This window comes from Paenibacillus mesophilus, from assembly GCF_005938385.1.
In the GTDB taxonomy this organism is placed as follows: Bacteria; Bacillota; Bacilli; order Paenibacillales; family NBRC-103111; genus Paenibacillus_AB; species Paenibacillus_AB mesophilus.
Genome location: NZ_VCRA01000004.1, coordinates 115,343 through 173,013 on the forward strand (window position 1 = coordinate 115,343; position 57,671 = coordinate 173,013).

Genomic DNA, 57,671 nt, shown 5'->3' on the forward strand with positions numbered 1-57,671 from the left:
TATCGTTTCCGAGCCATTGTCCCGGATCGCCCCGTCCGCTTCGATTGCATATCCGGTCGCTCCAGCGACTTCCTCCCATTCCACCGCAATTTGCGAGCTTGTCGCTTCCATGCGGAGAATTCGAGGTGCCGCAAGCGAAGTCGCTTTCGTTACGGCATCGCTCCAATCCCCGACGGCCGAGCCGTTCTTCGCTCTGACCCGGTAGGCGTGCCAAGTATAAGGCGACAGTCCGGTATGCCGATATTGGACGGCAACCCCGACGTCGGTAATTTCTCCATCCGCCATCAAGTCATAGCCGCTTGCCCCTTGGACCGCATTCCAGGAGACAAGGATCGATGAAGTTGTTACTTCCCCTGTAGTAACACTCGGTTTATCCAGTCCTGTCGACTTCGAAACAGCCGCGCTCCACTCTCCCGCGCCCGCATCGCTTCTTGCGCGGACTTTATACGTATGCGTCGTGAACGGAGCGAGTCCGCCATGAGTGAATACAGTGTTCAGCCCGTTATCGACCAAAGTCCCGTCCGCTTCCATCTCATAAGCGACGGCCCCTATTACCGGTTCCCACGATACGACGATCTCGTTGCTCGTCGACACGGCCTGCACATTCGCCGGGATAGGGGGAAGCGTCTTTCGGATCAAACGTTCGCCCCAATGACCCGCCACGGCACCATTCTTGGCTCGTACCCGGTATGCGTGCTCCGTGTTCGGATTCAGCTCCCCGTGCGTGTAGGACGTGATTATGCCGCTAGCGAGGACGACCCCGTCCGCTTCAATATCGTATCCCGTTGCACCGGTAACCCCTTCCCAGTTCAGAACGATCGCCGATGCGGACACATCGGCCCGCAACAGCCCGGGAATGGACGGCAATGTGATCGCCGTGATCGGAGAACTCCATTCGGTAGCGCCTTCCGCGTTCTTCGCCTTGACGCGGTACGTGTGAGTCGTATTGGGCACAAGTCCGGTATGAACATACGATGGCTTGGCAGCGTCGCCTATCGGAACGCCGTCCGCCTCGATTTCGTACATGGTCGCACCTGCGGAAGCGTCCCAAGATAGCGTAATCTCCGTATCTTGCGCCACCACCTTCAAGTTTCCGGGTACGCCCGGCAGCGTGGAATCCGCGGCGATGGAGGTCCATTTCCCGAAGCCGCTCGAGTTTTTGGCGCGAATCCGGTACGTATGCTGAGTATTCGGGTTTAGTAAATTGTCCGTATATTGAGTCGAGTTGCCGTTATCGACGATCGTGTTGTACACGTCAAGGTCATAACCGGTCGCACCCGTTACAGCTTCCCATTCCACCGTGATCGAGTTGCTGCTCGTCCGGGTCCGTACATGCTGCGGAATTCCTGGCAGTGTCCATTTTCGCGATATGGGTGTCCATTCTCCGGTCACCGCCTGCGTCTTAGCCCGGACTCTGTAGCTGTGCTCGGTACCTGGCTGCAGCGGTTCGTGCATATAGAAGGTGTCCCCGTTGTTGTTGCGGATTACGCCGTCCGTTTCGATTTCGTAGCTGGTCGCCCCCGGAACCGGCAGCCATGCGACCCCGATCGTAGTCTCGGTCGGACTCATCTCCGTAATCGTCGAAGTCCCGAGCAACGTTGCGGCGGGCAACGTTTCGCTCCATTCTCCGGTTACGATGCCGCTCTTGGCCCGCACCCGATACGTATGCAGCGTCCCGGGCGCCAAATCCGAGTGGACGTAAGAAACTCCGTTCCCGGCATCGACGATAACCCCATCCTTTTCCACCTCATAGCTGTCGGCAAAACGGACGGCCGCCCAACCGAGCGAGATGGAAGTTTCCGTCGACTGTGAGGTCAACTGCTGCGGAACTCCGACCGGATACAGCTGGTTTCGCGGAATGACGTCCTTCGCTTGCGAGACGCTTTCCCATAAGAGTTGAATGGCCGAGACGCCGTTCGTTTCGCGGTATTCCAGTTGAATGTCATAACGTTTCCCGGCCTCCAGCCGGATGGAGCCGCTTCGCTCGTTCCGGTCGTGCGCCCCCCAATTATCGATGAGCAGCGAATCGTTTATCCAAAGCCGTGTTCCACCGTGAGCAGACGTATAGAACGTGTAGGTTTCGGAAAAAGTAGGCTCCACTTGTCCCGTCCAGCGTACGGAAAACGAATCGCCGCCGACTCCCGGCGCGGGCGCTCCGTGCCCCCAATCGAAATCGACAACCCCGTCAATTCTCGAATGCCGGGGCGAAGCCAAGCTTTCCTGTGCGAAATAAACGCCCTTCAAACCGGTTCCCCGACCCGTCTCCGACAAGGTCGATTTTTGAAGTATACCGCTCCATCCGCGCACACCGTCGCTCATACGCGCCCTTACCCGGTACGAATGGCGGGTATTCGGCTCCAGACCGTCATGAAGGAAAGTGACGGCGGCTCCGTTGTCGAGAATTCGTCCGTCCGCTTCGACTTCATATCCGACCGCACCTATTACTTCATCCCATGACAAGGCGATCGAACGGCTCGTGCTGACCGCCTTCAGATTGGCGGGGATATCCGAGAGGAACAGCTTCGTGATCGCCGCACTCCAGTCGCTTGCGACGGAACCGCTCTTCGCGCGAATCCGATATGTGTGCTCCGTATTGGGCATCAGGCCCCCGTGGACGTAAACGGTGTTTGTACCGACATCCGTTGCGAGTCCGTCCACTTCCAACTCATAAGAGCTCGCTCCGGCCACCGCATCCCAAGCTACCGTGATGGCGTTGTTCGCTGCCGTCGCCCGGAGGTTGGCGGGAACCGCTATTTTCGACGTCGCCGTCACCGGTGCGCTCCAATCCCCGGCGATCTCCGGCACCTTCGCACGAATCCGGTATGTGTGCTGCGTATTGGGCGATACCGCATGCACAAATGTCGTATTCGCGCCGTTATCTGCCACAACTCCATCGGCCTCCACGTCATAACCCGCGGCTCCCGGAACCGGATCCCATGACAGCGTTATGGAATTGCTCGCCGCCGTCGTCCCGACGTTGCCCGGAACCCCCGGGATGAACGGCGGATTCAACTGGCTTTTCGGAATGACTTCCTTCGCCTGGCTTGCGCTGGACCAGAGTAGCCTTGCTCTCGCAGCCCCGTTGTCCTCCACATACTCCATCCTGATCGTATGGGCTTGTCCGGCCGTCAGCGAGACGGTTGCGTCCTCGGTAATATTGTTGTGGGCGGTCCACCGGTCGATCAGCAATTGACCGTCCACCCATAACCGAACCCCGCCGTGACTTTCCGTATGAAGCGTGTACGTTTCCGTATATCTCGGCGTAAGCTTTCCGTTCCATCTGACCGTAAAGTCTCCGCCGATTCCCGGGGCCGGGTTCCCGTTGCCCCAATTGAAGTCGATCGTTTCGTCTATCCGAACGACCTCTTGGCCTGCAAACTGATTCCCGTTGTAGTACTCGGCCCGAAGTCCGCGTCCGTTGCCGGAAGGCGAAATCGAATATACCGATCCGTATACCGATTGCGCGACGGACGCCAGCTGCGCTTCGGCATTCGCCCGCCCCCTATCCGTTCCGAACATGCCGGGAATTATCAGCTGCACCAGTACAATTACACAGAGTAGAGCTGAGATGGGTGGTGTTGGTGTGAATTTACGATTATTCGTAAAATCGCACTTGAATCTGTTGGACATTGAATCGGCCTCCATTACAATCCATTTTCATGCACAATACCGTCTTTCCCCCCATGTTCCGCCCAAAAAGAACGCAAAAAAACCAAGCTGCTGTTGGCAACCCGGCTGCCGTAACCGTTCATGCCCGTTTGGGACTGCATGACCGGCCTTAGGCCCGTGGCTTTGCGTCTCCGCCTTTCGACGGATTTGCCTTTTCAATTTCACTTGGTTTACCGGGCGTGAACCTGATAACAAGTACGAGCTAACCCCTGCTTCTCCTGCTAAGGTACCATATTTGTATCATTGCTAGTAATGTATTCCATTCCTATAGACCTATTTCCTTTTCGTCTTTCTGTGAATTTTGACACATTTCGGCATCTTTTCTGTCGAATTGCCACAACATTAAGAAAAATGTCTAACGACGTACTTCAAGGATGAACGACCGTGTCGTATTTCGCTTTAACACTTTAGCGAACTTAAACATTATCGATAAGAAAAACCGTGACTTCTACTCCCAAAGGCCATTCGTCATTCAATGAACCAAATTTGTTTATTAGCGAACTTCTCTGCGCTATTTGGCTCCACTTCTCGGTAATTGGAGGAACAATGAACCTAGAGTAACAATTACTGAACTTAAGTTTGATAATAGTAAAATTGGGTTCGTTATTCGCTGTATTCGGCCATCTGGTGAGCGAATAGCGCAATAGAGTTCAGTAATAGTGAAGTTTGGTTCGTTCAAGCCAATTTCCAAAGTACCTATGCAAAAAGTCACCCTTTCGCTTTAGTTCGGTAAAGAACTTAACCAATTTGATGTAAAAACAAAAACGGCCCCGCCATAAATGGCGAAACCGCTAATTCTTTACTTTATTCAATTCCAAAAGTAACCCGCACCTCCAGCAGTTCCGAACGGCTGCCGATCCGAATCGGCGGGCCCCAGGTGCCGAAGCCGGACGAGACAATCGCATGCATCGCGCCTTTGCGCAGGTAGCCCCAATCGAGCTCGAATACCCGCCGCGTAATGAGGTGGTTCGGCATCATTTGCCCTCGATGCGTATGCCCGGACACCATCAGGTCGACGCCCGCCTCCGCCGCCGCGCCGAGCATCCGAGGCTGGTGGTCGAGCAGCAAGATCGGCAGCGACTTGTCCGCCTCCCCGAGCAACTCCGCCACGCCGAGCCTCCCGTCGCCAGCGAACCGTTCAACCGACACATCCTTGCGGCCTGCCACGTAGAAGGCGTCGTCCACCTTCACGACCCGGTCGACGAGCACCTCGATGCCGATTGCCTTCATCCGTTCGACATACTCGCCGATATGCCCGCCTATATATTCGTGATTGCCGAGCGATGCGTAGACGCCGAGCGGAGCTTGCAGCCCGCGCAGCACGTCGGCCATATTCTCGCGCACGAACGGTTCGATGCTGTCGTCCAGCACATCGCCGGGCAAGAGCACGAGATCGGGCTGCAGCTCCCTTACCCGTTCGACCAGCCGCGCAAGGTGCCGCTTCCCGACAATCGTTCCGAGATGCAGATCGGAGGCGACCGCGATACGAAGATCCTCCCGCGATCCCGGCGATTTCCCGATATGAATGTCGTATCGGCGTACGGTCGGATTCGAGGCGTTCCATGCGCCGCGAATGAGAATGACGGCCAGAAGAAGCAGCAAAGTCCAACCGATTCCGAGCACCGCGCTGCGTGCATCCGCGCCTCCCAAGCGCAAACCGGCATAGAGCAGATCGGCTATAGGGAGCGCCAGCAGCAAATACAAGAGCACCGCTATCCCGTACGAGCCGATCAGTTTCAACCCGGTATACAGCCTGTACGGAAGCGCGCGTCGCAGCAGCATCGCCCCCAGATAGGAATAGGCGATCAGTCCGTATACGAGCCAATACGCCCAGTCCGCATCGCGGGTAACTGCGGCGTTCCAGAAGACGAGGCCGTTCCAGCCGATATACAGCGTAAGAACCAAATAAATGAGAAGTACGCAACCGATAAGAAGCGACGTCCGGATTTTCAAATGAGCCCGTCTCCTTGCGTGAAATAGATTCCTTTCCTTTCTATTTTCTCACAAGACGGGCCTGATAGAAAGCGCGTCAGCCTCTCAGCACGGTTACGCCTAGTGGGGCGTCGATTTCCGTTTCTACCGTGCCGTCGCTCTTCTTGGTGTGGCTCACATGCAGCACGCCATGCGGAGTCGGGAAGCTCCCTTCCGCCCAGTCCAAATCCCCGAGCTGCGGTCTCACCTCGATCACCCTCCCGCCCGCTTCTTTGATCCGGATACCGAGCACGTATTCCGACAGCCAAGCCGTCGGTCCTGCGGCCCAGCCGTGGCACAAGCTGTGGCGGTATCCTTTGTAGCAGTAGCCTCCGTATTGCCCGTGAACGTCCTTCTTGTCCGAAGGCGTCAATTCGTCGATTCGGGCCGCATTCTCCATCCAGCCGAGGTCGAAATCCTCCCAGAACGTCGTAGCGCCGAGTTCGAGCATACCGCCCCAATATTGGCGAATACAGTCCAAGCTGCCCCGAATATCTCCCGCTTCTCCCCGGGCTTTCAGGACGTAATAGCCCAGGAATGTGGAAATGCCGCGAGCGCCGTCGGCGCCCAGCACATCCCGATTGGCGGCTGCCGGTTCAAGCAGCCCGGAGAGCGCCATCAGAGCCGCGGCCTGCTTGCTGCCGCCGTGGTCCGGGACATGGTGCCGCAGCTTCTGCTCCAGGGTACGGCACAGCACCGAAGCATCCGGTTCGCCCAGCAGCCCGTACAGCTCGGCCCCTGCCGACATAGCGGCGACAAGCAGAGCATGGACGCCGGCTCGAACGCCTGCATCGTTCGGCGATGTCGGCCAATCGAGGAACGGCTTCGGATCGTTGAACCTGCCGTCATCCGTAACGGCTGCCTCGAACTGGCGCAGCAAGCCGAGCAAATAGCTTCGCTGCTCCTGCAAGTAGGCCAAGTCGCCGGTTTGACGGAACCAATCCCGTTGAATCAGAATCCACCATATGGAGTAGCTCGGAATCGAGTTCATCCAGCCCGGCAGCGGCGTATTGTCGCGAATGAGATCCAAGCTTCTCGGCACGACCTCATTGCAGCCGAACACCGCCCCGAGCGCGGCCACCTCGGGGTGCATGTCCCCGATCCAGACGAGCCGGTCCCGCTTGATGCCGTCCCACAAATATTCCTGCATGTTCAAGTGAACCGTGTAAGCGCCGGTTTGCCAAATCCGGTCAAGCAGCGGATCGCTGCATCGAAACCGTCCTTTGTACTCGATATCGCGAAGCAGGCATATGGCGCGAACGCTCTTCAGCTCTACCTCGCAGTCCGGCTCCAGCAGATCGATCCGTACGAACCGGAACCCCGAATTGCCGATCTCCGTCATCCCGAGGAAGCTGCACGCTTCCACGACTTGGTCGCGAACGGCGTGATCGTTTCCCGCATTGCGCTCTCCGCCAAGCTCGCTCATCGCTTCCATCGCGGACTCTCCGAACCGCACACGAATCCGCACCGTCTTCCGCCTGTCCTTAGCGTACCAGACGCATAGCTGAACTCCGCCGTGCAGCTCCGTTCCGAAATCGAGCAGGAGACCGGCATATTCCCCTTCGGCGCTGCGCAGCACGCACCCGTTCTCCCTGGCCAAGGTGGCCTGACCGTCACGCCCCTCGAGCAGCGCTTCGGCACGTTCTACCGCGGCGTTATTCCCGTCGGTCCTCCAAACGATCTTCTTCGGATTGATATAATACCGGGTGCGCGGATCCTTTATCCACCCATCAGTTTGATTCCGCATATGCATTCTTTGCTTTCCTCCTCGCTTCGAGAACCGTCTTCAAACAGAATACCGCGATCCTAGTGCCGGTGACAGACGTAATCGAACTTTGCGGGTGTGGCGATTGCACTTTTCCTATGAGCGTGTTTATGGTATGAATGATTAGGACAGGGAGGGAGCCGCGTGGATCAGGTCGTAACCTTGAGGGCCGAAGATTATTTCGGAGACGATTCGCCGATTTGCATCAATAAATATGTGTACGACCGGTACGACGAGATTCGTCTGCACCGCCACGAATTCATTGAGATCGCCTATGTATGCAGAGGGACGGGGAAGCATGTCGTGGACGGGCGGGAGCAGCCGGTATCGAAAGGCGATCTGTTCATCCTGCAAAGCGATACGCCGCACAGCTTCTTCCCCGACGATCCCGCCAACTCCGGCCAGCTGGAAGTATACAACTGCATGTTTATGCCGGAAACGATCGGCCCCCTCCATCTCGAGCTGCCGGTGCTGAGAGAGGTGTCGGGCATCTTCCTCTTGCAAGGACTGTACCCGGAGGAACGGACGTACAAACCCGACCTCAAGCTCACCGATTCGCACCAAAACGATTTTCAGTCCGTCTTCGCCCTCATGCACGAGGAATTTTCGAAGAAACGGGAAGGTTACGTCGAGCTGTTGAAGCTCAAGCTGTGCGAGCTTCTGATTCAAATTTACCGCGCCTTCAAAAGCCGGTACCAAGAAAGCCCTCATCCCGACCGGTACAGGCTGGAGCTGATTCAGCGGGCGATCCTGTATTTGCGCGAGCATTACGCCTCGCCGGTGCAGCTCATCGACATATCCCGGCACGCCCTGCTGAGCAAAAGCTACTTTTCCGCCCTGTTCAAGAGAACGACCGGCATGAGCGTCTTCGAATATTTGCAGAAGCTGCGTATCGAGGAAGCTTGCCGGCTGCTTGCGGAGGGATCGGACAAAATTACGGAGATCGCCGGCAAAGTCGGCTATGGCGACTACCGGTTCTTCAATAAGACGTTTCGGAAAATGACGGGCATAACCGCCCAGCAGTACCGGAAAAATGCGAACCCGCTCCCAACCGCTCCGAGTACGATTGCGATAGAACCCGCACCAAACGAATAATGCTGCGGCCTTCCCGCAAAGCAGTCCGACCGCAGCATTCCAACGCCGTACTACCGCAGCCGCTCGTCCTTCGTAAACCAAAGCCGGTCGCTCAACCGTCCCAGCAGCATCGCCGTCAAAGCGGCCGACGAAGCGAGCACGAACATAATCAGAATCTGGTAGCGCACCGCTTCCACAGGGTCGGCTCCGGCGACAATCATCCCGGTCATCATGCCGGGAAGCTGAACGAGCCCGACCGTCTTCATACCGTCGATCGTCGGAATCATGCTGGAGCGCACCGAGCGTTTGACCGCCCCCCGGATCGCCTGCCGGGCCGTCGCTCCGAGCGCGAGCAGCGCTTCGATTTCCCCCCGCGCCGATTCCAGCTCCCGCTTCATCTGATTGAGGAACAACCCGCACACGATCATCGAGCTTCCGATCGTAATCCCGCTGACCGGAATGATATATTGCGGGGTCGGATCGATAATGCCCAGTCCGAGCATCAGCCCCATCGTTACGGCTTCCGTACAGCACAAGGCGGCCGCGATGCGGAGCCGGATGCCCGGAATATGCTTGACCCGTCCTCCCGCATTCCAGGAAGCGACCGCAATCATCGCCGCCAGGATCAAGACAATAAACAGTGGTTGCTTCGTATCGAAAACGAAATGCAGCACATAGCCGATGAACAGCAGCTGGACAGCCGAGCGGACCGTGCCTATGGCGATTTCCTTCTCGAGACCGAGCTTCTGGCGCAATGACAACACCATCGTCACCGCGACGAATACGAGCGTGCATACCAGCGCCAGATTAGACATGGCCGACTTCCCCTCCGGACTGCGCGGACTGGATGAACAGGCGCGCCCGTTCCGTAGCGGGATTGCGAAAAAAGTCGGCCGTACGGCCATTTTCCAGCAGACGTCCCTCATCCATAAACCAGACCGAATCGCTGATCTGCTTCGCTTGCTCCATGTCGTGCGTAACCCACACCAATGCCGTATTCCGCTTACTCGCCCAATCGATCAGCCACAGCTCCACTGCCCGTTTGCTTGCCGGGTCCAGCGATGCCGTCACTTCATCTAGCAACAGCGCCTCGGGAACGAGCAGTGCGGAACGGACCAATGCGGTCCGCTGCTTCTCGCCCCCGGACAGCTCGGACGACGGCTTCCGCCAATCGAGCGCCCCGAGCCCGACGGCGGCCATGCACTGCTCCGCCTGCTCCCGGTCGAACGGCCCGCCGTGAAGCTCGCTGACCGCTCTCAAGTTATGCTCCACCGTCCCCGGCAGCATGACCGGCTGCTGGGCCACGTAGCAAACCTTCTTGCGCCACTCGTGCGGCTTCCATTCCGGCGCAGCTGTTCCATGCAGGCGAATGGAGCCTTCGTCCGGCGCGTCCAGCCGAGCCAATAAGCGCAGCAGCGTGCTTTTTCCCTGCCCGGAAGCGCCTAATATGGCAATACGCCGCCCCGCTTCGATATTCGCCGTCATATCCCGGAACAAATAATCGCCCGGCTTATCCGCACGCCGCTTGGAGAGCCGTTCTATGGATAGTACCGCATTCATGCTCATCGCTCCTATGATGCTTACGTATTCCCTCGCCTGACCGGCTTCGCCTCCGATCGCGCCTCCGTACATTTATTGTAGCAGATCGTTCCTGTTCCATCGACAACGGCGCTAACCGGGCATGCATGACGAAAAGACCGTTCTTCTCGCTTATCCGCGAAAACGGCCTCCGTGGCGGGAATAGACTGCTATTTCCGTTGTGGCAGCGCCCGCCTTCGTTTCTACATGTTACCTAATGACATCTCTTTCACGATATTTTAAGCTTATTTTAAGCTTATTTTCAGGATCCGTTCACTCATGCTTCATACAGGCCTGTCATAATGCGATAATAACAACACGAAGAAAGGCCGAGTGATGTGGACCGTAAACCGAACATGCGCATGATTCAAGCATCCCGCGGAGCCGCCGTTTTTCTTGTCATGCTGTTCCATGCCGCCCAAGTGGGACTGCGTTATTTTCAATATGACTTTCTTGGCATCAGCGAGATGGGGCGTTCCGGCGCCTATACGTTTTTCTTCGTTCTGACCGGCTACTTGATGGTGACGCTGTACCGGCGTCATTTCGGAAATCCGCGCGTTTTCGGGACGTTTCTGCTCAAAAGATTTTATCGCATCTATCCTTTATATTGGCTCATTATGCTCGTTGTCGTTCCGATCTTTTTCCTCGTGCCGTCCTTCGGCATCGGCTTCGAGCGCGATCCGTCGGCGATTATCCGATCGCTTCTGCTATGGCCCCAAGCCACCGGCCCGATTTTGCCCGTCGCCTGGTCGCTCAGCTATATCGTCTGGTTTTATCTCGTATTCTCGCTTTGCTTTCTAATTAAAGAGAAGGTGATGATCGCCATCTATTCCTCTTGGATGACGATTATCGTGCTGAACGTCTTCGGGCTGATCCAAATCAAAGACAGCGTCCCGCTCCAGTTTCTGTTCAGCATTTACCATCTGGAGTTCGTGCTGGGCATATTGGTGGCCGCGACCGTGCATAAGCTGTCTCCGAAGTATAGTCCCTTATGGATGATCTGCGGGGCGGTCGTATATGTCGTTCTGTGGATATGCAGATACCAGTTGACCGGCATCCCGTATGCGGACTTTCTGCATACGCTCGGCTCCGTTCTCCTGCTAATCGGCATTTTAACTTGGGAGGGCAAGGAACATCGTCTGCTGCAACCGCTCGCGGCAATGGGAAATGCATCCTATTCGATCTTGCTCGCCAGTCTGCCGATGATGTCCATCACGTTCAAGCTGGCGCGTGCGGCTCACCTCCCCGGCATGATAGGAAGCGCTTGGACGATCCCGGTTTGTTTCTTGTCCGCGCTCGGACTGTGCATGCTGTTCTACAGATGGATCGAGCGGCCGCTGAACCGGCTGATGCGCGGCGCCTTGCCGGTCGATAGACCGAAGCCTCACCCCGTCGTGAACCAAACATTCATCCGGTAACAGCGTTAAGGGGCGCAAAAGACTTCCGCTTCCTGTCTCTTGCCCCCTCCCGTTACCATTACCGGTGCCGACGTCCGCCCCGCGAAGCGGGAATCCGCATTTAACGAGCCAGCTGCGCTATCTCCTCCGGCGACAATGCCCGATTGTACACGGCCAGTCCGCCGAGCAGGCCGGTGAAGAAGTTCCCCGGCTCGCCCGAGCGGTCCACCGCGCCGACCGTGAAATCGGCCCCATCCGTGCCTCCGTCGAAAAGCCCTCCTTCATACCGATAAGGGTTGAATGTCTCGCGTTCGTCCAGCCTTCCGTCCAAGTAAGCCCGCGCATACGTGCCGTCATACGTAAATGCGACGCATTGCCACGCCTCCGGCGTTATAGCCGTTGCTCCGATCGCGGCGTCCATGCAATATTTGTATCCGGGAGTCGGCCCGCCGATGGAAGATACGTGTCCGCACACTTGCTCCGCGCTATCCCATATTCGCAAATTGATGAAGAGACAGTACTGCCTCTTCGCGCGCGTCTCGTCCCACATCCCTGCGATCGCTTCGCATCGTATAAAATTCGAACGGTTCCATTTGATCCAAGCGACCACCGTCACCTGCGCGTCGGCGCCATGCAGGTTCAAGGCCGGGCATTCGGAGCGGGGAATGCGAAACCATTGGCCGAAATCCAACCGGACCGCATGCGGCCCGAACACGCCTTCCTCTACCCGGGCGATCGGACCGTTCACCTCCTGCAGCCGGTAGTTATAGCTTCCGCTCGAGACGCGTTCCTGTCCAGCCTCCTCCTGAAAATCCCAGAAGCAAATCAATCCCTCTCGATTCATCGGTTTCCTCCAGTAGGGTATAATACCGCTTCCAGCAGCGGCATGAGCTTTAAGCCCCTCTTCTATCATATCCCGCCTCCTTGGCAAAACCCATGCACAAGTCTATACTATTTTATATACTTTTTTGCGAGGGAAGGCGTCGTATGGCTTCGAACAAGCTCGTCATCTCCACCCGGCTGCTGCGTCACTTTTATATCGGTCCGTACAAGCACTTCCGCGTCCCGTTCGGCAGCTATCCGGACTGGTCGCTCTTATGCGCGGAGGAAGGCGCCTACACTTATTCCGTCGACGACATAGGGGGCGAAGCGGGCCCCGGCGACATCATACTCGTCCCCCCTCGCGCAGTGCTGCACCGGAAGTCCCATACCCCCATGCTCGCTCATTTCTTCGTGTTCAAATGGCTGGACCGCGACGGCAGCGAACGAACGGACGCCGCTGGCATCCCCTGCGGCAAAATTTCGATCCGGGATATGAGCCGGCTGTCCACGACATACAAATATTTGAGAAATATCGGAGACGCCTACGGCGGGGAGGAGCACGACTTCGTCAATCATCTGCTGGGAGATTTGCTGTATTTGTACCGCGAAGAGATCGAATCGAGCCGTTCCCTTTTGTCCAAAGATCCGCTAATGAACGAAGCGGCCACCTATATTCGCAAGCACGCCTTCGGCAGCCTGACCATGCAAGAGGTGGCGGGCATCGTAGGCATGAGCCAATCCCAGTTCACCCGTCGCTTCAAGAACGTCATCGGCATGCTGCCTGTTGTGTACTTGACCCGTACCCGACTGCAAAAAGCCCGCGATCTGCTGCTCGACACCGATCATACCCTCGACTATATAGCCGACCAATGCGGCTACCAGAACGGCTTCTACTTAAGCCGCGTCTTCATCAAAGTAATGAAGATGAGCCCTTCGGAATACCGCAAGGCTCATCGGATCTAGCCTGCATCCACGTTTCCCCAGCCGCTTCACCCATCTTTATCGGAATCTCTATTCATCGTTCCCCCCCTTAACGCACATGCTTTTACTTTCATTGACACAATTAGTTGCTTTGAATATAATTGTTAAGTCAACTATTTATCCGAAAGCAGGTTAGACCTATGTCGAAAACATCGGACAACCCCAATAGATTGGACCGCTCCGCAGGCTTTATGATGGGCGTCACTTCCCGCAAAATCACCCAACTGTTCATGCAGAGACTGAAGCCGTACGACATTACTCCCGAGCAATGGATGGTCTTGTACTGCATTCAGGAGAAGGACGGCATGATTCAGAAAGAGATCGCGAGCAGAGCTTGCAAAGACAAGCCTACAACGACCCGCATTCTTGACATGCTGGAGTCGAAAGGGCTGATCACGAAACAAACGGGACCAAGCGACCGGAGATCCTTTCTCGTCTACGCGACGGAGAAAGGCCGTCAATTGATCGCGCAAACCGAAGAAATCGAGAAAACAACGGTGGAGGACGCCACCTCCGGACTGAGCGGTACCGAATACGACCAGCTCATTGCCTTACTGCGCCGGATCGGCGACCATATCGACTGTTTAACCGACAAAGAATAGGAGTGTACGTTGCAATGCCACAGCCAGAATCCCACTCGCCGTTAAATCCTTCTATATCGGTGCCCCAACTATGGACCCGTTCTTTTATTGTGCTGACTTTAAGCTATTTTCTGTTGTTCTTATGTTTGCAAATGCTGCTTTCCCCGCTTCCGACTTATACGAAGGACCGGTTTGATCCGGGAGATTTTACGGTCAGCCTCGTTACGAGCTTGTTTGCGCTTGCAGCCATCGCCTCACGATTCCTGACAGCGGGCTTGATGAGACGGGTGCATCGCAACGTGCTGCTTTTCTGCGGACTCGCCATCGCCGCCGGAGCTACGGCCGTCTATTCGTTCGCGGAATCGATCGAGGCGCTGCTGCTTTTGCGTATCGGCTTCGGAGTCGGCTTCGGGATCGCAAGCACGATTATGCCGACGCTTGTTTCCCAAATCATCCCGCGGGGCCGGATCGGAGAAGGGATCGGTTACTTCGGCTTATCGACCAGCCTGGCGATGTCGTTCGGTCCGCTGATCGGCTTGTCGATGCTGGACGACTACGGTTTTCCACCATTGACCGTGCTCGGCACCCTTTCGGTTGCTTTTATTATTCCGCTGCTGCTCGGCTTTCGTGCGATTCCGGCCCAGCCTGCCAAGCCGGCGATGAACGGTGCCGCCGCCGCGAACCGCACGAAGGCGCCCTTTAACGCCAAGCTGCTTGTACCCGCGTCCTTGAACGTTTTGCTATCGATCACCTACGGCGGACTGCTAAGCTTCCTCGCCCTGTTCGGCAAGGAAGTTCATCTTGGCCATGTCGGCTTATTCTTTTTATTTAACGTCTTTACGATTCTCATCGTCCGACCCATATCCGGGCGGTTGTTCGACAGCAGGGGACATTCGGCGGTGTTGATTCCGGCGGCGATTCTGATTTTCATAAGCTTGACCCTCCTCTCGTTCGCCGATAATCTGCTTCTCCTGATCGTCTCCGCCCTGATTTACGGTCTCGGCTTCGGGGCAACCCAGCCTACGCTTCAAGCGTGGATGCTGCGCGACTCCGCGCCAGAGCAGCATGGGACGGCCAACAGCCTATATTACAACGCTACGGATCTCGGCGTCGCCGCAGGCGCGATGGCGCTCGGTATCGTGGCCTCCCATACGGGCTACGCGATCATGTACCGGTACTCCGCCTGCTTCATGCTGATATTTCTGCTCGTTTATTGCACGTATAGGCTTGCCGCCGGCAAACAGGACAAGCCGGCCCCCGTTTTGTCCAGAGAGCCGAAGACCGTTTCTTTTCGGACCGAGAAATAAACGAGTGGATCGTATGCATTCGCAGCAAATGGCTATCCTAGTCATGAATGCGTTACGTCTATTATCCCTGCGTGTACCCCTGGTCTGTCGCTGCCATGCACTAAAATGCAAAATAAGCTGCATAGCGTTTCAGGCGCGCCACGCGCGCCTTTTTCCTATCTCCGGGCAATCGTCGTGACCTTTACTTTGCATACTTAAATATTGACTATGTATGTTCAGTGAGCTATTATGAAGGTTAAGCTTTGAATAGAAAGGTGAATTCTCTCATGAAAGATTACCGCATCTTACTCTTCTATAAATATATTCCGATTACCGACGCCGCTTCCTTCGCGGCTGAACATCTGCAGTACGCCAAGGAGCTTGGCATCAAAGGACGGATTCTCATCGCCGACGAAGGGATCAACGGGACGTTGTCCGGCACCGTAGAGCAAACGGAACGCTATATGGCGGATATGCGCCGGAACCCTCTGTTCGCGGATCTCGTCTTCAAGATCGAGGAGAGCGATTCTCATGCGTTCAAGAAGCTGTTCGTCCGCCACAAGCAGGAGCTCGTCACGCTGCGCTACGAGAGGAAGCTCGATCCCGTCACGGAGGGCGGCAAACGGCTGAATCCGAAACAATTTCACGATTACATGCAGCGGGACGATGTCATCATCCTCGATGGACGAAGCGGCTATGAGTACGATCTAGGCCATTTCCGCGGCGCGATCCGACCGGACTTGGAAGCTTTCCGCGAATTCCCGTCATGGATTCGGGAGAACATGTCCGAGCATAAAAATAAGCCGATCCTCACTTACTGCACCGGGGGGATCCGCTGCGAAATGTTGACGGCCGTTCTGCTGAACGAAGGGTTCCAGGACGTCTTCCAGCTCGACGGCGGCATCGTTACGTACGGGCAGGACCCGGAAGTACAAGGTAAAGGCTTCGACGGAAACTGCTACGTATTCGATGAGCGTATCTCCGTGCGGATCAATCAAACAAACGAACACCTCATCGTCGGCAAGTGCCACCACTGCGGACAATCGACCGACCGCTACATCAACTGCGCGGACGACAGCTGCCACCACCAGCATCTGTGCTGCGACGAATGCCTGACTACGAGGAACGGCTATTGCTCGGCGGAATGCGAGCGGCACGATCAGGAGCATACGCTTCCGGCAAAAGCTGTAGCAACGAAGTAAAGCTGTGGAAGGAGATTCCACAGCTTTTTTTATTCTATTCAATACTATAGTTACGTATTCATGACGCCGCTTGCAAGAAAATGGAAAAATATCGTTACTTTACACGTTGCCGCACGATTTTCTCGATAATCAATCGGTGTCCGACCATCGTCCCGAGCCTTATGAGGCCTGTCGTTCTGCCGGAAATGATATGCCGGTGTCCGTCTGCAATATTCGTCTGGATTCGAAAGCGGTGAAAATGGTTCGGACCCGTACCGATATTGAGACCTGTTTGCCCCGAATACGTATGCCGGTGCCCGTCGGCGGTAGTCGTTATTCCCCGGAACGTATGACGGTGTCTTCCGTCCTCGGGAATGAACAAATCCGTCAAATTGCCAAAAGCATGTCTATGCCCTTCCACCCGCGAGGTTAAGCCCTCCATGCGATGCCTGAATTGCACGGGCCCCCCGTTTCCTCTTCTCTGCCGAATTTTCGCCACTACCATCAACCTTTCTAATAAGGGATGGTAATAGAGTATGTATGTGATCCCGGACTGGTTTGGATGAATGTCTGTTTAGTCAAAATCATAGCGCTCTTCTTTGAACGGATCTCCATACATGTGGTAGCCGTTCTTCTCCCAAAAACCCGGCTTGTTCTTGGCCATAAATTCGATCCCGCGCAGCCATTTCGCACTCTTCCAGAAATACAGGTGAGGCACGACCATTCGTACCGGGTAGCCGTGCTCCGGCGATAAAATGCCGCCGTTATGCTTGATGGCGAACAGGCTCGTTTCGCGCATAAAGTCCTCGATCGGCAAGTTGGTCGTCCAGCCGTGCTCGGCGTGCAGCATGACGAACTTGGCCTCCGGTTTGAGCTTGACCCGCTGCATGATCGTCGATACCGGCACGCCTTCCCATACGTTGTCCAGCTTCGACCAAGTCGTGACACAGTGGATGTCGTTATGGAACTCCTGCATCGGCAGCGCCATGAATTCTTTGTATGTAACCTTCACTTCTTCTTCCACCAGCCCGAAAATGCGCAAGTCCCATTTGCTCATATCGCGGTAATAGGGGATGTCGCCGTAATGGAGGACGGGGAAGCCTTGGGTCAACGTCTGGCCGGGGGGAACGCGATAGTCTATGCTCATCTCGAATACCTCCAATATCGTTCAAACCCTTTTTTGTATAGTATACACCTTCTGCCGATTTCATCCGCCGCTTTTGGCAAAATAACCCCATAAAGTGGAGCCTTGCTTCGAAGATTAGTCCAAATCCTTTGCGGGGACCCCGAAGTTATAAACTCTAGTATTTAAAAAAGAAACCGTCGATTCATGAATCGACAGTCTCCTATGCCCGCTCATGCAAAGTTCCGTTCAATGCCCCGAAGGCGAGGCAAGGCCGACCCGCTCCACCAGCTTCCGGCTCTCTTCGTTCAAGCCGACGATCGTCACCTGCTTATTCAACTGCTTGTATTTCAGCGTCGCTTTGGAAATGGCGGTTACAGCAGACTGATCCCATACGTGCGAGGAGCCGAAATCGATCACAACCGATTCGGGATCGTTCCGATAATCGAACAGCTCCACGAAATGCGACATCGTGCCGAAGAAGAGCTGCCCTGTAATCCGATATCGCTTCGTCCCGTTCGCTTCCATAGCGGCGTGCGCCTTGATTTTTGCCGATTTCCAGCCAAATATGACCGAGCTTAGTACGACTCCGGTTAGCACCCCGATTGCCAAATCGGACGTGGCCACGACGACGGCTACCGTAATAATCATGACAAGCGCGTCGCTTCGGGGCGTTTTGGCCAAATTCCGCAGCGAGCTCCAATCGAAGGTGCTGAACGAAACCATAAACATGACGCCTACCAAAGCGGCCATCGGAATTTGCTTTACGACATCTCCCAGAACCAGTATCAGAAACAATAAAAACACGCCGGCGACAAAGGTGGACAGTCGCGTTCTACCTCCGGACTTCACGTTGATCACGGTCTGGCCGATCATCGCGCAGCCCGCCATTCCGCCGAAGAAGCCGGTAAACACGTTGGCGATCCCTTGGCCGCGAATTTCTTTGTTTTTGTCGCTCTTCGTCTCGGTCATTTCATCGACGATCGTCGCCGTCATCAGCGTCTCGGTAATGCCCACGATAGCCAGTGCGAGCGAATGCGGCAAGATGTGCCACAGCGCTTGGAGCGTCACCTCAATATCCGGAATGCGGAAAAACGGCAGCGCCTGCGTAATTTCACCCATATCCCCGACCGTGCGCACGTCCAGACGCATCGTCACCGCCACGATCGTCATGATGACGATCGCGATCAGCGGAGAGGGCACCGCTTTCGTAAGCCTAGGCAATCCGTATACGATAGCAAGCGTCCCGATCAGAATCAGGTACATGTAGCTGTTCGCGCCTTGGAAATTCGGGAACTGCGCCATAAAAATTATGATGGCTAGCGCATTCACAAAGCCGGTCATAACCGAATGAGGGATGAACGTAATGAATTTGCCGAATTTCAATACGCCCATGACATACTGGATAACCCCGGTCAAAATCGAAACCGCGAATAAATATTCGATCCCGTACTTCGCAATAATCGGTCCCATCAACGACGCCATGGCGCCGGTCGCGGCCGAAATCATGCCCATCCGTCCGCCGACGATCGAGATCGTGACGGCGATAATGAATGAAGCGTACAGCCCTACCATCGGATCGACTCCGGCCAGGATCGAGAACGCTATCGCTTCCGGTATTAGAGCGATCGCCACGGTCATCCCCGACAAAATATCTTTGCGGGGACTCGACAACCACTCGCTTTTCCATTTTTGCAACAACAAAACAAGCTTCATCTCCTTCGGATTCAGATGATGACTTTCCACTCTCAGAAAAGTCGGGGCCGATGTTCACAATTGTAGATTATACAGAAAAAAGGGCGGTCCCTCTAGCCCTGAAACGAAAAAAAGCCCCACAAAGTGGAGCGGAACAATCGGGTAAACGCTTGTCCGTTCAACCTCCCCCTTGCCGGCGAAGGCCGTTCGGCGACATACCGAAGCTGCGGGTGAAAGCCCGGGTGAAGGAATAAATATCGGGATAACCTACGGACAAGGCAATCTCTGTGACGGACAAGGAGCTTTCCAGCAGAAGCTGCCTGCTCCTGTCGAGCCGCATCCGGATCAAATACCGTGAAGGAGGGACCCCTACCTCCTTCGTGAAAATTTTGGACAGGTACGTACGGTGCAGCCTCACGTATTTGGCCACATCGTCCACCGTAATTTTCTCCGCGTAATAAGCATGGATGAAGTCCAGACTTTTGCGTACCCAATCGCTCGGCGTATGCGGAGGCTCGTAGTCTTTGTCCGGCATCAGCTTGCTGAATATTCGGTACATGAGGCTGTACATCGTCATCAGCTGCTTGCGGCTGTCCCCTTTGCACCATTGGAATATTTGCTGCAGCACGATCTCCATATCTTTATCCACGCTGGCCCGCCGGTACGGCTTATCCTCCGCAAATCCGGTCATCGTGAGAATTTGCCGCGCCTGATGGCCGTCGAACGTAATCCATGTCATCCTGAGCGGCTGCTCGCCCGGCACAATCTGATAAGAGTAAGTCGTATTCGGGAATTTGCAAAATATATCCCCTTTGCGCAGAACGACGTCCCGCCCGCCGTAGAACAGCTGCACTTGCCCCTCCCGGATAAAATGCATGTTGCAGTACGGGGTTTGCCTCGGACCGTTCCTGTAGTTCGGCTTCGCGATATTGTTGCCGATGCGCACCGGCCATACGCCGCCCAGCTCATCGAAGCCGTCCGGCTTGTAAAACCAGATGTCGACGAATTCCACCGCTGTTTCCTGCATCGTCTCGCCCCCCGACATGATGAAAGCGCATACCCTACGAAATGCCAAAAAGAGACTACTTCGTGATATTTCCTATAGCGGCATTAACGGCTATGATTCATATATCGGCCGAAGCAAGCATGTTCATGCATGATCGTATCTGTTTTTCGTTCAGGTGTACAGATTCCTTGATATCGATTTTAGCGGAGGGGTTCATGTGAGTAAACAAGGTACGTTTGCGTTAGCGCTTTCCCTTCTTGTTGTGCTTGGCTTCACCGGCTGCTCTTCGGGCGGCGGCGCCACATCCGGCGAGACCGGCAAGCCGGCTCCGGCCAAGGATCCGGACCCGGTCACTTTGAAGCTGTTCACGCATCAGCCCATGACCGCGGCCGATTTCCAACTGCTCATCGCTGATCCGGTGAAGAAAAAGTATCCGTATATTACGGTCGAGCTGCTTCCGTTCAAAGCCACGGATATCGAGAATGCGGTGGCGGCCAAGGAACAGATCGACCTGATCACGATCTGGAACGGCAATATCAATCCGAACCGGGAGCTCGGCATCTTCGGGGACATTACCCCTCTTGCCAAAACGGCGGGCTTCGATCTGGGGCGCTTCGACCAGGAAGCACTGAAGACGCTCCGATCGTTGTCCGACAAAGGAGAATTGTACGGATTGCCGTACAATATGCAATTCAATGCTCTATACTATAACAAAGATATTTTCGATAAATTCGGAGTTCCGTACCCGCAGGACGGCATGACGTGGGACGATGCGCTGCAGCTCGCGAAGCGTCTTACCCGGACGGAGGACGGGACGGCGTACAGCGGGCTCGGGATGGACTCGTGGAGCCGGCTGACCTATCCGTTGTCCCTCATTCCCGTCGATGCGAAGACGAACTTGTCGGCGGTGAACAGCGACTTGTACCGGAAAGCGTTCTCCATGGGCAAACAGCTATTTTCGATTCCGGGCAATGCGGCGAACTTCACGACGAACGATTTTATTAAAGAAAAGAAACAGGCGATGATCGCCAGCGTCAATTTGCTGGACCTGCTCACCAAGTCGGATCTGAACTGGGATATCGCCCAGTTCCCGAGCTACAAGGAGAGTCCGAACGTCTACGGCATGTACGACCTGCATGTAATCGCGATCAGCAGCACGAGCAAGTATAAGGAAGCCGCGATGAAGGCGCTGGAAGTGCTGTTCACCGACGATAACCAGAAGATCAGCACGCGGAACACAGGTAGAGTGTCCCTGCTGACCAATCCGGACATCCGCAAGGAATTCGGCGCAGACAACCCGGCTCTGAAAGACAAAAAGCTAAACAGCATTTTCAAAAGCAGACCGGCCTACGCTCCCCCGTTCTCCAAATTCCAAAGCAAGGGCAGCGAAATCGTGCTCAAGCATTACAAAGACTTTCTTGCCGACAAAAAGGACCTCAATACGATGCTGCGGGACGCCGAAGAAGAAATCAATCAATATATTAAAACCCAATAACCAGGAGGGATTTCAAAGATGAACGTGTCTACCTCGTTGAACGTATTCGATGCCGGCATATCCCGGCCCGAGGCAGTTCGCAGATGCGCGGCAGCCGGATTCAGGTCGCTGGATATGAACTATTGGGATTTCCAGAAGCAGGTGCTGCAGATGAGCGTGCAAGAAGAAGAGGCTTGGGCTCGGGAGATCCGAGCCAGCGCCGACGCTCACGGCGTCCGCTTTACCCAAATGCACGGTCCGGTGCACGGGCCCAACTTCTCGAAGCTCGTGCTCGATCTTACTATAGATTCCTACGAGACGCTCGTCGAGAGATCGCTGCGAACCGCCGCCATCTTGGGCGTCCCTTGGGTCGTGTTCCACCCGACGAACGTAACCGGCGAGGAAGGCGAGGAAGGCGAGGCGTACCGGGACGTTCTGGACTTCAACGTCCGTTTTCACCGCAAATTCATTCCCCTCTTGGAGGAAACCGGAGTCGGCATCGCGCTGGAAAACTTGACCGACCGGCGCCATATCCGCTCGTACTTCTCCTTGCCGGAGGAGCTTGCCGAGCTGATCGACACGCTGAATCATCCGCTTGTCGGGGCCTGCTGGGATACCGGCCACGGCCACCGGCAGTCGGTCGACCAGACTGCAGGCATCAGCATCTTGGGATCGCGGCTGAAGGCTACCCATATTCAAGATAACGACGGGGTCGGCGACCATCATATTTTACCGTATCAGGGTACGATCCGCTGGACCGACGTCGTGCAGACGCTCAAGCGAATCGGCTATGAAGGCGATTTTACTTATGAGACGCATAACAGCATCCGCAACTTGCCCGACGGCATCCGTGACGCCGGCTTGAAATACGCGTACGAATTGGGCAATTACGTCATATCGCTGTGACGATCCTCGAAGCGGCAGCGGCATAGAAACAGAGAAGAGAATCCATACTACGGGAGAGAGAACCGCATGAAAATCTATTTGATCCGTCATGCCGAGCCCGATTACCCGAATCAGACGATTACGGCGGCGGGGCATCTGGAAGCGCAAGCATTGGCCGGTCATCTGAGGGAAGTCGGGGTCGACCGCATTTATTGCTCGCCCATCAATCGTGCGGTTCATACGATGCAGTATACCGCCGATCTGCTGGGCATGGAGCCGGTTTTCGAACCGTGGACTCGCGAGCTGGGCTGGCAGGCAACGGATGAAGAAGGACGTCCGATCGCGGCATGGAACATACCCGGGGAGTCGGTACGTGCCCGGAAGCCGTATCCCGGCCATGAAACATGGCCCGATCACGCCTCTTACCGGGACTATGCCGCATTATACGAGACGATCAAGAACGATTCGGATGCCTTCTTGCAGCGTCATGGTTATGCGAGGGAGGAAGGGCGCTACCGGATCGAAGCGCCCAACCGGGAAGCGATTGCGGTATTTTGCCATCTCGGCTTCGGGCTGACATGGCTGTCCCATCTGCTGGAGCTCCCCTTCCCGCTTGTGTGGAGCGCGTTCTGGCTTCCTCCCAGCTCGGTGACGACCATCTTGTTCGAGCAACGAAGCGAGCAGTGGGCCGTTCCCCGGTGCACCGGACTCGGCTGCGTATCGCATCTGCACAAGGCGGGGCTGCCCGTCTCATCCATGGGCTTGATGGCGAACAACGTTTGATAAGAAAATGAAACGGATACGCCGGCCTTCGTACCCGCGATATGCGAGTCGGGACCGGCGTTCTCTTCTGGCGGCCTCTGACTTCGCAATTATCCCGAAGGCCGCTACATCCCGCTCAGCTTCTCGACGAGCCTATGCGTCTCGAGCACTTTGTCCGCCTTGACGATACATTCGTCCGGACTATCCAGCGTTGCGAGAAAGTGATCGACGATTCCGGCGAAGCCTCTCCGGTGGGAAACCGTCTCCCAGCTGCCGAAACGCAGCGTACGTTCCCCCTCCCGCTTGTCGCGCAGAACGGCGGAATCGAGGTTGACGATTTCCGCAGAACGGCCGGCTCCGTGCAGCTCCAGCTTCTCGAGATCCCCTCCGGTCCGGCGGTTCATGCTGACGAACGATGCCGTGGCTCCCATCCGCAAGCTCCCGGAAGCGTGAAGCAGCCTGCCGTCGCCATCCTGCTCGCTTAACCAGCCGGTCACCTCATAAGGCTTCGCCCCGAGCCAAAGCAGCAGATCGATCATATGAATCATATCGTCGTACAACGTTTCTTTCGCAAGCAGCGTCTGTTGGCGGGTCCGATGCTTTTGGGCGATGCACAAGTCGAAGCCTCCCGTCTCCTCCAGCCAGCGCTTCGCTTCTACGTACATCGGCGCGAACCTGCGGTTGAATCCTACGGCAAGCAGCTTGCCGCGCTTCTCCGCTTGCTCGGTCATCCGCTCGGACTCTTCCAGCTTATACGACAACGGCTTGTCTACGTAAACATGAACGCCCCGCTCCAAGCAGGCGGTTACAATTTCGGCATGCGTTTCCGTAGGACTATGCACGAAGACGGCGTCGAGCTCCTGCGCCAGCAATTCGGACAAGTCCGTCGTTCGGCCCGCTATTCGGTACGTTTCGCCGATCCGCTCCGCCGTTTCCTTCGAACGGCTCATGACGGCCGCTATTTCAATCCGGGGATCATGTGCTACGACCGGCAAATAAGCTTTCTGGGCGATATCCCCCAAACCGATAATGCCTACCTTTCTTTTCATGCCTCTCTCCTCCATCCGGCGGCACCTTTGCCGCGCCCCGCTCTATTTGGCTCAAGCAGCACTTTCGAGCCGATCAGTACGGCCACGGTCAGCAGCACCACTCCTATGCCTAGCGATATGCCGAACATTTGCACCCAAACCGGCAAGTCCGCCACGATCCGATATACGGCTCCTCCGCACAACGGTCCGAGAAAGCCGGCAAATCCGGTTAACGCATAGAACACGGCGATAAACATCGGCCGTTCGGCCTTCGGCGTATCGCCCACAACGAAAATGAACATAAGCTGATTAAACCCGCCTACACCGGCACCGACGAGCATATGAATTAGTAACAGCACCGGGATATCGGGCAGAACCGGCAGAAGGCCCCACCCCATACAGGCGGCGGCAATGACCGGCAGCGTCCAGAACAGCAGCGTCTTCGAGCTGAACCTGGCGTTCAGATTGCCCCACATGGAGTAGCCGATCATCATGGCGACGTTCTGCGTCATCGTGGCGATCGCAATCCAGTTATAGCTAAGCTTCATCACATCCAGCATAACATAATTAAAAAACGGAACGGATATGCCCTGTACGAACAGCCACAGCGAAATGAACAGCATTGATTTCACAAACGGGGTATGCCGGAAAGGAACTTTCAGCATGGCCGCCGTCCCTTGCTGCCCCGACTTCTCGAACGGCCGATTCGGATAACGGAAGAAAAAGTAAATGTCCAACACGGCGCAGACGGCGGCGACCATATAGAGAATATGGAAACCCCGAGGCTCCGGCAGCCGATCCAGCACTTGACCGAACACGAGAATCGCGATACAGCCTCCGGCCCATAAAATCGTATTGCGGATGCCGAAGTAACGCCCGCGCACTTTGGCCGGCACCATATCGGCAATGAGTGACGTCCAGAATACCGACCCGACGGCCTGTCCCATAAAGGCAACGATACAAACGACAATGTAGGCGGTCACCCCGTACTCTTTCGGAAACCATAGCGGCACGACGCCGGTCAATACCCACAAGATGCGATGCGTCCCGCATAGCAGGCTGAAGAGCAGCTTCCGGTTCGAATAGCGCTGAATGAGCAGCGCTCCTACGATTTGCAGCATATTGGCCATGCTCGGGATAGCCAGCACGATTCCGACCTGGAACGAGGAAGCGCCAAGGTACAGCAAATAGCCCGTTACGAATGGCCCCCCGAGCAGCTGGAAAATGATGATCGCCGGTATCCCCTCGAATATCGCGGCATTCATGCCGCTGCGGTAGGAGGATGGCTTCCCGCTGCTTCTGCTTCTATGGAACAGCCCCATGTTGTCAGCCTCACTTTGCGCGATCGAATTTCATGCTGCGTACCAACAACTTGCATCTTCAAAGGCATTGACCCGTATGTTATAATAGATAGCGTATTTCGCGAAAGCTCGACATGACTTGGGGGAACCTGCGAATGAAAAACAAATGGTTGCTATTATTAGGTTTGATCGTGTTTGCTGCGTTTTTCATTTCCAGCATTTTGCGGGAATCGCCTCTTCTGCTCTATATCGCCAGCGCCATCCCGATCTTTATCGTCTTTACGATGCCGGATATCAAGACGAGCCAACGTCTTAAGCCCCATATGAAAGGCGTAGAAATTGTCAAGCTGACCGGAAACTCGGGCGAGCCGGAATGGCTGATCGTTACGTTCAAGCCGGGCACGGTATACTGGAACCGCAAGACGTTATTCATTCCTTTCGAAGAAGCGCCTACGGTCCAAATGGTAAATACCGACGATTACACCGCGGCTTTGACCGTGTTGAAATATGATTTGAAAATCCGCCAAAAATCCGGGAAGATCGGAGTTTCGATTCCGAATTTGACGGAACGGACCGCGGGCATGCCTTTTACGGTACACGAAGTAAACAGGCTCATCCTTTCGCTCGCCGATTTCACCGATGCTCCGCAGGCAACCATGCCTGCAGCCGTCGCTTCGCGCAACGTGGAGCTGCAAGCCTGATCGATCAAGAAAAGCGGCCCGCCTATACAAGGCGGGCTTTTTTGTTAGGAAATTAGGCGAAGCCAATTTCTGTTTATACGGGGGCTCGAGATCAGTAGCTGGCGGCTGCCTTCCCGATCACCGATTGCATCGGCAGATGATAAGGACACTGCTTCTGACAAAGCGGCGTTTCCTTGCACGGCTCATAGTCCGCGCAGGACATAATCTTTTCTTTATGCTTTTCATAGAAGCCGTTTCCTTTCGGAAGCAGCCCGAATTCCTTTCTTACGACGCTCGAGATCATCACGTCCGGAATCGGGATGCCGAGCGGGCACGAGCAATAATTGCAGCGCCGGCAATTATGCGTCCCCAGCTTTAGCGCCAAGCTTTCCAGCTCTGCGCGTTCCGCTTCTTCCACTTCCCGCTCCATCGCCGCGATGTTTTCCTTGACTTCCTCCACGCTGACCATACCGGAAATGATCACATGGACGTCTTGACTGTACGGGTAACGGATGGCCTTGTCGACCGGCTGTATGAATCCGCCTGACAGCGGCTTCATCGCCACCCTCCCCATATTGCGCCGGACCATCTCCGGGATGAGCTCGTCCAGAGCGAACGGCTGCGCCAAGTTCAGATGGAACAGCACCTGCTCGAACTGGCCCTTCTGAATCCATTTGGCTATCAGCTCCGGCCGGTGACCCGTAATTCCGATATGCTTCACTTTGCCCGCCTGCTTCGCCTCCAATGCGGCACGGTAAGCCCCGTCCTCTTCCATCGCTGCTTTGAACTCATGCACGTAGTTGACATAGTGAATCTGCAGCAGGTCGATCACATCGGTCTTCATCCGGGTCAAGCTGCGATCGATTTCTTCTTTGGCGGAAGCATAATCGCGCTTATTCGTCTTGGTTGCCAAAAAATATTCATCACGGCGGTGCGAGATGCACTCCCCGATAATTTCTTCGCTATTACGGTAGGCCGCAGCCGTATCGATATAATTAATTCCGTTATCGAGTGCATAGTTGAGCGCGGCCCGCGCCTGCTCCAATGGGACTCCGGGCAAGTTCATCGCGCCGAATCCGAGCGAAGATACGCTTACGCCGATTGTACCGAACGGACGATACCTCATAACCTTCTCCTCTCCAACGACAAAATCGCTTCCACCCCATTGTAGCACATCGCCTTAGCAGAGCGGCAGCGATATTTTGAACCGGGTCCCGCAGCCGACATCGCTGTCGACTTGAATATGCCCTCCGTGATTTTTAATAATCCGGTAGCAAACGGCCAATCCTAATCCCGTACCATCCAATTTTGTCGTAAAAAACGGGTCGAACAGCTTGGCTTGCGTGTGGTAGTCCATGCCCGTACCGTTGTCCTGCACCATGATCATCACTTTCGAGCTCTGCTTGACCGCGGAGATGCCGATCATGCCCCGCTCCGTATGCGTGCTGCCGCCAATGGCGTCGAGCGAATTTTTAACGATATTAAGCAGCGCCTGCTTCATCTGTTTCACGTCAACACATACGGTCAGAGCCGGGTCGATCGGAGAGAGTGAAATGTCGCAGCCTTTGAGAATCGCTTCGCTCTCAAATAGCAGCCCCACCTCCTTCAGCAGGCTGTCGACGTGAACCTCTTTCTTGACGGGTGTCGAAGGTTTGGACGAATTCAGAAATTCATAAATGATATCGTTGGCGCGGTCGATTTCTTCGATCACGATTCTCGCATATTCTTCTTTGCCGAGCTCCACTAAATGGGGACGCAGCAGTTGGATGAACCCTCTGATCGACGTAAGCGGATTGCGTATTTCGTGAGCGATCGCAGCGGCAATTTTGCCGAGCATGGCCAGCTTATCATTCTGGTAGGCGGACTGCTCGATTTTTTTGAATTCGGTAACATCCTTTACGCTGATCAGAATGTCACCGTCCAGCTCTTCCCCGTACGTAGCCGTCACTAGAAAGTGGCGTCCGTGCTCGTCGATCACCTCATGAAATCGCAGCCTGTACAGAAACATTTCCCGGTGCAGCTTGGCGATCAGCTTCCGAAACGAACGCGACAGGCCGGAATAGGAAACGAGCCCCGGCAAGTCCAGTCCGAGCAGCGCTCTGCGGGAAACGCCCAAATACCGTCCCATCAAGACGTTGACGAAGGAGATATACCCTTCGCTATCGAACAGGACGATCCCGCTGTCCATATGCTGTAAAACGTTTTCATACTTGCTGGCGACCGATTGAAACGAATGGTGCGTCTTGAACAGCACGTTCCGAAGCTCCTCGATCATCTGTCCGTTATTGTCCGTATGATGAAACCCGAACCTGTACTGCGCCAGCAATTCCATCAAAAAAACAAAAGACAGCCGGTAATAGCGCAGCGCTTCTTCCGGGTCCACGCTTGCCGCAATCGTATGCATGCTCTGTTCGTGGATATGGACGATTTCTTCCGGCTCTATCGTTTGCAGCGCCGCGCCGAGTGTCGACGCCGGATGCCGGGAGCCGCTGCTGCCGTCTTCGAAATATTGGGTCAGGGCTCTTATGTACTGCATTCTTAGTTCAGACATAGTGACACCTCTTACCTGAATGTTTACGCATTAACGTGCAGCCGGCCTTGCCGGGGTTTTTCCCCGGCGAACTACCAGTATCATAGAGTTAATTCCATATGGCGTCAATCGCAAATAACCGCTAATAAACGCTAATAAGTTAGAACGATGTCGAATAAAAAGAAAAGCGTTCTGCAGCCCCTCCAACCTTGGAACTACAGAACGTGATTTGAACTATATTGCCGACAATTTTCGCTTCTCGGACGCGTGTTACTCCCGTTATGCCCGTTAGCCGGACAAGCCGGAATTCATCGAATCGGTTTTCGTTGCCCTTTGCCCGGAGCTTACCGTTTGTCATCGTCTTTCTTGATGTCGTCGTTCTTCTTGTTATCCTGCTCCTGCTCCTGCTTCTTCTTGTCTTCCTCTTGCTTCTTCTTGTCTTCTTCTTGCTTCTTGCGCTCTTGTTCCTGTTGCTTCTTTCGTTCTTCTTCCTGCTGCTTCTTGCGCTCTTCTTCTCTCTTCTTCTCTTCTTCCTGCTTCTTCTTGTCTTCCTCTTGTTTCTTGCGCTCTTGCTCCTGCTGCTTCTTTCGTTCTTCTTCCAGCTGTTTCTTCCGTTCTTCTTCCTTCTTTTTCTCTTCTTCCTGCTTCTTCTTATCCTGCTCCTGCTTTTTTCGTTCTTCTTCCTTCTTTTTCTCTTCTTCCTGCTTCTTCCGTTCTTCCTCTTTCTTGCGCTCTTCTTCCTTCTTCTTGTCTTCTTCTTTCTTCTTGTCGTCTTTATCCGAGGTCGTCGCAGGCTTCTGGCTCGAATTCGCCGTATTCTTGTTGTCGGTTTTGCTGTCGTTTTTGTTGTCGTTCTTTGCCGAAGTGACCGTTCCCGGTTTGGTCGGATTTTTCTTGTCATCATCCGACTTCGACTTTTCTTTGACCTTTGCGTCAAGCTCGCCCGTTCGTTCGGCTTCCAGCAGTCTCGTCAGCACTTCCTTCATCGGTAGGTCGCTCGAGTTGATCAGCTTGTTCAGGCCGCCGGCATCCTTCGCGATTTTATGTACCGAATCGTCCTTCAGTGCATTCAGATCGATATCGTTTCCGTTGTCTTTGGCGCTTAAGTATACGGCATATTTGCCGGCGGAAACGCCCTTCGTGAGCGCCTCCTCGCGAATGGTAGGCGGGGTTACGAACGCAGTGACTTGAATGGTCGAAGAGGCCTGCGGATGCTTCGTTTCGATATGCTTCGCAACGGTTTCTTTGACAATTTGTCCGAGGCTGCTTTCGTCTATTTTCGCTTCCTCGAACACTTTGGTGCTGGAGATGATCACGTCTCCTTCTTCCTTGCTGAAATACCCCTTTTGCTCCACTTGGTTCAACAGCACTTCCGTTGCGACGGCGAGCGGCTTGCCCGCTACCTTCACATTTTGCAGCAGCAAAATACCGTCATCATTCAGTCCGCGCGCCTCCTGAACCTCGTTATCCTTGTCGATGCCAAACTCCACGCTCGGGTTAATGTCAAGTGTAACATAAGCGACGATCGGCTTGACTCCTTCCAAGTTGCCCCCTAGACCGGTAAAAATGACGATACAGAATAGTACGGCGGCGGTCAGCGCAAACATGGCGGACAATACGGGTCTTTTCAGGCGATACGGAGGAGTGGAGAACAAAACTTCTTCGCCGATCTGGCATACGCGTCCTGTGCGGGGGATTTTCTTGAATTGACCGTCCGGTGTAAGTACGACCAGATCCGCCTCGGTCATTTCCATCACGATGCCTTTGTGCATGTTCTCACTCCTCTCCCGGTTGTTGTTCGGGGATGCTCAAGTAATTCTTCAAATACGGGTAAGGCCCGCTGTATATGAGAGCGACCGCAATAATAAATTTACGGTTGCGCTCCAGCGTCTTCCGGGAGACGTTCACCTGGTCGAGCAGTTCTTTGATCGGCAGCATCTTCTTCGAGAGCACGATGGACATCATCGTTTGATCGCGCGCCAAAAGAGCCCCGATCGAAAATAACGCTTCTCTGGAATCACTGTGCTTGGGAGAGGCATCGACCAAGTCGCTGAAGGAAATCCCGAACTCCTGCAAGCAGCGGTTGAAGTCGATGATTTCGCTTTTTCGTTCTTCAATTGTTTTTTCTTTCTCGTATTGTTCAATCGCCTGATGAATTTCCACAGGGTTGACAATACTGTCCTCATCATCCTCCACTTCGAAGGAACTGTACGGAATTTGTCCCGTAAACCGAGACTCCTTGCGAATAAAATCGATCAGCCTCCGGCGTATGACCGTCTCGGCGAAGCTCAAAAAAGACCTTCCCGATTCCGGCGAAAACTGGTTGATGGCTTCGTTAAAGGCTCCGAGTGCGATGCTGAACTCGTCATCTCGCGACGGATCGATATATCGCTTGCAGAAGCGGCTCGTGACTTTGGCTACGTAAGGCTGGTAATCGGTAATAAACTGATTCCGCAGCCGGATATTTCCGTTCTGAATATGCATCACTTTTCGTTCGGGAGTATCGGGCATATCGGAAGAGTCGTGAGACTGGCGTTTTCCGAGAAACTTCTTGAACAAGACCAACAGCAAACGTTCCACCTCACACTACATGTTTCGAGTCAGCCCCATAAGATGTGGGGGTCAGGAAGACCCGATTCTTGTTATTATAGCACACAATTTTACGTCAGTTGAAAAAAACGTCCCTCCGCCAGGAGGGACGTTTGGCGTTCAGCCCTTCCGGTTGCCGGAGGAGAACGCTTTTTTGTGCAGTTTGTTTCGTCGCTCATTTAACGCAGTCAATCGTTTTTTCAGTTGTAGCTCCCACTCGTCGTCCTTAAGCTGCTTGGCCACCGCGAGCAGATCTAGCGCCATATCGATCTGATCGTGCACCACGTCGGCGGGATCCTCGGATTCGAGGTTGACACAATTGTCGTATAAGACCGCATCGTCTTTATGATCCACGTAATCGTGAAAGTCGACCTCGGCGGCACCGTCTCCATGGGCGTATTCGGCCAATATTTCGTACTCGCTCTCAACCCTATAATGAACCTCGACACGATGGCACACCGGGCAAAACAGCAGCGGAACGTTATGAATATACGTCCCGATGTGCCGCAGCGTTCCTTTCGCACCGATCATACTCGCTCCGCAACAAAAGCTCATCGCCCTGCACCCTCCTTCCCGGTCATCGACAACTAGCGATTTCTATAACGTATTCGCCCTAGGAGGTGAAAATTCCTTTTCTACGGACCCGGCCATTATTAGGAAACTGGGGGGGTTAAGTTTATTGGTTTAGCTGGTTTTCTAGGGGAATTTATATGTTATTATACAGTATAATGAAACCGATTGCTGCGAACACTCGGCTATACAACTTTTTACTAAGCGATATCTGCGCCTTCTTTGAATTTTCTATCCATTTTGCGTTTTTCAGTCTCGATAAAATCATACACGTTCATAATCTCGTCTTCATAATTTTTATCTATTTCAAAGTAATCAACACCGTTATCTAGACATTTCTTTCTAAAAACATCATGTTCATTCACGTAGTCCGTAATGATTCCCTCTTCCGGATAGCCTCGGTCTTCTATAGCGTTCCTGTGTTTCACAATATTAGATATGTAGTTTGTCTCAATATAATTTTGTGAAAAACCAAGAAAAACGGATATGATTTGTTCAGAGTATGTGGCTTCAAAGTCCTTTATATAGTGAGGCAGTATATAGCAGCCCTCAATAATAATATTTTGTTTATTCTCGATATTCGTCATAATGATTCCTTTTATAATCGGCCACAATTTCTCGCCAATCAGTTCTGTACTATCAAGTGGCGTAAACCCGCAACCTGTATCTCCCCTGTACAATCCCATCTTTAAATGATCAATGGACAAATAAGGGATATGATATTTCTCAAGCAATTTTTGAGACATTAGTGTCTTGCCGGTGCAGCTGTTTCCACTAATTAGAATAACCATTATAACCCCCTGTCAATAATGCCTTTAATCCACCCCAAATCCTTTACTGGGTCTGTTCACATATGGATTATGTGATTCTTCTTTCACGACTTTCCAGAAATAATCATGTTTCAATACTTCGGGATAAAGCTTATCCAATCCCTTGATCTCTTCCCTGCTTTTATAGACGACATCCATTATTTTTTGCTCGTTACTTGGCAGCTCGGGATCATATCCAATTTTCGGTTCTTCATTCATTTTTTCTGCCAAAAAATAATGAATATACCCAACTTCACCTTTATCATTCCTACCTTCCTCTACCCATACTAATTTCTTTATTGTAATATCCAACCCTGTTTCTTCTTTCACTTCGCGAATCGCAGCTTCGCTGCTAAGTTCACCCTTTTCGATCATACCGCCCGGTACAATCCAATAAAATCCATCCGATTTCTTATGTCTTGTCTGTATAAGTAATACACGGTCGTGCTTATCCATCACAAATACTCTGACAACTGGCATTACATTCACCTCTATAGAATTTAAAATCTATTATCGATCTTCCATGAATCGTTCTGTTTAATAATTAAATACGAAGTCTTATCCTTTGAACCATTACTCCATGTTCTTGTAATTTTAATTACTAACTGGTTGTTGTCTTTAAAGTTATATTCATCAATGTAGTAATTTTTTAATTTCAGACTGTTTTTATTTATGTCGTAATATATTTTTTTCATCTCAGCTAAAGATTTCGTGTTAGTGTTATCTCCTGAGCACCAGAAGTACGCCCTTCTAACAAAGTCTTCGGTAGAAAACTCACTCCATTTGTTAATATCGTCAAAATTGTTAAAGTAATTATTTATCGCGTACTGTAACTCCTGATCTTCAAACTCCTCTCCATGAGAGTTCTCATTCGAACAAGATATAAGAAATAAAAAACAAAAACACAATAACATCAGTCTCATAATGCTCCCCCGTTCTTCGATTTCCCCTAGCCTAGTCCATTCAATCATTAATCCATTCTGTTAGTACTTCTCTATTGAAGATTATTTCAAATGTTCTTACGAAAAACCAGATAAATCCAGCATAAAAACCAATCCACGGATATCTAAACGATGCTGGCTTATTCCCTTCAAAGTAGAAATGCCCCACCCATGATAACGTATAATGGAGTACCGCTAAAACTAGAGTAATCCAGACATTAATAAACAGAAATATCCAGCCCAGGAATGCGGATAGAAATGCAAAGTAATGAAACATTTGATTCGATTTGTTCTTGTGGGCATTTAAGTAGTATTTCATGTCCCTTTTTATTGTCTTTTTAATTTCCATTTGTGTTCTTCCTTTAATCGCGGGGTATCGACGAATAACAGGTTGTCACCTCGCCCAAAGGTCACTCAGTAGGCGGTGGCGTTACGCGAATACAATGTCATACTGAAAGTAATGCCACCCATCTATACTTCTTTATTCGGCATTAAATTTAGTATTACGGGTTTTCAGCGGTTTGGGGATATGTTATGATTTGTATTAAGAAAGCCGAGTGCGGCTAACACTCGGCTATACAATTGGCTTGGATGGGGTTATCCCTTCTGGTCAAAGGACAAAAACCCACCTACGGCCGGTTAACCTTAGGGTGGGTTTTTACTTTCTCTTGTAGTTATTCCCGATGTATGTTAAAAGAGCTAGGACAAATGTTGCGAATAGAATCAAGATTGTTATTGCGTCTTTCAACTCCATGGTCTCACCTCCTCCAAAGTTTCCGAAGGAAACTTACTTCGAAAGCTTATGCTCGAAGGGAAACCATGCCCACCCAAGATTCAATTGTACTTGATTATTTTACCACTAAAACTAAATTATGAATAGAATGTTTGTTCGCGATTTTAGCTATTTGAAAGTTGAATTGCCGACTTCATATCCGAACTCGTAACCATTTATTCCTCAGTGCTTCTTTGCTCTGGTCATAGTTGTTAACTGAAATTTGGTCTTCCATATCCTCAAAGGATTGCCACGATTCAATCTTCGGAACTCTAATATATCGCTCGCCAAAGTCCTCTTCAATTCTTTCCTTAAGTTCAGGGTCTGTATCCATATATTCACCTAACATTTCAACTTCCCCGGTTTGTTTGTCGAAATAATAAGTGATCTCATAGCTTGTTTGTTCACCTGCAAAAACTAATTCTTCAAACTGTAAAGACGTTAATTTGATTTGTTCCAGCTCTCATTCCATCGAGATCACCCGCTTTGCAGAATGTTCACTTCATACTTTCGCTTAACGTACCTGAACGCCCGAACCCTTACTAGCTTATCTTCATCCTATCGTATAACGATCTCTGTATGTCTTGTGGTAAAATAAATGTAAAGTTCTTATTTGGGAGGTACATTATGAAATGGTCTACGGTTAGAGATCATTACCCTGATAAATGGGTTTTAGTTGAAGCCATTGACGCTACTTCTGTTAATAACCATCGAATCATTAATGAAATGTCCGTTATGTCTGATTTTCCTGATTCTAGACAAGCTTGGTCTGAATATAAAAAATTTCACCTCGCTGAACCTGACAGGGAGTTCTATATATTCTTTACTGGAAATGAAACGATTGAAGTCATTGAACATCCCTTTCTAGGGTTTAGAGGAACGATATGAAGATTGAAATGCACGTGGCCTCCCTACAGTCCAGACACTGTTTGTTGATAGCAGACTTCACTTTTCCCACCGACGCCAGACATTCTAACTGCTCTACCATTGCCTGATTGAATATAAAGACCGACAGGATCAACAAGATCCGTATCAAATATAGAAATTAAACATCCTGTATCAACAAGTGGACCAAGGCCCGCAGCGTGAATACTATGTTATGTGAAGTTCCCGGCCTCCTGAACATACCCTCAGATTGATATCCTATATTCCAATTGTTTCAGGGTATTTAACCAGTCCTCGTATTTTTCCGTTTCCCCCCATAGCTCTTTTAGTTCAGATTTTTCTTTTATCCTCTTTAACGCTTCCCTTGCTTTTACTAAAAGATTGCTTCCTTGTCCTTTATGTTCGTTTACCCATTGTTCTTATTTCTTCATTCTCATTTATATCATTGCTTGGTCTGTTTTGTAATGCTGCTAATATTTCAATAGCTCCGATGGCATTAGTTGCATCTGTAGCATCTATATATTTATCGTCGAGCACCAATTCAATCGTTTCTTGTAATAAACTCAAATCTTTAAACACTTCATCATTCTCAAATGCTCCGTATCCCCATGCTCCCATGTAAGCTCCCTCGCATTCATTTGAATTTTAAGATACTTTGGTATTTCGGGAATTTCACATAACGTTCTTGTATTCACGAACCCGAGAGGCTTAAGGCGACGAAAGTCGCCGGGTTCGAAATCCCTCGGGCGGACCGAGGGGCGAATGCCCCGATGCGTGAATACGGTGTTATATGTGCCAAGCGCCTTCTCCGGGATCACTTCATAGTTTAATCTTGTTGTATGAATTTAGTATCATTAAACTCTTCAGAGTTTTATAGGCTCTCCATTCTAATCTCGCCATTTCACCGGGGGGCTCCCATCTATCTGCCATCCGCCATCATCATCTTGTTGGGATTCTAATACTTTCAAATGATCATGAATTGTTTCGTCAGAAAATATACTTCTACAGTAAGAAGTCGATGATGGTGAAAATTCTAGAGGAAAAAGTCCGTAACTTAGGGAAGCGGCGTCCAAGCGAAAGAAATTGGCGGTAATAAGTTCTTTGATATACTCTGATTGAGGTAAACTTTCTAATAGACAAACAGATTTCTGTCGCTTTATCAAGCCACAAATGTTTTATACCTTGCCATTTGAGAAGCCCGACAAGACCAGTTAGCCTGCTGAATGATGGTTCTGCAGAAAGTGGGTTATTCCAATGTTCAGCTCTTGGATAGTTTGCTGATGAAGAAAATATTGTTGGAATTCCATTCTTTAGGACAGCATGCTTTGCAATATAATCACATGCTTTTTGAGAAAGTTCTTCATCTTTAATGTTGCAATCATATAAGACACGTAATGCAAATTCCATGTAGAGTGGTTGACTATTTGGTGCCCGTAAATCTGGCTCTATTGCGTTTCCAAAACCACCATCATCGTTCTGATAGGCTTTAAGTGAAGTCAAAACATTATTCTTTGATCATCTTGGAAAACGTATTCAAATATTCTTCTTTCTAATAATCTTCCATGTTTCCAAATGTAATTGGCTGCTTTCTCAAAATTAATATGTTTCCCTCCTGAAATTCATCCTGTTATTGTACTTGCGCTGGTTTCATATAACGTTCTTGCATTCCCGACGCCCCACTACCTTAAGGGAAGCATGGAGCCAAGGGCGAAGCAGGCTCCCGACTTGCCGCGATGCGGTTAGGTGATGCGGGGGTGTCGTCTGAATCTGCTTCCTCGAAATGCATCTTGTGACCAAGGACCCGTTTAGGGTCCGCAATGGGAATGCGGTGTTATGTGATGCCTACGCCATCTCTGAATTTACTATCAAATCAATATCTGGTCTTCCTCAACGTTCTCTGTCTTGCGTATCATGCGTAATAAAGATTGATTATTATGTCAAATGACTTTTACCTTTATATAGAATCTTTTTTGCCCTCCAAATACTTTGTTGCTCTTCGACTGTGGCTTTTCTTTTAATTCTCCAAAATTCACCAAACAAATGATTACTTCTTATATATCCCTTTTCAACTTCATTTGGAAACGCTTCCTGGCATTCTCTTCTCTGGCAAAGTACTTCTTTAGCGTTTTTGAGTTCTTCTATGAATTCTTGATCAGCTCGAGCAATTTTTTCTTTTCCAATGTTAGCTGAAGTCTATGCCATCGAGGAGTAAACCTACAAATGGTCTTATAATCCTTGATTTATTTCTATTAAATTGCCTGCAGGATCTCTAAAATGAGCAAGTCGAATACCCCAATCTCTACGATCCTGAGGAGCATTTACAAATTCAATCCCTTTACTTGTAAACTTTTTATAATAGTCATTTACGCTTTCAACTTCGAAGATTACCGCTAACTGATCTTGTGAATCTGTAAATGATGGTTTATCTATCTTCCTTACTGCTTCAGCGATCATTGATCTTTCATTAATCGCAATCCTTGTATTTCCAGTATGAAACTCAACGTATGGAGAGCTTTCATCGCCCCAAACTACTTCAAAACCAAGAACATCTCGATAAAAATAAAAGCATTCTTTGACATTTGGTACTAATTAACGAATGTGTGCCAATTTCATTTAAATCGCTCTCCTTTTCATGCATAGATTTCAGCTAACGTTTCCGCGTTCACGACGTCGCCCCCCTTAGATAGCTCTTATCTTAGGGGGATCGATGTGTCTGCCGGATTCTGCTTCTTCGAATAGCTTCTGGCAGACCGAGGGCCGAATGGCCCGATGCGAGAATGTATTGTTATACGAAGGTCCACACTACCTGCTATTGCTTGCAAATCAATATTAATTCATTCAGATCAATTATTCCTTTTGCACGTAATAGAAAGTCCATTCCGACAATTCCATCAATGTTTATTCCATAATTCATTGTTCCAATGTCAACTTGAAAGTTCTCTATTCGAAATCCATTTACTTCAATAGCATCTACTGTCTTGAAAAATACAAATTCACTGCCGCCAACTCCACTGATTGTTCCTAGTACATCATCAAGCTCTACCGTTAATCCAATATCTTCAACAACATCCAATTTCAAAAATTGTACTCGAGGAACCGGTATCAATCAAAACATGAGGTAATCTTATGCTTTGCTTGTTGTAATAAACCGTAAGTTCAGTAAAAGGTAAGTCACTATTTGAAAGAAGAATTGCCGATTTCATATCCGAACTCCTAACCATTTGCGCTCGATAATCTCCAGTTCAGTCTTACTTGTATGAGCTACATAAAGTTCTCGATGCGGTTCTTTCTTATGAATTAATTTATATTCCTCCAATGCTTCTTTGCTCTGGTCATAGTTGTTAATTACTGAAATTCGGTCTACCATTCTTCTTCCATTATCGGAGTGAGCCTCTATAGCTTCAAATAATACCCATTGATCCGGAAAATGATTTCGAAGCGTTTCCCAATTCACATTCATCCCTCATTCCCATGAGCTTATGATGAAATTATACCATAATCATTAGAGCCTTAAGCCTTTGTGGACTTTCGTATAACGTCTTTGTATTCACGAACCCGAGAGGCTTAAGGCGCGATAGCGCCGGGTGGCTCCGCCACTTAGCCTCGCAGAGTTGTCTGCCTGCTTCCTCTTCCCCGAATTATCTTCAGGCAGACCAAGGGGGCTCGTCCCCCGCAGCGTGAATACGGTGTTATGTGAAGTTCTATCTCTTCTATGTGAAATACTTTCTGCTTTAAATCTTGATCAAACTCTCTAGTTATAAGACTCTATTCTACAAGTCCTCACCGAAATATTGTTTCATTAAACTCCTTTTGAACTCGTTAGTCATCGTTTCCGAAGGGTAAATTTGTTTATCAGGAAAATCATTTAACCTAGTGTTCCACTGATATGCATAAAAATCTGGATTGCGATTTATAAATTCGACGAGTATTGGATTTAACTCGCTTACATTGGAGTTTTGAATAAGCATAATTTCCTTATCAAATATCTGAAGTAAGGCAATTCCATGCACTTTTGCATACTCTGCTGCGCCACTTTGAAAACCAGATGTAGATATTAAAATCCCCTTATGTCCCCCTAAACTTCGTACTTTATCTGCTAGTACAACAATTTTTTCACGTCCAACTGGTCGTGTATAACGCTTGCATTCAACTATGACCTTAAATCTTACCGATAGCGCCACAAATTCTGCAATAACATCTATTTGATACTCGCCATCATTGGTTTTTACATTTTGATTGTGGAGTATACTGAAATCTTTGAGAGCCTCTGCTTCTGCATACGCTTTCAATATATCCAAACAGTATTTTTCAAATTCTTCTGCAGAGATACTTGCTACAAACTCACGAAATGGATTTATTTCCTTCACCTCAATTTTTACTTAAGTTAATGTAATAATCTATTTTATTCACGAACCCTCACCGACTTAAGCCCGAAGGGCGGCCGCAACGCGGTTAGTCGGTGCAGGGTTGTCTGTCCTGAAATCGCTTCCCTGAATTGCATCCGGCAGACCAAGGGCCGAAATGGCCCATAGCGTGAATACTTTGTTATGTGATGCCAGTGCCTTCTTGGAACCCCCACAATATTGACTTAAGAATATTGATTTTGAATTGCTTCTATAAATATATTCCTAGGTTCGTGATAATCAATCGGTTTGTATATCAATCTATTTAACCACTTCATTCGTTCAATATTATCCTGAAACTCTATATGTGAAACCGAATTATAAAAAATTATTTCTTTCATTGTTCCTATCACACTTCTACTATTAGTTTTTGTAATAGTCATTTCAGACCCGGTTTTTATATATGATTCAACTACACTTTGTTTAACTCCTTCGCTTGATAGATAATCAGCAAGAATCGATAAAAATTTATCCTTAAGAGTATTAATTTGCGAACTTCGAATTCCATCAATGATTACGGTTAATCGACTAAAGTCATTAATTAAAATAATATGCTTTCGATTATTTAGCTTACAGATATTCGCGTGCCAACTAAAAAGGGGTAAAATATCTTCTTCAGTTGGAGTGACCTTCATGTCTTTTAGTAAGGTTTGAGTAAATCTTAAGACTAGCACTTTGAATCATTCCTTTCACGAATCTTGCACTGGTTTCACATAACGTTCCTGTATCTGTATCTACGAACCCTCATTGGCTTAAGGCAGCTTGCTGCCGGGTCCGACGGACTTAGCCATTGCAGGGTTGTCTGCTGAATCCGCTTCCTTGAAATCCATCTCGCAGACCAAGGGCCGTAAGGCCCGCAGCGTAGATACGTTGTTATCGGATGTTGGTGCCTTCCATGAAATCACCCTAAATCAAAGGTCCTCCATCCTGCCTCTACTATCTTAAATTGTAAATTATGAAATTCCTTCTGGTCTTTAGTAGTTAAACGATACTTTAATAATTTATTTATCAATTTCAACTTCCTTGGAAAAATAATCTTGACTCTGATATCCGCAAAAAATTCAATGTATCTTGGACCGTCAAAATAATCTCTCCATCCAACACATCTAGATTTCTCTATAGACAAGTTAGTTATTTCAAAATCATCAGAGGTATTTACATAATTAACCCAGTTTCTTCGACATTCATTGAAATATATATGTCTACTAATGTTCGATTTGTCTTTATAGATTATTCCAGTTTCATTTACCTCAATAATTTGACTATAATGAATAACCTCACACATATGGCTACTTCCCTGATTTTTGGGTTTTTAAAATATATTTGCACCAATTTCCGATAACGTCTTATTTGCGAACTTCGTAAATCCTATTTGTTCAGAAGATTTTGTGAACTTCGGCAATACCTTAGGTAATGTGGGATTTATGCAGTTGCCGATGGACTCCATCATATTTCAAGTTGATCAAGCGGACTTTGATACGCCGGACGTCCTTTACGCTAACGTGCGTATTACGTTCGGTTGTTCGACTGCTTTGGTGGCCGAGTAATTCCTGAATGTATCGAAGATCGATCCCTCCAGCAAATGGGTGGCGAAGGAATGACGCAGCGAATGTATACTTACATTCTTGCTCACACCGGACGAAACTAAGGACTGTTCGAATATTTTTTACACCAACCGTTCTGTCTAGTGCCGCCCTTCCGTTTGGCCCGGGAATAGCCAGGTTTCCGGTTTGTGCTGTTGAACACACCGTTGAACGACTTCAAAGGCAACCTCAGACAGAAGGGTCAACCGATCTTTCCTTCCTTTGCCTTGACGAATCCGCAATGTTTTGCGATCATAATCAATATCCTGCAAACGCAGACGCACAACCTCCCCTACTCGCAACCCGGAAGAGTAAGTCAAGTATAAAATTGCTTTATGTTTCAAATTGACTGGAGTTTGCAGAAGGGTCATCACTTCCTTTGCAGATAAGACGTTTGGAAGTTTGCTTTCTTTTTTTGGCCTCACATAAGGGGCTATTCGACTCTCATGAAGTACTTTTTGAAAATAAGATTTGATAGCGCTAATAGATTGATTTACATAGCATGGGAACATTGTTTATTCACCAGAGAAAGCGAATAGCTCTGAATGTCCGGAAGAGTAACGGCTCCGAACGGTTCACCCATATAATGTAATAATTGTTCGAAATTACCGCAATAGACTTTAATCGTTTGGGGTTGTATCCTCTAAGAGTCAATTCACGCTTTAGGCTCTGTTCCCGAACAGAGTTCCATGAGGCAGCATCGACGGGCGAATCGGATGAAACCTCCTTCTTGGGCGGAGCTTGAAACCAGTAACATACCTCAAGCAATGGCGCTTCAATCTGGAAGCTGCTTTCCGGAAAAACAGATAAGAGCTGCTCGACCACAGCTATGGTATAAGGAAGCGACCAAACGGCATGTTCCGGAATCCATCTTCTCCCTGGAAGCTTTTGATCTTATCAATATTCTCTTTGCCAAAATCCGCGAATTTAACGGCAAACGTCGCCTCATCGCGTTTGGATATCGAGATCTTCATGTCATATTCCCTCCATTCTATCACGCCTTGGAAATACTGGAAATAAAAACGGGAGGTCACAAAGTCCTTAAGACTTTGCAACCTCCCTTGGCTTTCCGCCTTACTAATCAACCTTGCCCAAAAGTTTCCGTATACTTCTCAGCGCTCCACAGCTTGTCCAGTTCGGAGGCGTCGTCGATTTCCACGACAATCATCCAGCCGTCGCCGTAAGGGGCTTTGTTCACATTCTCGGGAGCGTCCTCCAGACCTCCGTTTACTGCCACTACTTTACCGGTAACCGGAGCGTACAGCTCGGATACGGTTTTCACGGACTCGACGCTTCCGAAAGGCTCGCCGAATTCGACCGAATCGCCGACTTTGGGCAATTCCACGAAAACGATGTCTCCCAACTCGCTTTGGGCAAAATCGGTAATGCCGATCGTGACGCGGCTTCCTTCCACCTTCGCCCACTCGTGCTCTTCGCTGTACTTCAGTTCTGCTGGTACGTTCACTACAAAATCCCTCCCGAGTAATGTTGCCGTGTCCCGGCCTATGCGGACAACCCGGCTAGTGCCTTGCTTGCGCTATTCCTTCGGACCCAATATTTTGTGCAGCCGCTGCTCGACCATGCCGATCGCTTTCTCGCCCGCACCGAAGAAACGCATTTGACCTTCCGCATCGAACAAATAGTAAGCCGGCACAAATTCGTTCTGGAACGAGTCCGTTACCGCATGATCGTTATCGATAGCGATCGGATGCTTCATCTCGTACTGCTGAATCGTCGCCTTCACCGTATCCAGATCGGTATCCTTCTCGGAACGCGGCATATGGATGCCGACGATTTTCAGATTGTACTGTTCGCCGTACTTGTCCCTCCACTCGTTAAGCAGAGGAAGGCTTTCCTTACACATATAACAACTGACCGCCCAGAAGTGGATGAGAACCGGCTGGCCCTGCAATTGCGCCTTATCGACTTCGCCGTTCACCCATTCCGTAACGCCTTGCAGCTCTGGCATCTGCTCACGCAAACGCATTGGCATCTTCGTTCACCCCTCCGTAGTTCCCAGGTTTATTTGCAAAAAATCCCCCACCTGCAGCTTGCAGACAGGGGGGATTTCTTGTTTGTTTGCGGAGCGATTACTTCGCGACCAGCGTCTTTTGTCCCGGTTTCCAGTTGGCCGGGCACAAGCCGCCGGATTGAAGAGCTTGCAGCACGCGGATCGTCTCGTCCACGCTGCGGCCTACATCCAGGTGGTTGACCACTTGGTATTTCAATTCTCCATCCGGATCGATGATGAACAGACCGCGCAGGGCGACTCCGTCTTCTTCGATCAGGACGCCGTAATCGCGGGCAACCGTCTTCGTGTAGTCGGCCGCGAGCGGATAGTTCAGTTGACCCAAGCCGTTCGAGTCGCGCGGAGTGTTGATCCAAGCGCGGTGGGAATGCTTGCTGTCGGTGCTGACGCCAAGAATTTCCGCATCCAGGTCTTGGAACAGCTCGTGCGCATCGCTCATCGCGATAATTTCAGTCGGACATACGAAGGTAAAGTCGAGCGGGTAGAAAAACAGGACAAGCCATTTGCCTTTGTAATCGTTAAGCGATACTTTGCCGAATTCTTGCCCGTTGCCGAGCGCCGTTTCCATTTCGAAATATGGCGCTTTTTTACCTACCAAACGTTCTGCCATGAGATATTTACCTCCTTTAAATTTGGATTCCTACGGACGATAACCTTCTATGGAACTTTAACGGAATAACGTTTCTGCTCTCTGACGGCCGGGACTTGCCAGTACGCAAAGCCCCGGTCGTAAGTCGGAGCGGTAATCCCGTTAAAGTTCCTATGTAGGAATGGATAGTTGTTCCTATTGCGCTATGTGCGCTCACGCATAAAATCGTATCATTCCGCATAGGGAAAGTCAATAACGATAAGAAGTCGTACTTAATATTTATTATTATTTAATCTGATCACGCAAAAAATCCCCCTGCAGCCTGTGCGCAGAGGGATCGATTCATGCTCTTACTTATGGATGGCGGCAACGATCAAATCGCCCATAGCCGTCGTGCCTATCGCCTTGCTCTTGTCGACCGCGATATCTCCGGTACGGTGGCCGGCGTCGAGAACCGACTTGACCGCTTTCTCGATCGCGTCGCCGGCTTCGTGGTAGCCGAAGGACAATTTGAACATAAGCGCGACGGAAAGAATCGTAGCGATCGGATTGGCGATGCCTTGACCCGCGATATCCGGAGCGGAGCCGTGAACAGGCTCATACAAGCCGAAGCTGCCTTCGCCCAAGGAAGCCGAGGACAGCATGCCGATCGAGCCGGTCAGCATCGCCGCTTCGTCGCTCAGGATGTCGCCGAACATGTTCTCGGTGACGATAACGTCGAAGCTCGAAGGACGGCGCAGCAGCTGCATCGCGCAGTTGTCGACGAGCACGTGCTCCAGCTCGACGTCCGGATATTCGGGAGCGATCTTGTTGACCGTTTCACGCCACAGACGGGACGTTTCCAGTACGTTCGCCTTGTCGACCGAGCAAAGCTTCTTGCGACGGTTGCGGGCGATTTGGAACGCCTGATGAACGATGCGCTCGACTTCCTTGACGTTGTAGACGCAAGTATCGACAGCCTCTTGGCCGTTATCGGTTTCGCGGCGGAACTTCTCGCCGAAGTAGATGCCGCCCGTCAGCTCGCGCACGACGATCAGATCGGTGCCTTCCAGCACTTCCGGCTTCAGCGTGGAAGCTTCCTTCAAGCAATCGAAAATGACGGCCGGACGAATGTTCGAGAACAGTCCGAGCGCCTTGCGGATGCCGAGCAGTCCCGTCTCCGGACGGAGCTCCTTCGGATTGTTGTCCCATTTCGGACCGCCTACGGCGCCAAGGAGCACTGCGTCGGCGCGTTGGCATTTTTCCAGCGTATCTTGCGGAAGCGGAGTTCCCGTCTCGTCGATGGCGATACCGCCGAACAGACCGGTTTCCGTTTCGAATTTGTAGCCGAACAGCTCTTCCGTCTTCTTCAACACTTTAACCGCTTCCGCGATCACTTCCGGACCGATGCCGTCGCCGGGGATAATCGCGATTTTTTTCGTTTCCGCCACAATGATTCACTCCTACTATGAGATTGGTTCGAAGCCTGCTTCTGTCATACTCTCATTTTTGCATAAAAAGGCGGGAAAGACAAAGATATAAAAGCTATTGTCGTTATAGGAAAAGACAATAACCCGATGTATACGGCGGTCGAAGAATGGCAAAAAAAATAGAATCCTTTACCGAAATGAAGTACAATAATCGTATGCGAAATGAAGGGAGCCACGTTATGGACTACACTTTTTCCAGTTTTGCCGACGGTCTGAAATCGTCCGCGGTGCGCGATATTTTGAAGCTGACCCAAGGGAACGCGATTATCTCTTTGGCAGGCGGACTCCCTGCGGAGGAGCATTTCCCGATCGAAGCCGTCAAAGAAGCGTTCGAACGCGTCTTTCAGCACGGCGGCAAAAGCTCGCTCCAATACGGGCTGACGGAGGGCTACACGCCTCTGCGCGAAGCGATCTGTACGCGTATGGCCAAGAAAGGCGTAACCGTCAAGCCGGAGAACATGCTGATCACAACCGGCTCGCAGCAGGCGATTTACTTGCTTACCCGCGTTTATTTGAGCGCAGGAGACGTCATTCTTGTCGAGAATCCGACTTACTTGGCCGCACTGCAAATTTTTAAAGCGAGCGGAATTCAAGTCATCGGAGTCGACGCCGACCGGGACGGCATGCTGCTGGACGATTTGGAAGCCAAACTGAAGCAATACCGGCCCAAAATGGTGTACGTGACCCCGACGTTCGCCAACCCGACCGGAAAAGTGTGGAGCGTCGAGCGCCGCAAAGGATTGCTCGCCTTGTGCAAGCCGAACAACGTACTCATCTTGGAGGACGATCCGTACGGCGAAATCCAGTTCGACGGAGATGCGAAGTACCCTTCCATCTTCTCCTTGGACGACCATCCCGAAGGCAGCGCGGTGCTGTACACGAGCACCTTCTCCAAAACCGTCGTACCCGCACTCCGAACCGGCTGGATCATCGGCGACTCCCGCGTCGTCGCGCAGATGGCCAAGGCGAAGCAGGCAGTCGATCTTCACTCGAGCACGCTCGACCAGCAAGCGTTGTATCAGTTGCTCACCCATTACGACCTGGACGCGCACATCCAGACGATTCGCGACGAATACCGCGGCCGGATGGAGCTGATGAAATCGCTGCTACAAAACCCGCGTTTCGCCGATCTGCGCTGGAACGAGCCTCAAGGCGGAATGTTCTTCTGGGTGGAGCTGCCGGAGAGCATCGACGCTACCCAACTGCTTAAGAAGGCGGTAGAGCAAGGTGTCGCTTTCGTTCCCGGGATGGATTTCTATGCCGAGAACCCGCGCCGCAACACGATGCGCCTGAACTTTACGCATACGGACAGCGCCAACATGAAGATCGGCCTGGACCGTCTTGCCGAAGCTTTGGACTTGTATAAGCAGAGCGTTTGAGAAAAAAACCGTGGATCACCCGACTTCGGGCTGTCCACGGTTTTTCGCTTTTATTTCTGCGCTCATTTGGCGCTAAAGCCACTCTGCTGGTTACTCGTATGCCGCGCCCAAGGTGTTCCGAGGAATGGCAGCGCCCAACGGTCCAAGCCGTACCAGCCGGCGTTTTTCCAAGCCAGTACAAGCCAAGTGGCGAGAATGAACAACAGCGGATTCGTGCTCAGCGTGCCGGCGAACAAGAAGCTGACATTCATGATCGCTCCGAAGAATGCGGCTATGCCGGTCAGAAGTCCCAAGATCAAGCCGAGTCCGACCAGAACTTCGCCGAATGCGACCATGTAGGCGAATACCTTGGCATTGGGAAGCACGAAATGCTCGAGGAAATTCGCATACCAGCCGGTAACGTCTTTGCCGCTCTCCGCTTTCGCAAGCGCGCCCTTCACGAAGCCTCCGAGCGCCGATCCCGCTTTATCCCCCGTCCATGCCGGGCTGTTTACTTTCTTCCATCCGGCCGTGATCCACGAATACCCGAGGTAAAGGCGAACGACCAGCCAAATCAGTCCGGCTCTCGTGCTGCTGAATAAAAACCGGGATACCGGATTTTCCGGGATATGAATCTCTTTTTGCATAAAAACAGGCCTCCTTCAATGTTCTTGGATTATTTTTCTAACTTAGCTCCTATGGCTTAATCATAAAGGGAGCCGACAAATGCCGATGTGACTTCTATCACACTCGAAAAATAACCTTCCGCGATCATTTCTGGATAGCCTATTATTCTTATAAACGTTTTTCCACGAATTCAATCCGGTTGCCGAACGGGTCACGGATATGAAACCGGACCACTCCCTCAAGAGGTACATCTTCGACAATCTCGATCCCGTGTGACACGAGCTTGCTCCGCAACGCTTCGATTCCGTTTACCTCAAAAGCCGGGTGAGCTTTGGAAGCGGCCGTGAATTCGTCCTGTACGCCAATATGCAGCTGATGGGACCCGCACTGGAACCATATGCCTCCGCGCTTGAGCAGAACGTCCGGCTTAGGAATCTCCTCCATGCCGAGCAATTCGCCGTAAAATGTTTTTGCCGTTTCTTCGCCGCCAAGCGGCACAGCCACCTGCACATGATCGAGCCCCAAATACGTATGCATCATCATGTCACCTCATTGTTTCGTTTAATGAAACTAAGTATCATTTAATGAAACTATTATATCACACTTTCCTTCCAATGTGACCATGATTCCTACCTCTCGCTTCATAATGATCCAACGTCACGAACCGGACCAAACCGACCGATTCCGCCAGCCTCATGGATGGCGCATTCGTCTCCAACACCTGATACCGCGGCGGCTACCGCTTTTTTGGCGAATCCGCCCTCTCTCCACTCCTCCAATGTATGAACAGCGCCGATTTCCCATACATGCTTATAATTTCTGAATACAAGACACGTGCTTGCAGGCCATTCCTCTCGATAAACAGTAAAGGAGCGCGCACCCTGTGCAAAATATCGTTCGATCTCCGCCTTGTCATATCCGTTGCTTGCCCAAAGAGGGAACAGTCTGTTATCCATCGCGTCGCTTATTACGACATCCGGATCCAATAAAAATCTTGCCTCTCCTGGAGAGGCATAGGAATGAAACGATCTTGCTTTATGCAGCGGATACCGCTCGGATAACCGGCTCTTGTACTTCTCTCGTTGAAGCTTAAATACGAGATTCACTTCGGTGGGCAAACAGGACATCAATCTTGGAAATAAGCAATCGCTTGAATAATCCATCATAACGATATAGTCGGCGTCCGGGTACGTTTGTTGATCATATGAAAACGATTGTGCCGGAAGAAGCAGCAATACTCCCCAGTGTCGTTCTTCTTCGATCAAGACGCTTTGAATCCGATCGGCGCAGCATTCGATCATCTTTAATAAACTAATGTTGGTCAGCGCATCTTTTTCCAGCAGCTCGATCATTTTGGCTTGTTGCTCCACATCGCTTCCTCCCCGAAACTTCTTTATTATATAAATACTATCAATTGTATAATTATTCAATTTAGTTTTGTATAAAAATACAACAAGCCTTCCGCATGTGAGCGAAAGGCTTGCCGTTTGTTTCTTATTTGACTATCACTTTAATCGAAACTGTCTTTCCGCCGAACTTCGCAGTAATGGCCGACGTTCCTTTCTCATAAGCGGTGATCATACCGTCCATAATATCGGCCGTATTCTCGCGCGAGCTTTTCCATTCCGCTTGCTCCGTGACGTCGCCTACCGTACCGTCTTTATAGGTTGCCGACAGTACGATACTTTTCTTCTGGCCGACGCTCATTTCTACGGTCTTCACATTCGATTTCAAATATTTCAGGCTGTCGACCTCAACTGCTATAGAGACGCTCTTTCCGCCGAATTTGGCGGTAATCGATGTTTTACCGTAGCCAACGGCCGAGATAAGGCCGGTATCGCTTATATCCGCGATTTTATAGCTGCGTGTTGACCATTCGGCTTCCCCGGTCACATCTTGCGTCGTACCGTCGGAGAATGTTGCGGTCAATGTCATTTGCTCCGTAGCGCCGGATTTCAGCAGCAGCTCTTTTTTGATGAGCGTCAGTTTGGCCGCATAGTCCACTTCAAGCGGAATGCTCAGTGTCCGGCTTCCGTACTTGGCTGTCAAAGTCGTCTTGCCCCGCTCGTATGCCGTTACCAGGCCGCCCGATACATCGGCGACTTTGGTCGATTGGACCGACCAATCCGCCTTGGCGGTTACATCTTCGGTACTTCCGTCCGAATACGTCGCCGTTAAAGTAACTTGAGCGTTCTGCCCTTTGCGCAAAATGACGCTGCGATGGCTTGCGGTCAGCTTGTCCGCCAATTCGACCTGGGCTGTTGCCGTCACGCTTTTCTCTCCGAATTTCGCGGTAATCGTCGCTTTGCCGGAGCTCACAGCCGTAACCAACCCGTCGGACACTTCGGCTACCGCCGCGGAAGAGGTTGTCCATTCGGCATCGTCCGTAACGTTCTTCGTCGTGCCATCCTTATATTTGGCCGTCACGATCAATTGCTGACGGTCGTCTTCTTTCATGACGAGCGTTTTCTCGCTGATCGTGAGCGTATCCAAAGCGCCGACGCTTACTGTGATCTTAACCGTCTTTTTGCCGTACTTGGCGGTGATCGTCGCTTCGCCTCGGTCAACGGCCACAATCGTGCCGTCGTCCACTGTTGCAAACGCCGCATTGCTCGTCGTCCACGTCGCTTTGCTTGTCACATCTCCCGTCGATTCGTCGGCAAATGTCGCAGTCAGCTTGACTTGCACCGAGTCGCCGGGCTGGACGTCGAATTTGACTTGATCCGTCGTCAGCTTCGTTGCCGGATCGACTTCGACGGCTACCGTCACGCTCTTCTCGCCGTACTTCGCGGTAATCGTCGCTTCGCCGGAATCGATCGCCTTGACCGAGCCTTTGTTCACGACTGCGATCGCTTGGTCGCTCGAGCTCCATTCCGCTCCGTCCGTTATCGTTTCGGACGAGCCGTCCGCATAAGTGGCCTCCAGCTTCAATGCTTTCGTATCGCCTTTGCGCAAGGAGAGCGATTTGGAATCGACCGTCAGCTTTCTCGCCACGCTGACGTCCACGATAATCGTGCTCGTCTTGGAGCCGTAGGAAGCCGTTATAGACGCTTGGCCGGATTTGTATGCGATAATTTTCCCTTTATCGACTCCTGCCACGTCGCTATTGTCCGAGCTCCAATCGGCTGCGGCCGTCACATCGACCTCGTCGCCGTTCGCATAAGTCGCAGTCAGCTTCAACGTGTCCGAGCCGTTTACTTTCAAGAACAAATCGCTCTTGGAAGGCATCAGCTTCTTGACGATTTCCACATATACCGGAATCGTTACCGATTTCTCCCCGTATTGGGCCGTAATAACGGCCTGGCCGCTTGCGATCGCGGAAACAAGCCCTTTATATACCGTGGCGACATCGTTATTGTCGGAGCTCCATTCCGCCAGCTGCGTCACGTCCTCCGTGTTGCCGTCCGCATAGGTAACGGTCAAAGCCACCTGCTTCGTGCCCTTCAGCTTCAGATCCAATTTCGTGCTGTCGACCTTCAGCGACTGCGTCATATCTACCCGAACCGGAATCGTTACCGTCTTGTCGCCGTATGTACCGGTAATCGTCGCCTCGCCCTTTCCAAGAGCGCGAATCGTACCTTTGGTCACGTACGCGACGCTTTCATCGTCGGAGAACCAATCCGCTTTGGCCGCGACGTCTTCCGTCGTATTGTCCGCATAAGTCGCGGTCAGTTTGACCGTCTTCGATTCGTTTTTGCGCATCATCAAATCGGTTGCATTCGACTCGAGCTTTCTCGCTACGCCTACGTCGACTAAGATTTTGGCCGATTTGTTGCCGTAGTTCGCCGTTATCGTTGCTTGTCCGATCGCATTCGCGATAATCAATCCTTGATCGACTTCGGCAATCGAATCGTCGCTGCTCGACCATTCCGCCTTGCTCGTCACGTCGGAGGTGGATCCGTCCGCATAAGTGGCGGTCAGCTCAATCTGCCGCGTCAGGTCCGGCTTCAGGAACAGGTCAGTAACGTTCGTCTCCAGCTTTCTTACAGACTCCACATTTACCGAAATTGTTGCCGTCTTGCCGCCATAGGTCGCCCGGATCGTCGTCGTGCCGGAGCCGTAAGCGGTGATAATTCCTTTAAAGGCGTCAGCCACTCCGGGATTATCCGAAGTCCAGGTCGCCTTCTCGTATACGTCTTCCGTAACGCCGTTCTCGAACATCGCCATCAAGCTGATCTTCTTCTGGACCCCTACGCGCAAATCCACGCTAAGCGGATCCGGATCGAGCCGGCGCACTTTATCGACGCTGACGGGAAACGAAACCGTTTTGCCGCCGTAAGTCGCCTTGATGTTCGTATCCCCCGAGCCGACCGCCGTCACCTTGCCGCCGATAACGGTTGCCACACTGTCGCTCTCCGTAGACCATTCAGCCTTATCCGTCACATCGGCATAGGTGGAATCGGTGTACGTGGCGGTCAAGCCCAATTGCTCTTCGCCGCCGACCCGCATCGACAGCTCTTGCTTGTTTTTGGTCAAGCTTCTAACTTTCTTCACTACCGTTACGTTGACAAATTGGCTCTTGCCCATGTAGGTAGCTTGGATCATCGCGGTACCTTCCGCTTTAGCGGCAATCGCTCCGGAATAGACGGTAGCGATAGTCGGAGCGTCGCTGCTCCATTCCGTCTTGATCGTAACATCCGCAGTGGCGCCGCTGACATATATAGCTGTGGCCGTCAGCGTATGCGTATCGCCTTCGGACAAAGTAACCTCGTTTTTGGATAGCACGAGACGCGAGATTTCATCCGCCGCAAACACTTGGCTTACAGCAGGACCGAGTACAATCGATAAGATGACGATCACTTGCAGCATAAACTTATGTATTAGTTTTGTGTTGAACCCGCTACTCCCGGTTCTCCGTTTTCCCGCTTCAGTCAATGCCGACATTCCTTTCCCCCGTCTCTCCCCGAAATGGAAGACACGCTTTTTGTTCAAATTGGTCAAGCGCAGTCGTTCGTACCCAATCGATGCCCCTTTCGTACGTGGTTGATAATATCCTTTAGAAAAAAACAGTCCTTCTGTATGTATCGACAGATTCGGTCAAAAATTTTAGATCGTTCTCGAAGTTTCTGGCAAGCAAAAAAAGCCCCCGATCCTATATAGGATACGGGGGCCGGTATTTAGATCAAAGACATGTTGCCGTGGCGGCTGCTGCCCGGCGATTTGCGCTTGTCGATCAGACGGTTTATCGCGTCGATATACGCTTTGGCGCTCGCCTCGAGAATGTCGGTGCTGACGCCGCGGCCGTGCACGGAAACGTCTCCCTGCTTCAGAACGACGTGAACGTCGCCGAGCGCATCCTTCCCGTGCGTGACCGACTTGATCGAGTAGTCCTCGAGCTCGACTTCCTCTTTCGTCGCCTTGTCGATCGCCTTGTAGATCGCATCGACGGAGCCGTTGCCGATCGCCGCTTCCTCGAGCAAACTGCCTTCGGCCTGAACGATGCGTACGGTCGCCATCGGCACCGACTGGTTGCCGTAAGAAAGCTGGATCGTATCGAGCACGAACACTTCCGGCGTCTGTACGAGCTTTTCTTCGATCAGTGCGCGGATGTCTTCATCGATGACGTTTTTCTTCCGGTCGGCCAGCACTTTGAACTTGGCGAACGCTTCGTTCACCTGATCGTCGTTCAAATCGTAGCCCATGTCGATCAGCTTCTCGCGGAACGCATGACGGCCGGAATGCTTGCCGAGGACGAGCTTGCTTTCCTTCAGGCCGATCGTATCCGGAGAAATGATCTCGTAAGTCGTTTTCTCCTTCAGCATGCCGTCCTGATGAATGCCGGACTCGTGAGCGAACGCGTTGGCGCCGACGATCGCTTTGTTGCCGGGAACGACCATCCCCGTCAGCTTGCTGACGAGACGGCTGGTGCGGGCGATTTCGCTCAGCACGAGCGACGTCTTCGCCTCGAACAAATGCTGCCGCGTCTCCAGAGCCAGCGCCACTTCCTCGATCGCGGTATTGCCCGCGCGTTCGCCGATGCCGTTGATCGTGCCTTCGATTTGATCCGCGCCGTTCAAAATCGCGGCGAGCGCATTCGCCGTCGCCATCCCCAAATCGTCGTGGCAATGGGCGCTCAGCTGGATTTTCTCGATGCCGGGAACTTTTTCTTTAAGCGTCTTGAAAATGTTGCCGTACTCGCTCGGGTACAAGTACCCGACCGTATCCGGGATGTTTACGACCGTAGCACCGGCCCGAATCGCCATCTCCGTCACTTCGCACAAAAAGTCCAATTCGGTCCGGCCGGCGTCCTCGGGCGAAAACTCGATTTTGCTGAAATATTTTTTCGCATACTTGATCGCCGCTTCCGCCGTTTCGAGAACTTGCTGCTTCTCCATGCGGAGCTTGTGCTTACGGTGAATCGGAGAGGTAGCGAGGAACAGATGCAGACAAGGATCTTGAGCGTCTTTCAGCGCTTCCTTAGCCGCGTCGATATCCTGCTCGCGGGAGCGGGAAAGTGCGACGACGCTCGCGTTGCGGACGGCACGGGCTACCGCGTTCACGGCAGCCAGGTCGCCGGGGGACGCCGCCGGAAAACCGGCTTCCATCCGGTCGACAGCCAGCTTCTCCAGCTGAAGGGCGATTTCCACCTTCTCCTGGGTATTCAGATTGACGCCGGGGGACTGCTCTCCGTCGCGCAATGTCGTATCAAACACGTAAATTTTCCGCATCCCATTCACCTCCTGTTTTTTCCTTCGGGCGTTTGCAGCCCTACATAACACAGAAGTTCAATCCCCCTATAAAGGGGGATTGAACCTGGTTTTTCGCAAAAGCGAAGAGAGATACTTGAACCGCTGAAGGGGTGGGGAAGATGCGGCGAAAAGCAAAGCGGCTGACTTTAAAGTCGTGTTGTAACCTATAATTAATCCAATCAAGACAACACGACTTTAACGGAAGTGAAGCGCATTTCCCCACTCCTTGTCCTGGACAGCTTCATCTCTCGCCCGCCTTTTGCACCACCCTCGTTCAATCCCCCAAGGGGATCGAACTTCTTCCTTCGGGCTTCAAGCGCCCCTTACTTTTTGATCCAATGCATCATTTCACGAAGCTGACGACCTACCGTCTCGAGCTGGTGCTCGGACTCGCGGCGGCGAGTAGCCGTGAAGAAAGCGCGGTTCGATTGGTTTTCGAGGATGAAGTTGCGCGCGAACGTACCGTTTTGGATATCTTCGAGCACTTTCTTCATTTCTTTCTTCGTCTCGTCCGTTACAACGCGAGGGCCCGTCACATAGTCGCCGTATTCAGCCGTGTTGGAGATGGAATGGCGCATAGCGGCCAGACCGCCTTCATACATCAGGTCGACGATCAGCTTCAGCTCGTGCAAGCACTCGAAGTAGGCGATTTCCGGTTGGTAGCCTGCTTCCACAAGCGTTTCGAAGCCGGCTTTGACCAGTGCGGAAGTACCGCCGCACAATACGGCTTGCTCACCGAACAAGTCGGTTTCGGTTTCTTCGCGGAACGTCGTTTCGATAACGCCCGCACGGGTGCAGCCGATCCCTTTCGCATAAGCGAGTCCGAGATCTTTAGCTTTCCCGGAAGCGTCTTGGTAAATCGCGATAAGTCCCGGTACGCCGAAGCCTTCGACGTATACGCGGCGCACGAGGTGGCCTGGCGATTTGGGAGCTACCATGAATACGTCCGTGTCGGAGTTCGGCACGATTTGTCCGAAATGGATGTTGAAGCCGTGGGAGAACACGAGAGCTGCGCCCTTTTTCAGGTTCGGCGCAATTTCTTCGTTATATACTTTCGCTTGCGTCTCGTCCGGCATCAAAATTTGTACAAGGTCGGCGCGGCTTGCCGCTTCCGCAACGGATACGACTTCGAAGCCGTCGTTTTTGGCTTGTTCCCAGGAACGGCCTTGGCGAAGACCGATGATCACTTTCACGCCGCTGTCGCGAAGGTTTTGCGCTTGGGCATGTCCTTGGCTGCCGTAGCCGATAATAGCGACCGTTTTGCCGGAAAGCACGCTCAAGTCTGCGTCTTTTTCATAATACATTGTTACTGCCATGGGATAATTTCCTCCTTGATTGTTTTAACAACCCTGTAAGCGGGCGTCCGAACGGGCGAGTACGCAAGGCGTCAGACTTCTTGACGCAGGCTCGTCCTCTCGGACCCCCACTCACGGGATTGCTTAATGGATGAGTGGGTAAAAGTTCGTCAACTGTGACGCGACTACTTCGACATGCCGCGAATCATCGCAGTCACGCCGGTACGGGAAAACTCGCGGATGCCGTAGGGCTTGAGCAGCTCCGCCATGGCATCGATCTTGTGCGTATCGCCGACGACTTGTACGATCAGCGAATTCGGTCCGATGTCGACTACGGCCGCGCGGAACGTCTCGACGACGCCGAGAATTTCCGGACGCATACCCGGCTCCGCGCTTACTTTGATCAGCGCCAGTTCGCGCGCCACCATCGGGTGAGAGCTCAGGTCGACAACCTTGATGACGTCGATCAGCTTGTACAACTGCTTCTGCACTTGCTCCAGCGTCCGTTCGTCTCCGGTCGTTACGATAACCATCCGGGAGAGGCCCGGCTCTTCGGACTCTCCCACGGTGATGCTGTCGATGTTGAAGCCTCTGCGTCCGAACAGTCCGGATACGCGCTGCAGAACGCCAGGCTGGTTATTGACCAATACGGAAATGGTGTGCTTTGTCATGCTCATTCCGAATCCCCCAATATCATCTGACTTAACGTGCTGCCTGCCGTTACCATAGGGAATACATTCTCTCCCTTTGGCACGACGAAGTCGATGACGACCGGTCCCGGAGTGTCGAGCGCTTCCTGCCATACTTGGCGCGCTTCTTCCTTCGTCCTCGCGCGCAAGCCTTTCACCCCGTACGCTTCGGCAAGCTTTACGAAATCCGGGCTGCCTTCGAGATCGATGTGGCTATACCGGTTGTCGTAAATGATCTCCTGCCATTGGCGAACCATCCCGAGCACCTGGTTGTTGATGATGACGACCTTTACCGGAATGTTGTTGATCGCGCAAATCGCCAGCTCCTGGGCGCACATCTGCATGCCGCCGTCACCGTTGATCGAGACGACGAGCTTATCCGGATTGCCCATTTGCGCGCCGATCGCGGAAGGAAATCCGAAGCCCATCGTTCCGAGTCCGCCGGAGGAAATGAGCGACCGCGGATTTTGGAACTTGTAGTACTGCGCGGCCCACATTTGGTGCTGGCCGACGTCGGTCGTAACGATCGCCTCGCCCTTCGTCGTTTCACTGATCATGTCGATAACGAATTGCGGCTTCAATTCTTCTTCCGAATCTTTGTACTTGAGCGGATATTGCTTTTTCAAAGCTTCGATTTCCACGTTCCATTGCTCGGAGCGGGCCGGCTTCGCCTTCAGGTTGGCAAGCTGGAGCACCGCCTTGATATCCCCTACTACCGGAATGTCCGTCTTGACGTTTTTGCCGATTTCGGCAGGATCGACGTCAATATGGGCCACCGTCTTCACGTTCGGCGCGAAGCCGCTCAAGTTCATCGTTACCCGGTCGTCGAAACGGGAGCCGATCGAGATGAGCAGGTCCGCATTCTGGATCGCATGGTTCGCCGTATAAGTGCCGTGCATGCCCGGCATTCCCATCCACAGTCCGTGCGCGCTCGGGAATCCGCCCAATCCGAGCAGGGTTGTCGTAACGGGAATGTTCGTCTTATTGACGAATTCGATCAATTCCGGTGCCGCATTCGCGTAAACGACGCCGCCGCCTGCGATAATGACCGGACGCTCCGCTTCTTCGATCGCCTGCAGCAGCTTGTCGACCTGCAGCTTGTTCGGCTGCACCGTCGGATTGTAGCCGCGAATTTCCACTTTATCGGGATAGTGGAATTCCGTTTTGGTAGCCGATACGTCCTTCGGAATATCGATAAGGACAGGACCTTTCCGCCCGGTGTTGGCGATATGGAACGCTTCGTGAATGATTCGCGGCAGATCCTCGACTTTGCGTACGAGGTAGCTATGCTTCGTAATCGGCATCGTAATGCCGGTAATGTCGGCCTCTTGGAAAGCGTCGGTACCGATGAAGCTGGTCGCTACGTTGCCGGTGATGATGACGAGCGGCACCGAGTCCATGTACGCGGTAGCGATCCCCGTCACCAGGTTCGTCGCTCCCGGACCGGAAGTGGCGATGCAGACGCCCACTTTCCCGGTAGACCTCGCATAGCCGTCGGCGGCATGAATCGCGCCTTGTTCGTGGCGGGTAAGCAAATGCTTGAAATCCGGGTTTCCGTGCATCGCGTCGTAGATGTACAAGACGG

General features: G+C 51.7%; 53 protein-coding genes, 2 pseudogenes and 1 riboswitch (2 of these 56 running past the window's edge). Of the genes and pseudogenes, 12 read left to right on the plus strand and 43 right to left on the minus strand.

What is annotated here, in order from left to right; translation table 11 throughout:
- The 3 genes from FE783_RS08105 to FE783_RS08115 form a co-directional block, all read right to left on the minus strand.
- Positions 1-3,540 carry the 5' portion of a fibronectin type III domain-containing protein gene (locus FE783_RS08105; RefSeq protein WP_158301675.1) on the minus strand. The gene continues 687 nt to the left of window position 1, outside the view, so the window shows 3,540 of its 4,227 coding nt (coding positions 1-3,540); the start codon lies at positions 3,538-3,540; the stop codon falls past the left edge of the window.
- Between the two features lie 182 nt (positions 3,541-3,722).
- Positions 3,723-3,831, minus strand: a riboswitch (cyclic di-GMP riboswitch).
- A 642-nt stretch (positions 3,832-4,473) separates the two neighbouring features.
- Positions 4,474-5,622 carry a metallophosphoesterase gene (locus tag FE783_RS08110; protein ID WP_138878857.1) on the minus strand — a complete coding sequence of 383 codons (1,149 nt, stop codon included), beginning with the start codon at positions 5,620-5,622 and terminating at the stop codon, positions 4,474-4,476.
- Between the two features lie 76 nt (positions 5,623-5,698).
- A complete protein-coding gene (locus FE783_RS08115; protein WP_238402939.1) occupies positions 5,699-7,393 on the minus strand; it encodes an alpha-L-rhamnosidase-related protein in 1,695 nt (564 codons plus the stop codon).
- A 156-nt stretch (positions 7,394-7,549) separates the two neighbouring features.
- On the opposite strand from FE783_RS08115, the gene FE783_RS08120 reads away from it, so the two are divergent.
- Positions 7,550-8,500 (plus strand): AraC family transcriptional regulator, encoded by a 951-nt coding sequence (locus tag FE783_RS08120; protein WP_138878858.1) that lies wholly within the window; start codon positions 7,550-7,552, stop codon positions 8,498-8,500.
- Between the two features lie 50 nt (positions 8,501-8,550).
- Here the strand turns inward: FE783_RS08120 and FE783_RS08125 are convergent, their stop codons facing one another.
- Together FE783_RS08125 and FE783_RS08130 are read right to left on the minus strand one after the other, a co-directional pair.
- Positions 8,551-9,294 (minus strand): ABC transporter permease, encoded by a 744-nt coding sequence (locus FE783_RS08125; protein WP_138878859.1) that lies wholly within the window; start codon positions 9,292-9,294, stop codon positions 8,551-8,553.
- Positions 9,287-10,039 carry an ABC transporter ATP-binding protein gene (locus FE783_RS08130; RefSeq protein WP_138878860.1) on the minus strand — a complete coding sequence of 251 codons (753 nt, stop codon included), beginning with the start codon at positions 10,037-10,039 and terminating at the stop codon, positions 9,287-9,289. Before FE783_RS08130 ends, FE783_RS08125 begins: the two co-directional genes overlap by 8 nt.
- A gap of 356 nt (positions 10,040-10,395) precedes the next feature.
- On the opposite strand from FE783_RS08130, the gene FE783_RS08135 reads away from it, so the two are divergent.
- A complete protein-coding gene (locus FE783_RS08135) occupies positions 10,396-11,475 on the plus strand; it encodes an acyltransferase family protein (RefSeq protein ID WP_138878861.1) in 1,080 nt (359 codons plus the stop codon).
- Between the two features lie 100 nt (positions 11,476-11,575).
- Here the strand turns inward: FE783_RS08135 and FE783_RS08140 are convergent, their stop codons facing one another.
- Positions 11,576-12,298, minus strand: a complete 723-nt coding sequence (locus FE783_RS08140; protein ID WP_138878862.1) for a LamG domain-containing protein — start codon at positions 12,296-12,298, stop codon at positions 11,576-11,578.
- A 143-nt stretch (positions 12,299-12,441) separates the two neighbouring features.
- Between FE783_RS08140 and FE783_RS08145 the strand changes: the two genes are divergently transcribed.
- The 4 genes from FE783_RS08145 to trhO all read left to right on the plus strand — a co-directional run bounded on the left by FE783_RS08145 (position 12,442) and on the right by trhO (position 16,326).
- Positions 12,442-13,239: an AraC family transcriptional regulator gene (locus tag FE783_RS08145; protein ID WP_158301676.1), complete on the plus strand. Its 798-nt coding sequence runs from the start codon at positions 12,442-12,444 to the stop codon at positions 13,237-13,239.
- 158 nt (positions 13,240-13,397) lie between these two features.
- Positions 13,398-13,859, plus strand: coding sequence for a MarR family winged helix-turn-helix transcriptional regulator (locus FE783_RS08150; RefSeq protein WP_138878864.1), 462 nt, complete (start codon positions 13,398-13,400; stop codon positions 13,857-13,859).
- 14 nt (positions 13,860-13,873) lie between these two features.
- Positions 13,874-15,145, plus strand: coding sequence for an MFS transporter (locus FE783_RS08155; RefSeq protein ID WP_138878865.1), 1,272 nt, complete (start codon positions 13,874-13,876; stop codon positions 15,143-15,145).
- Between the two features lie 266 nt (positions 15,146-15,411).
- On the plus strand, positions 15,412-16,326 hold the full coding sequence (gene trhO, locus FE783_RS08160) for an oxygen-dependent tRNA uridine(34) hydroxylase TrhO (RefSeq protein ID WP_138878866.1): 915 nt from the start codon (positions 15,412-15,414) through the stop codon (positions 16,324-16,326).
- Between the two features lie 94 nt (positions 16,327-16,420).
- On the opposite strand, the gene FE783_RS08165 is transcribed toward trhO, so the two are convergent.
- From FE783_RS08165 to FE783_RS08180, 4 genes are all read right to left on the minus strand, one after another.
- Complete coding sequence (locus tag FE783_RS08165) at positions 16,421-16,810, minus strand: YmaF family protein (RefSeq protein ID WP_138878867.1); 390 nt, start codon at positions 16,808-16,810, stop codon at positions 16,421-16,423.
- Positions 16,811-16,879: 69 nt separating this feature from the next.
- A complete protein-coding gene (locus FE783_RS08170) occupies positions 16,880-17,452 on the minus strand; it encodes a sulfite oxidase-like oxidoreductase (protein WP_138878868.1) in 573 nt (190 codons plus the stop codon).
- 225 nt (positions 17,453-17,677) lie between these two features.
- Positions 17,678-19,144: a SulP family inorganic anion transporter gene (locus tag FE783_RS08175; RefSeq protein WP_138878869.1), complete on the minus strand. Its 1,467-nt coding sequence runs from the start codon at positions 19,142-19,144 to the stop codon at positions 17,678-17,680.
- Positions 19,145-19,301: 157 nt separating this feature from the next.
- Positions 19,302-20,150: a helix-turn-helix domain-containing protein gene (locus tag FE783_RS08180; RefSeq protein WP_158301678.1), complete on the minus strand. Its 849-nt coding sequence runs from the start codon at positions 20,148-20,150 to the stop codon at positions 19,302-19,304.
- Between the two features lie 196 nt (positions 20,151-20,346).
- Here FE783_RS08180 and FE783_RS08185 point away from each other — a divergent pair, with 196 nt between their 5' ends.
- From FE783_RS08185 to FE783_RS08195, 3 genes are all read left to right on the plus strand, one after another.
- On the plus strand, positions 20,347-21,624 hold the full coding sequence (locus FE783_RS08185; protein ID WP_138878871.1) for an ABC transporter substrate-binding protein: 1,278 nt from the start codon (positions 20,347-20,349) through the stop codon (positions 21,622-21,624).
- An 18-nt stretch (positions 21,625-21,642) separates the two neighbouring features.
- Positions 21,643-22,509, plus strand: coding sequence for a sugar phosphate isomerase/epimerase family protein (locus tag FE783_RS08190; RefSeq protein WP_138878872.1), 867 nt, complete (start codon positions 21,643-21,645; stop codon positions 22,507-22,509).
- Between the two features lie 66 nt (positions 22,510-22,575).
- Positions 22,576-23,271 carry a histidine phosphatase family protein gene (locus FE783_RS08195; protein ID WP_138878873.1) on the plus strand — a complete coding sequence of 232 codons (696 nt, stop codon included), beginning with the start codon at positions 22,576-22,578 and terminating at the stop codon, positions 23,269-23,271.
- A 104-nt stretch (positions 23,272-23,375) separates the two neighbouring features.
- Here FE783_RS08195 and FE783_RS08200 read toward each other — a convergent pair whose 3' ends face one another.
- Together FE783_RS08200 and FE783_RS08205 are read right to left on the minus strand one after the other, a co-directional pair.
- Positions 23,376-24,299 carry a Gfo/Idh/MocA family protein gene (locus FE783_RS08200; RefSeq protein WP_138878874.1) on the minus strand — a complete coding sequence of 308 codons (924 nt, stop codon included), beginning with the start codon at positions 24,297-24,299 and terminating at the stop codon, positions 23,376-23,378.
- Positions 24,296-25,600 (minus strand): MFS transporter, encoded by a 1,305-nt coding sequence (locus FE783_RS08205; protein ID WP_238402940.1) that lies wholly within the window; start codon positions 25,598-25,600, stop codon positions 24,296-24,298. The genes FE783_RS08200 and FE783_RS08205 overlap by 4 nt, the downstream gene beginning before the upstream one ends.
- A 134-nt stretch (positions 25,601-25,734) precedes the next feature.
- On the opposite strand from FE783_RS08205, the gene FE783_RS08210 reads away from it, so the two are divergent.
- A complete protein-coding gene (locus FE783_RS08210; protein ID WP_138878875.1) occupies positions 25,735-26,280 on the plus strand; it encodes a hypothetical protein in 546 nt (181 codons plus the stop codon).
- Between the two features lie 91 nt (positions 26,281-26,371).
- Here FE783_RS08210 and FE783_RS08215 read toward each other — a convergent pair whose 3' ends face one another.
- From FE783_RS08215 to FE783_RS38195, 9 genes are all read right to left on the minus strand, one after another.
- Positions 26,372-27,385, minus strand: coding sequence for an aldo/keto reductase (locus FE783_RS08215; RefSeq protein WP_138878876.1), 1,014 nt, complete (start codon positions 27,383-27,385; stop codon positions 26,372-26,374).
- 54 nt (positions 27,386-27,439) lie between these two features.
- Positions 27,440-28,810: an ATP-binding protein gene (locus tag FE783_RS08220; RefSeq protein ID WP_138878877.1), complete on the minus strand. Its 1,371-nt coding sequence runs from the start codon at positions 28,808-28,810 to the stop codon at positions 27,440-27,442.
- 323 nt (positions 28,811-29,133) lie between these two features.
- On the minus strand, positions 29,134-30,561 hold the full coding sequence (locus FE783_RS08225; protein WP_138878878.1) for an anti-sigma factor domain-containing protein: 1,428 nt from the start codon (positions 30,559-30,561) through the stop codon (positions 29,134-29,136).
- A 4-nt stretch (positions 30,562-30,565) separates the two neighbouring features.
- Complete coding sequence (sigI, locus tag FE783_RS08230) at positions 30,566-31,360, minus strand: RNA polymerase sigma factor SigI (protein WP_138878879.1); 795 nt, start codon at positions 31,358-31,360, stop codon at positions 30,566-30,568.
- Between the two features lie 138 nt (positions 31,361-31,498).
- Positions 31,499-31,933, minus strand: a complete 435-nt coding sequence (locus FE783_RS08235) for a hypothetical protein (RefSeq protein ID WP_138878880.1) — start codon at positions 31,931-31,933, stop codon at positions 31,499-31,501.
- Positions 31,934-32,148: 215 nt separating this feature from the next.
- Complete coding sequence (locus FE783_RS08240) at positions 32,149-32,739, minus strand: P-loop nucleotide/nucleoside kinase family protein (RefSeq protein WP_138878881.1); 591 nt, start codon at positions 32,737-32,739, stop codon at positions 32,149-32,151.
- A gap of 24 nt (positions 32,740-32,763) precedes the next feature.
- Positions 32,764-33,237: an NUDIX domain-containing protein gene (locus FE783_RS08245; protein WP_138878882.1), complete on the minus strand. Its 474-nt coding sequence runs from the start codon at positions 33,235-33,237 to the stop codon at positions 32,764-32,766.
- A gap of 483 nt (positions 33,238-33,720) precedes the next feature.
- Entirely contained in the window at positions 33,721-34,047 is a 327-nt protein-coding gene (locus FE783_RS08250) for a DUF962 domain-containing protein (RefSeq protein ID WP_138878883.1), read from the minus strand.
- Between the two features lie 309 nt (positions 34,048-34,356).
- Positions 34,357-34,452, minus strand: coding sequence for a putative holin-like toxin (locus FE783_RS38195; RefSeq protein WP_238402941.1), 96 nt, complete (start codon positions 34,450-34,452; stop codon positions 34,357-34,359).
- Positions 34,453-35,097: 645 nt separating this feature from the next.
- Here FE783_RS38195 and FE783_RS08255 point away from each other — a divergent pair.
- The gene (locus FE783_RS08255; protein WP_138878884.1) at positions 35,098-35,358 is read left to right on the plus strand and encodes a hypothetical protein; all 261 of its coding nucleotides are present in this window, start codon (positions 35,098-35,100) and stop codon (positions 35,356-35,358) included.
- A 242-nt stretch (positions 35,359-35,600) separates the two neighbouring features.
- Here FE783_RS08255 and FE783_RS38930 read toward each other — a convergent pair.
- From FE783_RS38930 to leuB, 14 genes and pseudogenes are all read right to left on the minus strand, one after another.
- A pseudogene (locus FE783_RS38930) lies at positions 35,601-35,714 on the minus strand (DUF4259 domain-containing protein); the annotation flags it as partial.
- Between the two features lie 37 nt (positions 35,715-35,751).
- Positions 35,752-35,973 (minus strand): DUF4259 domain-containing protein, encoded by a 222-nt coding sequence (locus tag FE783_RS08265; RefSeq protein ID WP_138878885.1) that lies wholly within the window; start codon positions 35,971-35,973, stop codon positions 35,752-35,754.
- A gap of 384 nt (positions 35,974-36,357) precedes the next feature.
- A complete protein-coding gene (locus FE783_RS08270; RefSeq protein ID WP_138878886.1) occupies positions 36,358-36,855 on the minus strand; it encodes a hypothetical protein in 498 nt (165 codons plus the stop codon).
- Between the two features lie 726 nt (positions 36,856-37,581).
- Positions 37,582-37,881, minus strand: a pseudogene (locus tag FE783_RS37420) (VOC family protein); the annotation flags it as partial.
- A gap of 283 nt (positions 37,882-38,164) precedes the next feature.
- Positions 38,165-38,434: a retropepsin-like aspartic protease gene (locus FE783_RS08280; protein WP_158301679.1), complete on the minus strand. Its 270-nt coding sequence runs from the start codon at positions 38,432-38,434 to the stop codon at positions 38,165-38,167.
- A 120-nt stretch (positions 38,435-38,554) separates the two neighbouring features.
- Positions 38,555-38,809, minus strand: a complete 255-nt coding sequence (locus FE783_RS08285) for a hypothetical protein (RefSeq protein ID WP_238402942.1) — start codon at positions 38,807-38,809, stop codon at positions 38,555-38,557.
- Between the two features lie 316 nt (positions 38,810-39,125).
- Positions 39,126-39,722 (minus strand): restriction endonuclease, encoded by a 597-nt coding sequence (locus FE783_RS08290; protein ID WP_158301680.1) that lies wholly within the window; start codon positions 39,720-39,722, stop codon positions 39,126-39,128.
- A 221-nt stretch (positions 39,723-39,943) separates the two neighbouring features.
- A complete protein-coding gene (locus tag FE783_RS08295) occupies positions 39,944-40,432 on the minus strand; it encodes a DUF6933 domain-containing protein (protein ID WP_138878891.1) in 489 nt (162 codons plus the stop codon).
- A gap of 1,010 nt (positions 40,433-41,442) precedes the next feature.
- The gene (locus FE783_RS38200) at positions 41,443-41,853 is read right to left on the minus strand and encodes a tyrosine-type recombinase/integrase (protein ID WP_238402943.1); all 411 of its coding nucleotides are present in this window, start codon (positions 41,851-41,853) and stop codon (positions 41,443-41,445) included.
- Positions 41,854-42,168: 315 nt separating this feature from the next.
- Complete coding sequence (locus FE783_RS37425) at positions 42,169-42,315, minus strand: hypothetical protein (RefSeq protein ID WP_158301681.1); 147 nt, start codon at positions 42,313-42,315, stop codon at positions 42,169-42,171.
- 107 nt (positions 42,316-42,422) lie between these two features.
- Positions 42,423-42,806, minus strand: coding sequence for a glycine cleavage system protein GcvH (gcvH, locus tag FE783_RS08305; RefSeq protein WP_138878892.1), 384 nt, complete (start codon positions 42,804-42,806; stop codon positions 42,423-42,425).
- Positions 42,807-42,878: 72 nt separating this feature from the next.
- Entirely contained in the window at positions 42,879-43,328 is a 450-nt protein-coding gene (locus tag FE783_RS08310; protein WP_138879190.1) for a redoxin domain-containing protein, read from the minus strand.
- Between the two features lie 103 nt (positions 43,329-43,431).
- Positions 43,432-43,980: a peroxiredoxin gene (locus FE783_RS08315; protein ID WP_138878893.1), complete on the minus strand. Its 549-nt coding sequence runs from the start codon at positions 43,978-43,980 to the stop codon at positions 43,432-43,434.
- A 329-nt stretch (positions 43,981-44,309) separates the two neighbouring features.
- Complete coding sequence (leuB, locus tag FE783_RS08320) at positions 44,310-45,389, minus strand: 3-isopropylmalate dehydrogenase (protein WP_138878894.1); 1,080 nt, start codon at positions 45,387-45,389, stop codon at positions 44,310-44,312.
- A 218-nt stretch (positions 45,390-45,607) separates the two neighbouring features.
- On the opposite strand from leuB, the gene FE783_RS08325 reads away from it, so the two are divergent.
- A complete protein-coding gene (locus FE783_RS08325; protein ID WP_138878895.1) occupies positions 45,608-46,807 on the plus strand; it encodes an aminotransferase-like domain-containing protein in 1,200 nt (399 codons plus the stop codon).
- A gap of 62 nt (positions 46,808-46,869) precedes the next feature.
- On the opposite strand, the gene FE783_RS08330 is transcribed toward FE783_RS08325, so the two are convergent.
- From FE783_RS08330 to ilvB, 8 genes are all read right to left on the minus strand, one after another.
- A complete protein-coding gene (locus tag FE783_RS08330; protein WP_138878896.1) occupies positions 46,870-47,433 on the minus strand; it encodes a DoxX family membrane protein in 564 nt (187 codons plus the stop codon).
- Between the two features lie 148 nt (positions 47,434-47,581).
- Positions 47,582-47,953, minus strand: coding sequence for a VOC family protein (locus tag FE783_RS08335; RefSeq protein WP_138879191.1), 372 nt, complete (start codon positions 47,951-47,953; stop codon positions 47,582-47,584).
- Between the two features lie 101 nt (positions 47,954-48,054).
- Complete coding sequence (locus FE783_RS08340) at positions 48,055-48,765, minus strand: hypothetical protein (RefSeq protein WP_138878897.1); 711 nt, start codon at positions 48,763-48,765, stop codon at positions 48,055-48,057.
- A gap of 142 nt (positions 48,766-48,907) precedes the next feature.
- Complete coding sequence (locus FE783_RS08345) at positions 48,908-52,297, minus strand: Ig-like domain-containing protein (RefSeq protein WP_138878898.1); 3,390 nt, start codon at positions 52,295-52,297, stop codon at positions 48,908-48,910.
- A gap of 233 nt (positions 52,298-52,530) precedes the next feature.
- A complete protein-coding gene (locus FE783_RS08350) occupies positions 52,531-54,081 on the minus strand; it encodes a 2-isopropylmalate synthase (protein WP_138878899.1) in 1,551 nt (516 codons plus the stop codon).
- Between the two features lie 344 nt (positions 54,082-54,425).
- On the minus strand, positions 54,426-55,418 hold the full coding sequence (gene ilvC / locus FE783_RS08355; RefSeq protein WP_138878900.1) for a ketol-acid reductoisomerase: 993 nt from the start codon (positions 55,416-55,418) through the stop codon (positions 54,426-54,428).
- Positions 55,419-55,582: 164 nt separating this feature from the next.
- Entirely contained in the window at positions 55,583-56,068 is a 486-nt protein-coding gene (gene ilvN / locus FE783_RS08360; protein ID WP_420799724.1) for an acetolactate synthase small subunit, read from the minus strand.
- A 2-nt stretch (positions 56,069-56,070) separates the two neighbouring features.
- Positions 56,071-57,671, minus strand: partial view of a biosynthetic-type acetolactate synthase large subunit gene (gene ilvB / locus FE783_RS08365; protein ID WP_138878902.1) — the 3' portion only. The gene runs 145 nt beyond the window's last position; the window shows 1,601 of its 1,746 coding nt (coding positions 146-1,746); its start codon lies beyond the right edge, outside the window; its stop codon occupies positions 56,071-56,073.

Excerpts from the sequence above, each read along its gene's own strand:
- FE783_RS08115 (WP_238402939.1), bottom strand. The coding sequence starts at position 7,393 with ATGCATATGCGGAATCAAACTGATGGGTGGATAAAGGATCCGCGCACC.
- FE783_RS08125 (WP_138878859.1), bottom strand. The coding sequence starts at position 9,294 with ATGTCTAATCTGGCGCTGGTATGCACGCTCGTATTCGTCGCGGTGACG.
- FE783_RS08130 (WP_138878860.1), bottom strand. The coding sequence starts at position 10,039 with ATGAATGCGGTACTATCCATAGAACGGCTCTCCAAGCGGCGTGCGGAT.
- FE783_RS08140 (WP_138878862.1), bottom strand. The coding sequence starts at position 12,298 with ATGAATCGAGAGGGATTGATTTGCTTCTGGGATTTTCAGGAGGAGGCT.
- FE783_RS08145 (WP_158301676.1), top strand. The coding sequence starts at position 12,442 with ATGGCTTCGAACAAGCTCGTCATCTCCACCCGGCTGCTGCGTCACTTT.
- FE783_RS08150 (WP_138878864.1), top strand. The coding sequence starts at position 13,398 with ATGTCGAAAACATCGGACAACCCCAATAGATTGGACCGCTCCGCAGGC.
- FE783_RS08155 (WP_138878865.1), top strand. The coding sequence starts at position 13,874 with ATGCCACAGCCAGAATCCCACTCGCCGTTAAATCCTTCTATATCGGTG.
- trhO (WP_138878866.1), top strand. The coding sequence starts at position 15,412 with ATGAAAGATTACCGCATCTTACTCTTCTATAAATATATTCCGATTACC.
- FE783_RS08165 (WP_138878867.1), bottom strand. The coding sequence starts at position 16,810 with ATGGTAGTGGCGAAAATTCGGCAGAGAAGAGGAAACGGGGGGCCCGTG.
- FE783_RS08170 (WP_138878868.1), bottom strand. The coding sequence starts at position 17,452 with ATGAGCATAGACTATCGCGTTCCCCCCGGCCAGACGTTGACCCAAGGC.
- FE783_RS08175 (WP_138878869.1), bottom strand. The coding sequence starts at position 19,144 with ATGAAGCTTGTTTTGTTGTTGCAAAAATGGAAAAGCGAGTGGTTGTCG.
- FE783_RS08180 (WP_158301678.1), bottom strand. The coding sequence starts at position 20,150 with ATGCAGGAAACAGCGGTGGAATTCGTCGACATCTGGTTTTACAAGCCG.
- FE783_RS08190 (WP_138878872.1), top strand. The coding sequence starts at position 21,643 with ATGAACGTGTCTACCTCGTTGAACGTATTCGATGCCGGCATATCCCGG.
- FE783_RS08195 (WP_138878873.1), top strand. The coding sequence starts at position 22,576 with ATGAAAATCTATTTGATCCGTCATGCCGAGCCCGATTACCCGAATCAG.
- FE783_RS08200 (WP_138878874.1), bottom strand. The coding sequence starts at position 24,299 with ATGAAAAGAAAGGTAGGCATTATCGGTTTGGGGGATATCGCCCAGAAA.
- FE783_RS08205 (WP_238402940.1), bottom strand. The coding sequence starts at position 25,600 with ATGGGGCTGTTCCATAGAAGCAGAAGCAGCGGGAAGCCATCCTCCTAC.
- FE783_RS08210 (WP_138878875.1), top strand. The coding sequence starts at position 25,735 with ATGAAAAACAAATGGTTGCTATTATTAGGTTTGATCGTGTTTGCTGCG.
- FE783_RS08215 (WP_138878876.1), bottom strand. The coding sequence starts at position 27,385 with ATGAGGTATCGTCCGTTCGGTACAATCGGCGTAAGCGTATCTTCGCTC.
- FE783_RS08220 (WP_138878877.1), bottom strand. The coding sequence starts at position 28,810 with ATGTCTGAACTAAGAATGCAGTACATAAGAGCCCTGACCCAATATTTC.
- FE783_RS08225 (WP_138878878.1), bottom strand. The coding sequence starts at position 30,561 with ATGCACAAAGGCATCGTGATGGAAATGACCGAGGCGGATCTGGTCGTA.
- FE783_RS08235 (WP_138878880.1), bottom strand. The coding sequence starts at position 31,933 with ATGAGCTTTTGTTGCGGAGCGAGTATGATCGGTGCGAAAGGAACGCTG.
- FE783_RS08240 (WP_138878881.1), bottom strand. The coding sequence starts at position 32,739 with ATGGTTATTCTAATTAGTGGAAACAGCTGCACCGGCAAGACACTAATG.
- FE783_RS08245 (WP_138878882.1), bottom strand. The coding sequence starts at position 33,237 with ATGCCAGTTGTCAGAGTATTTGTGATGGATAAGCACGACCGTGTATTA.
- FE783_RS08250 (WP_138878883.1), bottom strand. The coding sequence starts at position 34,047 with ATGGAAATTAAAAAGACAATAAAAAGGGACATGAAATACTACTTAAAT.
- FE783_RS38195 (WP_238402941.1), bottom strand. The coding sequence starts at position 34,452 with ATGGAGTTGAAAGACGCAATAACAATCTTGATTCTATTCGCAACATTT.
- FE783_RS08255 (WP_138878884.1), top strand. The coding sequence starts at position 35,098 with ATGAAATGGTCTACGGTTAGAGATCATTACCCTGATAAATGGGTTTTA.
- FE783_RS08265 (WP_138878885.1), bottom strand. The coding sequence starts at position 35,973 with ATGGGAGCATGGGGATACGGAGCATTTGAGAATGATGAAGTGTTTAAA.
- FE783_RS38200 (WP_238402943.1), bottom strand. The coding sequence starts at position 41,853 with ATGTTCCCATGCTATGTAAATCAATCTATTAGCGCTATCAAATCTTAT.
- FE783_RS37425 (WP_158301681.1), bottom strand. The coding sequence starts at position 42,315 with ATGAAGATCTCGATATCCAAACGCGATGAGGCGACGTTTGCCGTTAAA.
- FE783_RS08310 (WP_138879190.1), bottom strand. The coding sequence starts at position 43,328 with ATGCGTTTGCGTGAGCAGATGCCAGAGCTGCAAGGCGTTACGGAATGG.
- FE783_RS08315 (WP_138878893.1), bottom strand. The coding sequence starts at position 43,980 with ATGGCAGAACGTTTGGTAGGTAAAAAAGCGCCATATTTCGAAATGGAA.
- FE783_RS08325 (WP_138878895.1), top strand. The coding sequence starts at position 45,608 with ATGGACTACACTTTTTCCAGTTTTGCCGACGGTCTGAAATCGTCCGCG.
- FE783_RS08330 (WP_138878896.1), bottom strand. The coding sequence starts at position 47,433 with ATGCAAAAAGAGATTCATATCCCGGAAAATCCGGTATCCCGGTTTTTA.
- FE783_RS08335 (WP_138879191.1), bottom strand. The coding sequence starts at position 47,953 with ATGATGCATACGTATTTGGGGCTCGATCATGTGCAGGTGGCTGTGCCG.
- FE783_RS08340 (WP_138878897.1), bottom strand. The coding sequence starts at position 48,765 with ATGATCGAGCTGCTGGAAAAAGATGCGCTGACCAACATTAGTTTATTA.
- FE783_RS08345 (WP_138878898.1), bottom strand. The coding sequence starts at position 52,297 with ATGTCGGCATTGACTGAAGCGGGAAAACGGAGAACCGGGAGTAGCGGG.
- FE783_RS08350 (WP_138878899.1), bottom strand. The coding sequence starts at position 54,081 with ATGCGGAAAATTTACGTGTTTGATACGACATTGCGCGACGGAGAGCAG.
- ilvC (WP_138878900.1), bottom strand. The coding sequence starts at position 55,418 with ATGGCAGTAACAATGTATTATGAAAAAGACGCAGACTTGAGCGTGCTT.
- ilvN (WP_420799724.1), bottom strand. The coding sequence starts at position 56,068 with ATGACAAAGCACACCATTTCCGTATTGGTCAATAACCAGCCTGGCGTT.